Here is a 57671-nt window from a genome sequence, read left to right on the forward strand (position 1 = left end):
TCCAACCTTAGGTACCTTTGTGATGATTGCAGTTATTTTAACTGCTGGGACGATGTTTGTGACTTGGATGGGTGAACAAATTACAGAAAAAGGAATCGGAAATGGTGTTTCAATGATTATCTTTGCCGGGATTATTTCTCGTTTGCCAGGAGCAGTCAAAGAAATCTATGAAGATTACTTCGTCAATATCGAGTCTTCTCGTATTTGGCAATCTGTTATTTTCATTGCAATCTTAGTTATTGCTATTTTGGTGATCGTTACAGTCGTAACGTTCTTCCAACAAGCAGAACGTAAGATTCCAATCCAATATACAAAACGTGTTTCTGGTGCACCAACAAGTAGTTATTTACCGTTAAAAGTAAATGCTGCTGGGGTTATTCCAGTTATCTTTGCCAGCTCGTTAATTGCAACACCAAATGCCATTTTACAAGCTTTCTCATCAAAATTCGCTGGTGAAAATTGGTATGACATTATGACAAAAATCTTCAGTTATAACACAGTTCCAGGGGCAATCATCTATACTGTCCTAATCGTTGCGTTTACGTTCTTCTATGCATTTGTTCAAGTAAACCCTGAGAAATTAGCGGAAAACTTACAAAAACAAGGAAGCTACATTCCAAGCGTGCGACCAGGTAAAGGTACAGAAGAATATGTATCTGGCGTGTTAATGAGATTAAGTGTTGTCGGCTCAATTTTCCTAGGACTTGTTGCTTTACTTCCAATCATTGCGCAAATGGTTTGGAACTTACCTCAATCAATCGGTTTAGGTGGAACAAGTTTACTAATCGTTATCGGGGTTGCATTAGAAACAACGAAACAATTAGAAGGATTAATGATGAAACGTCAATATGTCGGCTTTATCAATAAGTAAGAATCGAGTGTTGAGGTTTTACCTCAGCACCATTCTCACATATGGCTAGCTTCATAAGCCGGTCTTTAAAATTAGGAGGAGAATATATGAACCTCATTTTAATGGGATTACCTGGAGCAGGTAAAGGCACCCAAGCAGAAAAAATCATTGATACGTATGGCATTCCACATATTTCTACTGGAGATATGTTCCGTGCAGCAATGAAAAATGAAACTGCCTTGGGCCTAGAAGCGAAATCTTATATCGATAAAGGTGAACTGGTTCCTGACGAAGTAACAAACGGAATTGTTAAAGAACGCCTTGCTGAACCAGACACAGACAAAGGATTCCTATTAGATGGTTTCCCACGTACACTGGATCAAGCAAAAGCATTAGATACAATGCTTAAAGAATTAAACAAAAAAATTGATGCTGTCATTGACATCCATGTAGAAGAAGATGTATTAATCGAGCGTTTAGCTGGACGATTCATCTGTCGCACATGTGGCGCAACGTATCATAAATTATTCAACCCGCCAAAAGTTGAAGGCACTTGTGATCGCTGTGGCGGACATGAATTCTACCAAAGAGAAGATGATAAGCCCGAAACGGTTAAAAATCGTTTGGCAGTCAACATTGAAAGTAGCGCACCAATCTTAGCTTTCTATAAAGAACAAGGCTTGATGCATACAATCGATGGCAATCGCGAAATCGATACTGTTTTTTCTGATGTGAAAAAAATCATTGACGAAAACTAATTTCCAATTGCCCGCAGTTTAACCCTGTTGTTGTATTCAGTTTCTCTTGCCAAAACATAACTAAATATGGTAGAATATATCAGTCCGACTTCTACAGTTTTGTGACATCAAAATGAATAACGAAGTTAGTTGAGAATTTCTAGGTGGGAGCTGGAGTTTCCGCCGTTTTATCGTGTGAAAACGCGAAACAAGTACAAGGAGGTACTGTGCGTGGCAAAAGAAGATATGATTGAAGTCGAAGGTACAGTCGTCGAAACTTTGCCGAATGCAATGTTTAAAGTCGAACTAGAAAATGGACACCAAGTTCTTGCTACTGTTTCAGGTAAAATCCGTATGCACTACATCCGTATCTTACCTGGTGACAAAGTAACAGTTGAATTATCACCGTATGATTTAACGCGTGGCCGTATTACTTATCGCTTTAAATAATTGTACTCCGTAAAACCACAGGAGGTATTATCATGAAAGTAAGACCATCAGTAAAACCAATGTGTGAACATTGTAAAGTAATTCGCCGTAAAGGACGTGTTATGGTTATTTGCCCAGCAAATCCAAAACATAAACAACGTCAAGGATAATTAGGAGGTGTAACGAATAATGGCTCGTATTGCAGGAGTAGACATCCCTCGTGACAAACGTGTAGTAGTTTCTCTTACTTACATTTATGGTATTGGTAACACTACAGCTAAAAAAGTTTTAGCAAACGTTGGCGTATCTGAAGATGTTCGTGTACGTGATTTAACAAACGAACAAACAGATGCGATTCGTGCGGAAATTGATAAGTTAAAAGTTGAAGGGGATCTTCGTCGTGAAGTGAACTTAAACATCAAACGCTTGATGGAAATCGGTTCATACCGTGGAATCCGTCACCGTCGTGGATTACCAACTCGTGGACAAAACACGAAAAATAATGCACGTACTCGTAAAGGCCCTACTAAAACAGTAGCAGGCAAGAAAAAATAATTCCTAAGTGAAGGAGGTTAGAACTTCATGGCAGCAAAAAAAGTTAGTCGTAAACGCCGTGTCAAAAAGAATATAGAATCAGGTGTAGCACATATCCATTCTACATTCAACAATACAATCGTAATGATTACTGATACACATGGTAATGCATTAGCATGGTCATCAGCAGGATCATTAGGCTTTAAAGGAAGCAAAAAATCAACTCCTTTTGCCGCTCAAATGGCTGCAGAAGCCGCAACTAAAGTGGCAATGGAACATGGACTTAAAACTGTAGACGTAACAGTTAAAGGACCTGGTTCTGGACGTGAAGCAGCAATTCGTTCATTACAAGCAACAGGTTTAGAAGTGACTGCAATTCGTGACGTGACTCCAGTTCCTCATAATGGATGCCGCCCTCCAAAACGCCGTCGTGTTTAATGAGCGCCACTCATTCTGAGTTTGAATTAGGAACGTCATTGAACAAGACACTTTTCGTTTTGAAAGGGGTATAGATAAGAATGATTGAATTTGAAAAACCAAGAATCGAAAAAATTGATGAAAATAGAGATTATGGTAAGTTCGTCGTTGAACCATTAGAACGCGGTTACGGAACTACTTTAGGTAACTCTCTACGTCGTATTTTATTGTCTTCTTTACCAGGAGCTGCAATTACGAATATTCAAATCGATGGTGTTTTACACGAATTCTCAACCATTCCAGGTGTACGAGAAGACGTAACACAAATTATTTTGAATATTAAAGGCTTAGCATTGAAATTATATGCTGAAGAAGAGAAAACCCTTGAGATCGATATTACAGGACCCGCTACCGTGACTGCCGGCGATATTATCGTGGACAGTGATGTTGAGATCCTAAATAAAGATTTAGTTATCTGTAGTGTTGCTGAAGGAGCTACTTTCCATGCTCGCTTAACAGTGAAACCTGGTCGTGGCTATGTTCAAGCAGACGAAAACAAAAAAGAAGATATGCCAATCGGTGTACTTCCAGTTGATTCCATCTACACACCCGTTCGTCGTGTTAACTACCAAGTAGAAAATACACGTGTTGGTCGTCGTGATGATTTCGACAAATTAACAATGGAAATATGGACAGATGGTTCAATCATTCCTCAAGAAGCACTAAGTTTAGCTGCGAAAATCATGACTGAGCATTTAGATATCTTTGTAAACCTTACTGACGAAGCGAAAAACGCTGAAATCATGGTGGAAAAAGAAGAAACTCAAAAAGAGAAAATGCTAGAAATGACGATTGAAGAACTTGATTTATCAGTTCGTTCATATAACTGTTTAAAACGTGCAGGTATTAATACTGTACAAGAACTTACAAACAAATCTGAACCAGAAATGATCAAAGTACGTAATTTAGGTCGTAAATCTCTTGAAGAAGTAAAACTTAAATTGCATGATCTAGGATTAGGATTACGTAAGGACGATTAAGACTTTTACGAAGTTTCCAGTCCTGCTTAACAGCAGTGGCTCGTGAGAACAGAAACGAAGGAGGGAACCCAACGTGAGTTACCGTAAATTAGGACGCACATCAAGCCAACGTAAAGCTATGCTACGTGATATTACAACTGATTTAATCATCAACGAACGCATCGTAACTACTGAAGCTCGTGCGAAAGAAGTACGTTCAACTGTAGAAAAAATGATTACTTTAGGTAAACGTGGAGATCTTCATGCACGTCGTCAAGCAGCTACTTTCGTTCGTAATGAAGTTGCTAGTGTTCGTGAAGAAGATGAGTCTATCGTTGTTGAATCAGCTTTACAAAAGCTATTTAACGATTTAGGACCTCGTTTCGCGGAACGCCAAGGTGGTTACACTCGTATCTTGAAGACAGAACCAAGACGCGGCGATGCAGCACCAATGGTAGTTATCGAATTTGTTAAATAATTAATAAACCGATCACTTTATAGATGTTTCTTTTAGAGTGTTATGATGTTGGAGGCGACTCCGAGTCTAGCTCTGCTTTCCCTGCTAAAGATGGCTTTAGCAGGGGAGCACTCATCATATAAAGGTGATTTTTTTTTGCTTTGGGAAAACGCTGTTTTCTCAAAGCTTTTTTGTTTCATAAAAGCATTGCGGAAGCTTTTGCGGTTTGTTATACTGGTTATTAATTGGAATTTTCAGATAATTAAGCATCTGAGTTAGTAGAAGGGGGAATTATATGTCGCAAATGTTTGCTTTTTCGTTGCTGATGGTTATTTTATACATTGGTGATGTAGTTTCTATCAAAACAAAAGCTTGGATTCCATCTGTTTTTGTTTGTGGTGTTTTATTTATTCTTGGTTATTGGACTATTTTTCCACAAAATATTGTGGAAGTGGCAGGGATTCCTACAGTGGTTGCCACTTTATTAATGTATCTGTTGATTACTAATATGGGCACTCTGCTCTCTGTTAAAGAATTGGTTAATCAATGGAAAACGATTGTGATTGCTTTGTCAGGTATTCTGGGCATTATTGCCTTGTTGTTAGCTGTGGGGACTTTTGTTTTTGACTTAAAAACAGTTTTAGTTGCAATCCCGCCGTTAGTAGGAGGTTTAGTTTCTTCATTAGTAATGTCAGAAGCGGCTCAATCAGCTGGTTTAGCCTCACTTTCAGTTTTGGCAATTTTAATTTATGTCATTCAAGGGTTTGCTGGTTATCCCTTAACTTCAATTGTTCTAAAAAAAGAAGGAAAGCGGAAGCTTCAAGAATATCGAGCAGGGACATGGCAGCCGGTTCATGAACAAGAGGGGCAAGAAACAGGAGCAGAACCAGATGTGCCTAAACTATTTGAAAAAGTACCCAAACGATATCATACAGATTATTCACGAATTTTACGTTTAGCCTTAGTTGCCACACTTGCTTATTATGTTTCTGTGTGGACGGCACCGTTTGTGACGATTAGTCCTTTTGTGCTGTGTTTATGTTTTGGCGTGATTGCAACGTCTTTAGGCTTTTTAGAAAAGCAACCATTGCAGAAAGCAAATAGCTTTGGTTTTGCGATTTTAGGGTTAATGCTTTTTGTCTTTGATGGCTTAAAACAAGCCACACCTGAAATGTTGATGGATTTATTTTTACCAATGATTGGGATTATTGTGATTGGTGTTATCGGGATGTACATCTTTTCAGCAATTGTTGGTCGTGTATTAGGTGTGAGTAAAGAGATGGCATTCGCAGTTTCATTGACAGCTTTATATGGCTTTCCAGCCGATTATATTATTACGAATGAAGTGATTCAATCATTGACAGAAGATGAACAAGAACAGGCGGCTTTAACGAGCCATTTAATGCCACCGATGTTAGTGGCAGGTTTCGTAACAGTCACCATTGTTTCGGTTATTTTAGCGGGTATTTTTTCAAGTATTTTATTAAGTTTGTAGAAACGGGGCGTAAGTATGAAAAAAATCAAAGCACTAGTCAAGCAGCATTCACAAGAAATGATTGCTTTTCGACGGGATTTACACCAACATCCAGAATTACAATTTGAAGAATTTCGAACGACAGAAAAAGTCGCGGCAGTTCTTGATCAATTAGGAATTACTTATCGCAAAACAGAACCGACGGGTTTAATTGCTGAAATTGTGGGCGGCAAACCAGGCCGAGTGGTTGCGCTGCGGGCTGATATGGATGCCTTACCTGTACAGGAATTAAATGAAGATTTAGCTTATAAATCTTTAGAAGCTGGCAAGATGCATGCATGTGGGCATGATTCCCATACCGCGATGTTAGTAACAGCGGCTAAAGTATTAAAAGAAATCCAGGAAGAACTTCAGGGAACAGTAAGATTAATTTTTCAACCATCTGAAGAAAATGCGCAAGGTGCTAAAGCAATGGTTGCGCAAGGCGCAATGACCGGTGTTGATGATGTATTTGGCTTACATATCTGGTCACAAATGCCTGTAGGAACCGCTTCGTGTCGAGTGGGCTCAAGTTTCGCATCCGCAGATATTTTTTCTGTTGATTTTAAAGGCCGTGGTGGCCATGGTGCCATGCCAAACGCTTGTATTGATGCGGCAGTCATAGCTTCTTCTTTCGTGATGAATCTGCAAACGATTGTTTCTCGGGAGACAGATCCTTTAGATCCAGTAGTTGTCACGATTGGACGGATGGATGTGGGGACCCGTTTTAATGTGATTGCTGAGAATGCACGTTTAGAAGGAACGGTTCGTTGCTTTAGTGTAGCAACGCGTAATCGAGTAGAACAGGCGCTACAACGCTATGCGGAACAAACAGCCGCTATTTACGGTGGGACGGCTTCGTTAGATTATCAATATGGGACGTTGCCAGTGATTAATGATGAGCAGGATGCCTTGTTTGCCCAAACACTAATTAAGGAAAATTTTGGTGAAGCGGCCTTAAGACAAGAAGAGCCGACAACTGGTGGCGAAGACTTCAGTTATTATACTGAACATGCTTCTGGTTGTTTTGCCTTAGTGGGAAGTGGTAATCCAGAGAAAGATACGGAGTGGGCACATCACCATGGTCGTTTTAATATTGATGAAGATGCGATGGCAATGGGTGCTGAGTTATATGCCCAATATGCGTTTGAATATTTGAAGACACATTTTTAAAAGAAAATCAGTAACTTCTTGTTTTATGAGAACAAGAAGTTATTTTTATGAAAAATAGACCTGTCAAGACAGATAAGAGCTCCCATAATGACCGTTCTTTTGGTATAATAAAAAATAGTGTGAAGAATCAGAACAGATGATTGAAAAAACGCTACTTTTTTGGTAGTGTTAGAAAGAATAAATAGATTGAGGGAGTATGCGATGCAACCAATCATTGAACTAAATAATATCCAATTTAATTATCAACCAGAAGATGCTTCTCCCGCTTTAAAAGATGTGTCTTTTTCCATTCAACAAGGCGAATGGGTCGCTATTATTGGCCATAATGGTTCTGGTAAATCAACGTTAGCCAAAACGATCAATGGGCTGTTACTGCCAGCTGCTGGGACTATCAAAGTTGGCGGCAAAGAATTAAATGAAGCAAACGTCTGGGATATCCGGCGTATGGTAGGAATGGTTTTTCAGAATCCAGATAACCAATTTGTCGGTTCAACAGTCGAAGACGATGTGGCTTTTGGTTTAGAAAATCAAGGTATTCCGCGTGATGAAATGGTCGAACGTGTTCACGATGCATTAGAACGGGTTCGTATGTTAGATTTTGCCAAGCGAGAACCTGCTCGGCTATCTGGCGGCCAAAAACAACGAGTAGCTATCGCTGGTGTGGTTGCTTTGCGACCAGATATTATTATTTTAGACGAAGCGACAAGTATGTTAGATCCAGAAGGTCGTGCAGAAGTAATTGCTACCATTCAAAAGATTAAAGAAGAAAGTAATTTAACAGTTATTTCTATTACCCACGATATTGATGAAGCGGCTAATGCGAATCGTATTTTAGTGATGCGCCAAGGACAATTGACAAACGAAGGAACACCAGAAAAGATTTTTTCTGCAGGAGAAGCGCTTGTTGAAATGGGCTTGGATTTACCGTTTCCTGAAAAATTAAAAGTAGCTTTGAAAGAGCGTGGCGTTGTTGTGCCAACGAATTATTTAACAGAAGAAGGGATGGTGGATTGGTTATGGACATCCGTTTTAAACAAGTAGATTTTACTTACCAACCCAATACTCCTTTTGAGCAACGGGCATTATTCGATATTAATTTAACGATTCAAGACGGCTCTTATACAGCGATTGTCGGACATACTGGCAGTGGCAAATCAACGCTATTACAACATTTAAATGCTTTGGTGAAACCAACTAAAGGCCAAGTAACAATTGGAGAGCGTGTAATTACGCCAGAAACTGATAATAAGAATTTAAAACCAATTCGTAAAAAAGTTGGGATCGTTTTTCAATTTCCAGAAGCACAATTGTTTGAAGAAACAGTGGAGCGAGACATCGCTTTCGGACCGAAAAACTTTGGTGTTTCAGACGAAGAAGCGAAAAAATTAGCTAAGAAAATGCTTGATTTAGTCGGCTTAGATGAAAAATACTTACAACATTCTCCGTTTGAGTTATCAGGTGGTCAAATGCGCCGTGTCGCAATTGCTGGTGTGCTAGCGATGGAACCAGAAGTCTTAGTATTAGACGAACCGACTGCTGGTTTGGATCCTAAGGGTCGTAAAGAAATGATGGAGATGTTTAGTCGTCTGCATAAGGAACATAATATGACCATCGTTTTAGTGACACATTTGATGGATGACGTGGCTAATTACGCAGATCACGTGATTGTTTTAGAAAAAGGACAAATCGTCCGAGCGGGAGCACCACAAGAAGTGTTTCAAGAGACACAATGGCTGAAAGAAAAACAATTAGGCGTGCCAACTGCAGCCGAATTTGCTGAAAAATTAGTGGCAAAAGGCTTTTCTTTTGAGCAATTACCATTAACGGCCGATCAATTAGCCGATCAGCTTCTGAAAAAAATGCAGGAAGCAGGTGAGGCAAAATGATGAATAAATTGATTTTTGGGCGTTATATTCCAGGTGATTCTTTTATCCATCGTTTAGATCCGCGTGCAAAATTATTAGCTAGTTTTTATTTTATTGGAATTATCTTTTTAGCAAATAATTGGCAGAGTTATGTTTTAATAGCAGCCTTTACTGCTTTTGCTATTTCATTATCAAAAATCAGCGCCCGCTTCTTTATCCGCGGTGTTCGGCCATTATTATGGCTAATTCTGTTTACTGTGGCTCTTCAAACCTTGTTTACACAAGGGGGGGAAGTGTACTTTCAGTGGGGAATTATTTCCATAACCCAGTTTGGTGTGACGAATGGGCTATTTATTTTCTGTCGTTTTGTTTTAATTATTTTCATGTCAACGTTATTAACTTTAACGACGGCACCATTAGAGTTATCAGATGCGATTGAATATTTGCTACGCCCACTTCATGTAGTGAAATTTCCAGTTCATGAAGTTTCATTGATGTTATCAATTGCCTTACGTTTTGTCCCAACATTAATGGATGAAACGGAAAAGATTATGAATGCTCAACGTGCCCGTGGTGTTGATTTTGGTGAAGGAAACTTACTTCAAAAAATGAAAGCTATTGTTCCACTTTTGATTCCGCTTTTCGTAAGTAGTTTTAATCGTGCGGAAGACTTAGCGACTGCCATGGAAGCAAGAGGTTATCAAGGTGGTGAAGGACGGACAAAATACCGCATTCTTCATTGGCACCTACGAGATACAATAGTAATGTTTGGCTTTGTCTTGTTAACCATTGGCTTATTTGTATTAAGAACTTAGAAAAGGTGAAGAAAAATTATGCCCCGCTATAAAGCAATCATTGCCTATGATGGCACTCATTTTCATGGCTTTCAAAAGCAGCCTAATGAGCGTACCGTTCAAGAAGAAATAGAAAAAACGTTAGCACGCATGAATAACGGACACTCCGTGACGGTTTTTGGTTCAGGACGAACAGATGCAGGGGTTCATGCAATGGGCCAAGTGATTCACTTTGATTATCCGCAGGAACGTCCGTTGGAAAAAATGCGCTTTGCGTTAGACACACAAACACCAGAAGACATTGCTGTGCGCAGCGTGGAACGTGTTTCGGAAGACTTTCATGCACGTTATCACGTGATCGAAAAAACCTATCAATTTAAAGTGGATATTGGCAAACCGCGAAGTCCATTTCGACGTTTTTATGCTAGTTATTTTCCGTATCCCATTGATCTCGAAAAAATCCAACAAGCTTTGCCTGATTTATTAGGTACCCATGATTTTACCTCTTTCTGTGCCTCAGGAAGTTCAGTAGAAGATAAAGTCCGAACCATTCATGAAGCCAGTGTTCATGTCAATGAAACGGGGAATGAATTAACATTCACTTTTCGGGGCGATGGTTTCTTGTACAAAATGATTCGGATTTTAGTTGGTACGCTATTGAAAATCGGCAATGGGCGGCTGGAACCAACCGCGATTCCAGCAATTATCGCAGCCAAAGATCGAAATTTAGCAGGTCCGACTGCTCATCCAGAAGGATTGTATTTAGCAGAAGTGAAATATGAAAACTAAAAAGACGCAGACCTTACAAGAAAAGGTCTGCGTCTTTTTAGTTGCAAAATTCAGATGTATTTAACAGCTGTTCCGTAAGCCACGACAGATTGCATGTCTGTGCCAATTGTGCCAGAATCAAAACGCATCATCACAACGGCATCTGCACCTAATTTAGAGGCTTCTGCTTTTAAACGTTCGATTGCTTGGTCGCGTGCTTCTCGTTGCATATCAGTGTAACCTTTGATTTCACCGCCAACTACGCTTTTTAGTCCAGCACCTAAATCTTTAAACATATTTTTAGAACGTGTGGTTAACCCGAAAACTTCTCCAATAATTTCATATTCTTGACCGCTAATTCTCTCGGTTGTTGTAACTAACATGGGCAATTTCCTCCAGTACTTGTTGGTAACTTCAATTTACCATAGTCAAGAGTTTGGTACAACGAATATACATAAAAACGACACTAGAAAAGATGCGCTTCCGCATTTTTTCTAGTGTCGTTTTGGTAAGAATTAATCAAGAATAGGATCTTTTTTAGAAATCATGACCCAAACCCAACTAATTAGAAAAGCAACCGTTGCTGGAACGACCCAGCCCATGCCAATAGTGAACAATGGTAAGTATTGGCCGGCTTTTTCTAAAAGCGTTGTTACAAACGCCGTATCTTTGATAAAGGCAGGCGCGCTATTTAATGCATCTAAAACAGCAGCAATCAATGTGATATAGGTCGTTGCTTGATAGACTTCCCGTCGATGTTTGAAAATAGGACTGATGATTACCAAAAGCATTAAAGTAATCGCCAATGGATAAAGGAACATCAAGACTGGAACAGCAAATTGAATGATGTTGGTTAAGCCGACATTTGCAAAAATAGCTGGTAAAATAACAACAATTGCCAAGAATTTTTGATAGGAAACTTTCGGAAACATTTCTTCAAAAGTCTCAGAAAAGGCTGTGCTTAAGCCGATACCGGTTTTTAAACAAGCAAGAACTACGATAAAAGCCAGTAAAATACTCCCTGGTAGGCCTAAATAGTAATTAGCAATTTGGGCTAAGGCAATCCCGCCGTTTTCACTGATTGGAAAAGCCCCGATACTCATTGTTCCCATATAAGCAAGTAAGGTATAGATAATCCCCATCAATACAACACTGAAAGCACCTGATTTAATCATTCCTTTAGCGATATCTCCTGGTTTTTCGACGCCCATATTTCGTAAAGTGGAAACGACAACAATCCCAAAAGCTAATGAAGCTAAAGCATCCAACGTATTATAACCTTCTGTAAATCCTTTAAAGAAAGGACTTGAAATATAATTTTCACCAACAGCGGCACTGGCCACATGACCTAATGGTTTTACAAAGGCTAAAACAATCAAAATTCCTAGCAATGCTAAAAATAACGGATTTAAAAATTTACCCACATAATCTAAGATTTTACTTGGCTTTCTAGAGAAGAGCCAAACGGCTAAGAAAAATAATGCGGAAAAGCCAGCAAGAACCAGCCATTGCAAGTCTTTAGGAACAAATGGTGCAAGACCAATCTCAAAAGAAGTAGTTGCTAACCTTGGTAAAGCAAAGAAAGGACCAATCGTTAAATATAATAGTAAGGTAAAAATAAGAGCATAACGACGATTAATCCGAGAAGCTAAGTCAAAAACACCTGAACTTTTAGAAACACCCATAGCAATGACACCAAGAAAAGGTAAGCCAATTCCAGTGGCTAAGAAGCCCAAGTTTGCTAAAAAGACGGAAGCCCCCGCTTCTTGTCCCATATGTACAGGGAAAATTAAATTTCCAGCACCGAAAAACAAACCGAATAACATTGAACCAACGTATAGATAATCACGCCAAACTAACTTTTTTTGCATAGATTCACACTCCTTAATATTGTCTTATTATTTAAAATAACAGAAGAAGAAACAGAGAGCAACCAGTTTTTATAGAAAACATTGGTTTTCTTATTTTTCTATGAAATAAGCATACTGATAATCATCACAATAGTGTCCATTTATATAAAATTCTTCTTTAAAATGTGCTTCCTGCACAAAACCATGTTTTTCATAGAATCGAATGGCTTCTTGATTGGTAGCCATTACTCGCAAACTCAGCTTATGAATCCCGCTTATCTCAGCCATATCTTTGATATACGACAACAAAGAACCACCAATCCCTTGACCTTGGAAATCTGGCGAAACGCCAATACTTAGTAGCCATTGCTTTTGATGAGCTGCTAACGAAGTGGGCGGATGGACTTCAATAAATCCAGCAAGTTGTTGTCCGCTGATGGCAACGAAAATCGTTTCATCCTTCATTTTTTCCTGATATGCCGCAAGCGAGAGTGGTTGTATCTCGGCAGGGGTATTCTTTTTTGTCCAAATGATTTGATCCAAGGCATGTAATGCGGGCCAATCGGCTTCGGCAACTAAGCGAATAGTGAGTGAGGTAGACAAGATAATAGGGCTCCTTTTTCTGAAATTTTAAAATATAAAAAGACTATAGCATTTATTGTCTGAAAATTCAAATACTTTTAAAACGAAAAGAAAAATGGCTGCACCTTTTCGAGAAAATCAAAATATGCTACCATAGCTACCAGAGGATAGATGGTAAAAAAGAATCTATCTAAATGGAGGGTATGTTTGTGAAAAAAATGGCAGTATATTGTGGCGCCAGTCTGGGGAATGAGCCAATCTATCAGCAAGCTGCAGTAGCGTTAGCCGCTTGGATGAAAGAAAATCACTATGATCTAGTTTATGGCGGTGGCAATGTTGGTCTAATGGGTACGGTGGCTGACACGCTTTTAGCAGAAGGTGGAGAGGTAATTGGTGTCATGCCCACTTTTTTAATGGAACGAGAGATTGCACATAATGGCATTACAAAGATGCATACAGTCAGTGATATGCATGCGCGTAAGAAAAAGATGATTGAATTGGCAGATGTGTATTTAGCTTTACCCGGTGGTCCCGGCACGCTAGAAGAAATTAGCGAGGTGATCTCTTGGGGCCGAGTCGGTGAACATATGAACCCTTGTATTTTATACAACGTGAATGGTTACTATGATTTATTAGCTGCTTTTTTTGATAAAATGGTAGAAACTAATTTCTTAACAGCGGCGGATCGAGCTAAAATTTTCATTTCAGATTCCTTAGAAGAAATTGGTGCATTTATTGATTCCTATGAACCGCCAATGATTCGTCAATACAAAAAATAACAAAAGAGGCAGTCACTCTAATCAGAATGACTGCCTCTTTTTTACTAGTTTTTCGTTAAAATCCGATGTAAGAACTCTTTTGTCCGAGCTTCTTTTGGATGGACAAAAATATCTTCAGCGGTCCCTTCTTCGGCAATGACACCTTTATCCATGAAAATAACACGATCGGATACGTCCCGCGCAAATTCCATTTCATGTGTTACAATCACCATTGTTAGCCCTGTATGGGCAAGATTTTTCATCGTTTTTAGCACTTCGCCAACCATTTCAGGATCCAATGCAGAAGTTGGTTCATCGAAAAGTAAAACATCTGGATCCATTGATAATGCTCGAGCAATGGCTACCCGTTGCTTTTGTCCACCAGATAATTGAGCAGGTTTGGCATCAATAAAACGAGCCATGCCAACTTTTTCTAAATTTTCTAAGGCAATTTTTTTGGCTTCTTCTTTGTTTCTTTTTAGGACAGTCATCTGACCAGAAGTACAGTTTTCTAAGACATTCATGTTATTAAATAAATTGAATGATTGGAAAACCATGCCTAAATGGGTCCGATATTTGGGCAAACTATAACCACGTTCTAAAACATTTTTACCATTATAGATGATTTTACCATCTGTTGGTTTTTCTAACAAATTAATACAACGTAATAACGTTGATTTACCAGAACCAGAAGAACCGATAATGGTGACAACTTCTCCTTTATTGACGTTCATATTGATATCTTTTAATACTTCGTTTTCGCCAAAGCTTTTTCGTAAATGTTCAATTTCAATAATTGCACTCATCTGTTTGCCTCCTAGCTTTCTTTTCCTTCTTCAGTTAATTCTTCTACTTTAACGTAAGCAGAAGGGCCATCCATTTTACGTTCCACAACACGTAAGATTCGTGTGATCACAAAAGTCATTACCAAGTACATGATGCCGACAATTGTAAAGGTTTGGAAGAACTGGAAGTTTGCGCCAGAAGCAGCATTCCCTTGGAAGAATAAATCTGCAACACCGATAACACTTAACACGGCCGTATCTTTGATATTAATGACAAATTCATTCCCTGTTGCAGGTAAAATATTACGTAATACTTGGGGAATAACGACTTTACGCATTGTTTGTCCATGGGTCATCCCGATCGCTTGTGCTGCCTCGAATTGTCCTTTATCTACTGCGAAAATACCTCCGCGAACAATTTCAGACATATAGGCACCAGTATTCACAGAAACGATAAATAATGCGGCCACTGTTCGGTCTAAAGAGATGCCAAAAGCTAGAGCTAAACCATAGAAAATAACCATTGCTTGAACCATCATTGGTGTACCACGGAAAACTTCAATATAAATAGAAAGAATTAAATTTCCTAATTTTTGGAAGAAACGAGCGACTGGGTTTTCAGAATCTGGAATTGTACGGAAGACACCAATTAGTAAACCAAGGGTTGTTCCGACAACTGTCCCAATTAACGCGATAAATAGCGTTAAACCAGCACCACGTAAAAACATGTCGCCATATTGATTCCAAATATTTTTGAAATCGTTAATAAGTCCTGTTTTTTGTTCATCACTATCTGTTGCTGCAGGTTGATCCTTGATTGCTTGGTCCATAATTTTTGTCCGTTCATCTTGAGAAATACCTGCTAAAATTTTGTTTACTTTTTCAATGTCAGGATCGCCTTTACGCATGCCGACTGCTACTTGTGAGTCTTCAGCGCTAGCATCAAAGCCATTTTCTTTTGGAAATTCTAACATTTTTAATTCTTTATTGACACTAGTTGCTGTTATGCCTTCAGGGCGTTCACTAACATACCCATCAATCATGCCAGAAGCAAGTGCTGTTCGCATAGCCGAAAAGTTATCCATTGCTTGCTGTTTATTGACATTTGGAATTTGATCAATTAATCCGTAGTGGAATGTATTTAGTTGAGCCGTAATTTTAGCATCAGCTAAATCTTTCAAGCTTTTTGCATTAGCGTATTTGCCATCTTTTTTTACAATTACGACAAATTGTGATTCATAATAAGGGTTTGTAAAAGCAATTTCTTTTTTTCGTTCAGCGGTTGGGCTCATTCCGGCGATAATGGCATCAATTTTTCCAGATTGTAAGGCGGGCGCCAAGCCATCCCATTTGGTTTGGACGATTACTAATTTACGACCTAAACCATCGGCAATTTTTTTAGAAATTTGAACATCATAGCCGCCTGCATAAGAGTTGCCTTGAATAGGCACTGCGCCATGTGCGTCATTTTTCTGTGACCAGTTAAAAGGGGCGTAGCCAGCTTCCATGCCGACACGAAATTCACCATTTTCCTCCGCCGAAGCGTTGGTTGTCATGCCAAGTAACGAAAATAGCGTGACAAGTAGTAGACTGAATGAAAAAACTTTTTTGTTCATCTTTTTCTCTCCTTTAAATTTCTTGTCTGATTGATCGTTTTGTCTTTTTTCAATCAACAAGCTTTGATAATCAGCTGAGCAAAAGCGATTCTGTCTTTTTAAAGGAGAATACTTCTGTCACAACCTATTTTTGAATACAAAAAAACAACCAAACAGATGTAAGGTTGCTAGGTAATGTCGAAAAAAATTCCTCAACGAAACATAGCACAACTTAGCATCACTACTAAGACAGTCCGCAAGCTCTTAACTTACGTCCCAACACACAACAGAAGAGGCTCCGTTATGCATTTCGGCGATTGATCCTAAACTTGCTTCCCAGTGTCCTCTCACTCCACAAGCGTAATAAAAACCGCGACCTCTACCTCTTTTTTGAGGCACTATTCAGTTATTAAATTCAGTTATTAATTTTAGGATAAATCCAGAAGAAAGTCAATATGTTCCAGCAAAGGAATTTATCAAGAGGACACAAACACCATGAAATTAGCGTAACATTTTCCCTACGAAATAGAAACTAATACGAAAAAAGCAACCATTCCTAAAGGAACAGTTGCTTTTTACTTAAGCTTTGACAGCTTTTGGTTCACGACCTAAAATAGCTTGAAGAACAGTCAATACACCTAAAGAAGCTAAAATTGTATAAATTAGACTTGAGTAAGTTAAGATACCGAAATCCCAAGTTTTGTAAACTAATAAAACAATTGCTAAGGCGATAATAGCGATAACGTTGAAGAACGCAAAAGCCCAAAGATTTCCGTTTTCTTTACGAGAAAGATAAAAAACAGAGAACCAAATGCTTAAAACGCCCCAAGCGATGCAGGCAATAATTGCAGCCCAATAAATAATAAATGCGACCATTGTTGTTTCACCTCACTTTTACTCATGCATATTTTACCACGAGTTGAGAAATTTGTCACAAACTCTTTCAAGATAAATCAATATATAGGTAAGAAGTTTTCAAAAAGTGGAAAAACTTTTGGTGCTAATGTTAAAATACGTTATAATATAGAAGATTAGGAGCTGAATCGATATGCAAGATATCACGCAAGCTGAGGCAATTCATTGGTTGGCAACCCAACAAAAAATCACATTTTTAACAGGTGCGGGTATCTCGACAGCCTCAGGTGTGCCAGATTATCGTTCCTTAAAAGGTGTCTATCAAGGAATCCAGCAACCGGAATACTTATTGAGCCGGACTTGCTTAAAAACAGAGCCAGAAAAGTTTTATCAATTCGTTAAAACGCTCTATCATCCAGACGCACAACCTAATATCATTCACCAGAAAATGGCCCAATTAGAGCAAATGAAACGGGGAAAAATTGTTTCACAAAATATTGATGGGCTTCATCGAAAAGCAGGTAGCCAAGAAGTGGTGGACTTTCATGGTAATTTATATGAATGTTATTGCCAAACTTGTGGTGCAACGGTTCCTTGGCAAGACTATTTGCTTAGTGATCGGCACGCTGATTGTCATGGACAAATCCGTCCAGCTATTACTTTGTATGAAGAAGGACTATCCGAAGAGGCAATTGAAAAAGCCATTCAGGCCGTTGCTTCTGCCGACTTAATCGTGATTGTCGGCACGAGTTTTCAAGTGCATCCATTTTGTGATTTGATTCATTATAAACAACCAACGGCAACTATTTTAGCCATTAATCAAACGCCGCTATTTTTACAACAACCTTATTATTTTTTAGAAGCGAAAGCCGAAACGATATTTGCAGAATTAACGATAAAGGAGTAACGGAATGGAAGAATTTAAATCAGAAAAAGAAAAAATGATCGCAGGTGCACTATATTTTGCCTCAGATCCTGAATTAGTGGCTGATCGCAAAAAAGCCCGTGAACAAATGGCGTTAATTAACCAACAACCAGACACTTATATTCGTCGTCAATTAATAGAAGAAACGTTTGGAAAAGTGGGTGTCGGGACGTACATCGAACCGATGATTCAATTTGATTATGGCTACAACATTTCTGTGGGAAAAAATTTCTATGCCAATTTTAATAACGTTTTTTTAGATGTTTGTCCAATCGAAATTGGCGATAACTGTATGTTTGGACCCAATGTGCAACTTTATACAGCCGAGCATCCATTACAAGCGGCCAAGCGTAATAGCGGAATGGAATCAGGGAAACGAATTATCATTGGCAACAATGTTTGGATTGGCGGTGGAGCGATTGTCCTTCCTGGCGTAACATTAGGCGATAATGTAGTGGTGGCAGCAGGTGCTGTTGTGACCAAATCGTTTCCAGAAAACTGTGTGATCGCAGGTAATCCAGCACGGATAATTAAAGAATTGACTGAAGATGACGCCCCAACAACTTCTTTAGAACAACAACGAGCAAAGATTAACCAAATCGATAAGGAACTGGTCCGTTTATTAGAACAGCGGATGGACGTCGTCGCAGAGATTGCTGCAGTGAAAAAGAAAGCAGGTCATGCGGTTTTTGATTCTGAAAGAGAACAACAAGTATTAGAAACTATTCTGAATCATGTTGAAAATGCCGAGTATGAAGAAACATTATCTGAGACTTTCCAGGGAATTATGGACGCCTCTAAACGTTTCCAAGAAAAACATTTAGGAGAGTGAGGCGAAGGTCGTGGATGGAGAAATCAGAAGAAGAGAGATTGTTAAAAGATTAAGAGAGACCGAAAAGCCAATTAGTGCCACTCGTTTTGCAAAAGCTTTTGATGTCAGCAGACAAATTATTGTAGGAGATGTCGCTCTATTACGGGCGACAGGGGTCGAAATTGTCGCAACAGCTCGAGGGTATATGTTGGAACAACCTTTAGAAGGAATTGAACGGAAAATTGCTTGTCAACATACACCTGAACAAACGAGAGAAGAATTGTCAGTCATTGTTGCCAAAGGTGGAGAAGTGGTAGATGTGAGTATTGCACATCCGCTTTATGGGGAATTAATCGGCAGTTTGCGCATTCAATCAGAGAAAGATATTGATAAATTTATGGACAAGTATCAAAAAGAGCATGCTACATTACTATCAGTTTTAACAGGAGGCGTCCATCTGCATACTATTCGCTGTGCAGACGAAGAAACTTTCCAAGAAATCAAAGAGGCGCTTCGAAAAAAAAGTATTTTGTTTGAAGGATAACGAGAAAAAGAGAGGACATTGATGTTTATTCAAGCCCTTTCTTTTTTTTCTTAGAAAATTACCAAAAAAAGATAGAAGAATTTGTGAATTTTCTTCTATTTTTTTAACTTTTTGCTAGAAATTTTTTATGAAACAGTATACTATTAAAAAAGGAGCCATTTAAACAATAACTATGTCAATTATTATGTTGGTACATAAAAATAAATGGAGAAAAATAAAAAAGGAGAATGAGTATGAAAAAACAATTTGCCCTGTTCTCTACCTTATTACTTTTAGGTTCATCAATGCCAGTAGGTGCATTTGCAGAAGGTAATAACTTGGTAGCTGAAAATAGTTCTGTTGCAGAAACAACCGCAGAAGCAACAACTGCTGAAGACACTGAAACGACAGCGACTAGTGAAACAACAGAAGCGACAGAAGAAACAACAACTGAAACAGAAAGTTCAACCGAATCAAGTGAATCTGCAACCACGGAGTCCACGGAAACGTCAGGAACCGAAACGACAGATTCCACAACGGATTCAACATCCACAAGTACGACAGAATCGACTACTGACTCCACCTCAACGAGTACAACAGAGTCAACCACAGATTCTACGTCAACAAGTACAACTGAATCAAGTACCACGCCGACGACCACACCAAGTTCTTCTAAAGAACAGCCAAAACCTGGCACGAGTACTTCTGAATCAAAACAGCCGGCGAAACCAGTGACACCAACAGCGCCAGCTGAAAAGCCAGTAGAACAACCAGCAGCGTCAACACCGCAGCCCGAAATAGTCCCACCAGTTACAAATGAAACGGTTGGGTTAGTGGAAGACGATGAGACGTTTACGGTCAGCAAAACGAAGAAGACAGAAGAGTTTATTCAAGAAATCGGGGAATCTGCTCGGAAAGTGGCCAAGGACAAAAACTTATATGCTAGTGTGATGATTGCTCAAGCAATTTTAGAAAGTGGCAGCGGCAATAGTAAATTAAGCCAGAAACCAAACTACAATCTGTTTGGTATTAAAGGCGATTACAAAGGTCAATCTGTTTCTTTTATTACCTATGAAGACAATGGTTTCGGTAACCTATACACAGTAGAAGCAAAATTCCGTCAATATCCAACGTATAAAGAATCAATGGAAGATTATGCGAAATTATTGAAAAATGGTTTAGATTCCAATAAAGATTTCTATCATGGTGTCTGGAAAACGGAAGCCAAATCATACAAAGAAGCGACACGTTTCCTAACAGGAAAATACGCAACGGACAAAGATTACCATAAGAAATTAAATGCGTTAATTAAAACATACGATTTAACTTATTATGATAAAGAAAAAGCAACCGTTGAACCAATGGAATCAAATTTCCCAGCCTATAATGGCAAAAACTATGACACCTTTAATAGTTATGCTTGGGGCAACTGTACACAATATGTCTACAACCGTATTACGCAATTAGGTAAACGTGTGGACTTAACAATGGGGAATGGTCAAGATTGGGGCGAAACAGGTCGTGCACGCGGGTACAAAGTAAGTCGTACACCAAAAGCAGGCGCAGCGGTTTCCTTCCCAGCTGGCGTTTTAGGCGCAGACAATACTTATGGTCATGTCGCATTTGTGGAAAAAGTCTTTAAAGACGGTAGCATCTTAATTTCTGAAATGAACGTGAAGGGATTAAACGTTGTTTCGACACGTACAATCTCAGCCGATGAAACACATTTAATGAACTATATCGTTCCAAAAGATAAATAAAAAAATCAGCTCTTTGTCAATAAGAACAAATGAGTTGGAAAAATCAAAGCTAGCACTGAAGAAGCAATTTTAATTCTTCAGTGCTAGCTTTTTTTGTGGCAAAAGTTCTCTCCAATAAAGTTTAATACATTCAGATATTGCCAGGAGGCTTCAGGTCGGGATGAGTTAGCAACAGTCGCTGAGAGCTATATTTTTTTTAGGTAGAATCATTTACTTTTAGGTGGAAGATGTCTTATAATTGTAAGCGGATACAAAAATAAAAAAAGAGGTGGGTAAATGAGTAAAAAAGAAATAAATCAAGTAGTTGCCAGTAGCTATCAATTGTATATTAATGGAGAGTGGACAACAGGTAGTGGTAACAAAATGATTGCTAGTTACAATCCTAGTAATGGCGAAAAATTAGCAGAATTTGTTGATGCCACAAATGCAGATGTGGATCGAGCTGTAGAAGCAGCTCAAGAAGCGTTTCAGACATGGAAAGATGTTGACGTTGTAACAAGAAGCAATCTTTTGTTGAAAATTGCTGATTTGATTGAAGAAAATCAAGAACATTTGGCTATGGTGGAGACTTTAGATAATGGAAAACCGCTTCGGGAAACGCAATCGATTGATGTTCCTGCCAGTGCAGACCATTTTCGGTATTTTGCTAGTGTGATTCGTGGAGAAGAAGGATCTGTCAAAGAATTTGATAAGGATACGTTATCCATTGTTGTGAAAGAACCCATCGGTGTTGTGGGTCAAATTATTCCGTGGAATTTCCCCTTATTAATGGGTGCTTGGAAATTAGCACCAGCGTTGGCAGCAGGTAACACGGTTGTGATTCATCCGTCCTCGAGCACATCATTAAGTCTGTTGGAATTGTTTAAAATTTTTGATCAAGTCTTGCCGAAAGGAGTAGTGAATTTAATCACCGGTCGTGGTTCTGATTCAGGAAATTATATGTTGGCACATCCAGGGTTTGATAAGCTAGCTTTTACAGGCTCAACAGAGGTGGGGTACACTGTCGCTAAAGCGGCGGCCGACCGCCTAATTCCAGCCACTTTAGAACTTGGCGGAAAATCAGCCAACATTATTTTTGAAGATGCCAATTGGGAACGTGCATTAGAAGGCGTGCAGTTAGGGATTTTATTCAATCAAGGGCAAGTTTGTTGTGCTGGGTCTCGTGTGTTCGTTCAGTCAGGTATTTATGATCAATTTGTAGAAGCTTTAAAGGAAAAGTTTGAACAAGTGAACGTTGGTTTCCCGTGGGAAAAAGATGTTGAAATGGGCGCTCAGATCAATGAGCATCAATTGGAAGAAATTTTAAAATATGTCGAAATTGGTGTGAAGGAAGGAGCTACGCTGATTACTGGTGGGCAACGTTTAACAGAAAATGGGCTAGACAAGGGGGCGTTTTTAGCACCTACGTTATTAGCGAATGGTACGAATACAATGTGTGTGGCCCAAGAAGAAATCTTTGGTCCTGTTGCAACAGTGATTAAATTTGAAACGGAAGAAGAAGTCATTCGTTTAGCTAATGATTCTGAATATGGTCTAGGTGGTGCGGTCTTTTCTCAAGATATCAATGTGGCATTACGGGTTGCTCGTGGTGTACGGACAGGTCGGATGTGGGTCAACACATACAATCAATTGCCTGCGGGCGCGCCATTTGGCGGTTATAAAAAATCAGGAATTGGTCGAGAAACGCATAAATCAATGCTAGATGCTTATACGCAAATGAAAAATATTTACATTGTGACAAAAGAAGAAGCAGACGGACTGTATTAAGTAGTGTAGTGAATTTTAGATAACAAACTTATTTTTGGCTATTGTTATTTTCGAGCTAAACAAAACAATAATTTTTTGAAAAAGTTGAGTGATGAGTAAAGTAAAACAGATTAAAAGTAAAGCCTGGTGCAAAAATCACTTTGGATTTTTGTACCAGGCTTTAAAGCGGAGTAACAATAGTGGCCACTCTTGGTTGTTTTAAATTTTCGACTATTATAGAAGGAGTTATTTTGCTTCTTCTGCTTCAAATTTAGCAAAAGCTGTTTCAATAACTTCTTTTAATGCAGAAGCAGAAGCTTCCATTTTTTCTTGTTCAGCATCTGTTAATGGAATTTCAATGACTTGTTTAACGCCTTGGCGGTTGATGATCGCTGGTGCACCGATATAAATATCGTTTTGACCATATTCACCTTCTAAATAAACAGATAATGGTAACACAGAGTTTTCATCGTTTAGGATAGCTTTAGTGATACGCGCTAGTGCAACCGCGATTCCATAGAAAGTAGCTCCTTTTTTCTCGATGATTGTGTAAGCAGCGTCGCGTACGTTGAAGAATAAATTAACCATTGCTTCTTCATCGACGTCAGGATTATTTTTCACCCATTCGTAAATTTGTAAGCCAGCGACATTCGCATGTGACCAAACTGGGAATTCTGTATCTCCGTGTTCCCCTAAGATGTAGGCATGGACATTTCGTGCATCAACATCAACTAATTCGGCAATTGCTTGACGGAAACGAGCAGAATCTAGTGAAGTTCCTGAACCGATTACTCGTTCTTTCGGGAAGCCAGAGAATTTCCAAGTTGAATAAGTCAAAATGTCGACTGGGTTTGCGGCAACTAAGAAGATACCGTTGAAACCAGAATCAACAATTGTTGTAACGATTTCTTTATTAATTTTCAAGTTTTTATGAACTAAGTCTAAACGAGTTTCGCCTGGTTTTTGAGGCGCACCAGCTGTTAAGACAACTAAGTCTGCATCATGGCAATCGTCATAAGTAGCAGCATAGATTTTTTTAGGAGAAGTAAATGCTAATGCGTGAGATAAGTCCAACGCGTCTCCTTCAGTTTTTGGTACATTAATATCAATAATCCCAACTTCTTGAGCAATATTCTGAGTTACTAAAGCAAAGGCATAGCTAGAACCTACGGCACCGTCCCCGACTAAAATTACTTTTTGGTGATCTTTATTCCCTGCGGCTGCAGTCATGTGTACCATTCCTTCCTCTACATTCTTTTTCGTGAGCAACGAGTTTTTATTTCCTGTTGCTAAAGTGATAGTAACATGGTTTGTAAAAAATGTCACGAACTTTGATTGTAAAAATGATACAGTTTTCAGACCTGTTTCAAAATGGTAGCTCTTACATGTGCGTAATTTCACTATCTTAAGCATATTTAAATTTCTAAAAAAATTTTTTACATCTTTCTTAATCTTCAAAGACTGCGAGTTTTTTTATTTCTATGGTATAATGAATAAAACTGGGTAGCGCATACGCTTCCCAGCCATTTTGTGTTGGCAAGCTTATAATCCAAGGAGAATGAAAGATGAAAGTAATCGTAGGACTGGGAAATCCCGGTAGTAAATACAAAGAAACAAAACACAACATTGGCTTTATTACGCTAGATGAAATTGCGTATCGGCAAAATGTTTCGTTTAATAATAGTAATTTTGAAGCAGATATTGCAGAGTTTTTTATAGGGACTGAGAAAGTATTGTTAGTGAAACCATTAACATTTATGAATGAATCAGGTCGCTCTGTTGGTCCGTTGTTGACCTACTTTGGGGTAGATGAGGAAGACTTGATTGTTATTTATGATGACTTAGACTTAGAGGTCGGTAAAATTCGTTTACGGCAAAAAGGTAGTGCTGGCGGCCACAATGGGATAAAAAGTCTGATTGCCCATTTAGGAACAAATGTCTTTCCTAGAATTAAAATTGGCATTGGTCGGCCCTCAAAAAATGATACAGTTATCCACCATGTACTAAGTACTTTTCCCAAAGAAACACACGAAGAGATGTTACTTGCTGTAAAAAAAGCAGCCGATGCCGCTTTATATGCATGCGAAGGACATACGTTTGTTGAAACAATGAATCAATTTAATGGAAAATAGCAGAAAGGAGGGCCCTTGTTTGAATATTATCGAACGAATTAGCCAAACAGAAATTGCTAAATCATGGCGCAGTCAACTAATGACAACAGGAACGCGCCAACTAATTACTGGGTTATCAGGCTCTGCTAAAACATTACTGATGGCAGGCGCTTTACAAAAGACGCATCAAAAAATTGTTATTGCGGTCCCAAACCTATACTATGCCAATCAATTAGTAGATGATTTTTTAAATATTTTACCTTCAGAACAAGTTCATCTATTTCCAGTAGATGAAGTGTTATCCGCCGAAATGGCCTTTTCTTCACCAGAAGCGCGCGCAGATCGAGTGAGTGCGTTAAATTTCCTGATGACAGCGAATGCAGGAATCGTGGTCGTACCAGTAGCTGGACTACGAAAGTATTTGCCAACGAAAGAAACGTGGCAAAATGCGCAACTTCATTGGGAAATCGGGACGGAAGTAGAACCTGAAATCCTCGCGCAACGCTTAGTGTTAATGGGCTATGAACGCCAATCGATGGTCGGAAAGCCTGGCGAATTTAGTATTCGCGGAAGCATTGTTGATGTCTATCCGCTAAATGCCGAATACCCTGTTCGGGTGGAACTGTTTGATGTTGAAATTGACTCAATCCGTTATTTTGAAGCGGATACTCAACGCTCATTAGAAAATCTTGAAGAAGTAACGATTTCACCAATGACTGATTTAGTATTCTCAAAGGCAGATATGAATCATGGCATGACGAGGTTACAAGATGCTCTAGAAAAACGTTTAGCGACAGCTAAAGATCAAACGGAGACCGATTTTTTAGAAGAATATTTTGGTCAGTTGCTGTCTTCTTGGGAACAAGGGATTCCTACAGAAAATGCTCACTATTATACAGATTTTCTGTACCAACAAAAAACTACGCTGTTAGATTATTTACCAGAAAATAGTTTGCTTTTTGTGGATGATTATTCTCGTATGATGGAAACAGAGCGAGAAATCGCTAGAGAGGAAGCGGAATGGCAAACCCTGAAAATTGAAGAAATGCGCGTGTTTTCTGAACAAACTTTTGGCGTAGACTTTCATGATCAATTGCGAAAAACTGCACGAAATACGACCTTCTTTTCACTTTTTCAAAAAGGAATGGGGAATCTTCGTTTCCAAGAAGTCCATAATTTCCAATATCGTTCAATGCAACAATTCTTCGGTCAAATGCCGTTGCTAAAAGCGGAAGTGGACCGTTGGCAAAAGCAAAACCAAACGGTTGTTGTTTTTGTTCCTACGAAAGAACGGATTCAAAAAGTCGAAGAGCTATTTCAGGACTTTGACATACCTAGCGTAGTAAGCAATTGGGATCAGTTGTTAGATGGGCATGTCCAAATTGTCCAAGGGGCATTACAAACAGGGTTTGAATTACCTAAAAACAAGCTCGTGGCGATTACGGAAAAAGAAATTTTTCATACAACGACCAAAAAACGGGCACGTCGTCAAACAATCTCTAATGCGGAACGTTTGAAAAGTTATAGCGACTTAAAAACGGGCGATTATGTCGTTCATGCGAATCACGGGATTGGTAAATATATTGGTATGGAAACCTTAGAAGTTGATGGGGTCCATCAAGATTACATGACTATCTTGTACCAAAATGATGACAAGTTATTTATTCCAGTAACACAATTGAACTTGATTCAAAAGTTCGTTGCTTCCGAGTCTAAAACGCCGAAAATTAACAAGCTGGGCGGCAGTGAATGGACGAAAACCAAACGAAAAGTTGCTTCGAAAATTGAAGATATCGCGGATGATTTAATCTTACTTTATGCGACAAGAGAATCGGAAAAAGGCTATGCTTTTCCGCCAGATGATGCGTATCAAAAAGAATTTGAAGAGGCTTTTCCGTATTCTGAAACAGATGATCAATTACGTAGTGCTGCCGAAATTAAACACGACATGGAAAAATCTCGACCAATGGATCGTTTGTTAGTTGGCGATGTAGGGTTTGGTAAAACAGAAGTGGCTTTACGAGCGGCCTTCAAAGCTGTTAGCAACAATAAACAGGTCGCCTTTTTAGTGCCAACAACTATTTTAGCGCAACAACATTACGAAACGATTCAAGAGCGGTTTGAGGGCTTTCCTGTAGAAATTGGTTTATTAAGTCGTTTCCGCACGAAAAAACAGCAAAATGAAACAATAGAAAAAATTAAACATGGACAAGTAGATATTGTGATTGGTACCCATCGTTTATTGTCGCAAGATATTAATTTTAGTGATTTAGGCTTGTTGATTATTGATGAGGAACAACGGTTTGGAGTGAAACATAAAGAACGACTAAAACAATTGCGTTCACAAGTGGATGTCTTGACGTTAACAGCAACGCCAATCCCAAGGACCCTTCATATGTCAATGTTAGGTGTCCGTGATTTATCTGTCATCGAAACCCCACCAGAGAATCGTTATCCGATTCAAACGTATGTCATGGAAAATAATCCTGGGGCGATTCGGGAAGCGATTGAGCGAGAAATGGCCCGAGATGGTCAAGTCTTTTATTTATACAATCGAGTAGATACGATTGAACGAAAAGTTGAAGAGTTACAAGCACTAGTTCCAGACGCACGAATTGCGTATGCACATGGGCAAATGACAGAAGTACAACTGGAGAATACTTTGTTTGATTTTATTGAAGGACAATATGATATATTAGTCACTACAACGATTATTGAAACAGGAGTAGATATTCCTAATGCTAATACCTTGTTTGTAGAAAATGCGGACTACATGGGCTTATCTACGTTGTATCAATTACGTGGTCGTGTGGGGCGTAGCAATCGAGTGGCCTATGCTTATTTTATGTACGAACAGCAAAAAATCCTAAACGAAGTTAGTGAGAAACGTTTAGAAGCAATTAAAGACTTTACGGAATTAGGTTCTGGGTTCAAAATTGCGATGCGTGACCTTTCCATTCGAGGGGCCGGAAACCTTCTTGGTGCCCAACAACATGGCTTCATTGATTCGGTTGGGTTTGATATGTACTCACAGATGTTATCTGAGGCAGTTGCTCGTAAACAAGGAAAAAATATCCAAGACCAAAAAACGTCTGTTGAAATTGATTTGGGCATTGATGCTTATATTCCAGGAACGTACATTACAGACGAACGACAAAAAATTGAAATTTATAAACGGATTCGTCAATTAGAAAATATGGATATGTACGAAGAATTAGAAGCGGACTTGTTAGACCGCTTTGGAGAGTATCCTGACGAAGTGGCGCATTTATTAACCACTGGCCGTATCAAAATGGATGGCGACCGTGCCTTGTTAGAAAGTATTCGTAAACGCGATCAAAAAGTCAAGTTTGTGTTAAGTAAAATTGGCACAAAAACATACTCTGTGGAGCAGTTGTTTGAAGCGTTATCGGCAACCAGCTTAAAAGCGGATCTAGCAGTTGAGAAAGAACAAATGACTATTTCCTTGAAGTTGCCGAAAGATTGTAAAGAAGCTGTTTGGATTCAAGAAATTGCTGCTTTTACAACCGCATTGCGACAAGAAAAATACAAACATTCGCAAGGAACGGATTCCCTTTAAAAGGAGGCCTAGAAGATGGCACAAAAAGAAATGCAACGAATGATGCAAGGTGCCGTTGTGTTAACCATTGCTTCCTTCATTGCAAAAGTGTTGAGTGCGTTTTATCGCGTTCCTTTTCAGAACTTTGTAGGGGATGAAGGATTTTACGTGTATCAGCAAGTTTATCCAATCTATGGGATTGCGATGACATTAGCATTGTCAGGCTTACCGCAATTTATTTCCAAAATTGTTGCTGAACAACCAGATATTCGGAGTCAAAAACAAGTGTTGCGCCAACTATATCCCTATGTGTTATGGTTAGCGATTGCTTGTTGGGCCTTCTTTTTCTTTGGTAGTCAAGAAATTGCTATTAGTATGGGGGATGCTGCACTCCAACCATTAATGGAAGTTGTTTCCTTTACCTTTTTACTCGTTCCAATTCTTTCCTTCTATCGTGGAAATTTTCAAGGTCATTTGTTGATGGTGCCTAGTGGTATTTCACAGGTGATGGAACAGTTTGTGCGTGTCGGGGTTATTCTAGTAGCTGCGTTGTCCTATCATTACTTTGGTGGCTCCATTTACCAAACGGGGACGGTGGCTATGAGTGGTGCGTTGGCTGGCGGTGTCTTAGCGGTACTTGTCTTATGGTACTACAATCGAAAAATTCTTAGTGGAAGTACGGAATACTTGCATCAATGGAAGATTATGCCTCAAACCACAGGACTATTTAAACGTTTAATGATTGAGGGTGGTTTGGTCTCTTTATATAGTGCTTTTCTGATTCTATTTCAATTAATTGATTCCTTTAAAGTAAAAAATGCCCTCATGCTTTTCGGGCTCTCTGATTTAGCTGCGAAAGTGGACAAAGGGGTCTATGATAGAGGACAACCACTAGTTCAATTAGGATTGGTAATTGCTTTAGCTTTAAGCTCGACCTTTTTACCAGGTTTGACAAAATATTTTATGAAAAAAGACCGTCAACAATTTTTACAAGTTGCAAAAATCTTTTTGCGTCTTACCACAACCTTGGCATCGGCAGCTTCGATTGGTCTAATGATGTTATTGCCGTACATGAACTTTACACTTTTTAAAGATTATAAAGGCAACGATGTTTTAGGGGTGTATGTTTTATCCATCGCTTTTATGGCCATTATTCAGGCCTACCAAAGTATTGAACAAAGTCGCAATCGTTTTAAAGGTCCTTTAGTGGCAGCTGGTGTGGGCTTATTAGTGAAATTACTGACAACGGGCTTTTTCACCATTCGTTGGGGAACATTAGGTGCTAGTTGGTCTACTATTCTTGGGTTACTAGCGACGCTATTCGTTTTAGTCCGACAATCGGATGCAGCGATTAATTGTTTTGTTCGAGAACGAAACTTTTTGAAAAAACTGTTGCTTAGTTTAGCAATCATGATGCTGTCATTACTGGTCTATCAAGGAATTATCTCCATCTTGTTCCAAGGTGTGCATCACCGAAGTCAAGCGTTTTTCGTTACAGTTTTAGGTGTTGCAGTGGGTGGTACAGTTTTTATTAGCACCATCATTAAGTTAGAATTATTTACGATACGTGAATGGTTAAGTTTACCGTATGGCGCAAAAATTTTACGGATGAGACAAAAAAAATAAAAGAGGTGAATGTGATGCGGTTAGATAAATTTTTAAAAGTTTCTCGCATTATTAAAAGAAGAACAGTTGCCAAAGAAGTCGCTGATAAAGGTCGGATTCAAATCAACGGAGTCTTAGCCAAATCTTCTAGTACTGTGAAGATTGGTGACCTTGTCAAAATTCAATTTGGGAACAGAATTTTAGAAGTAGAAGTCCTGCAACTGAATGACTCTACGAAAAAAGAAGATGCCACAAAAATGTATGAAATAAAATCAGAAACACGTGTCTCTGAAGAATAAGCAGGTGAGGATGGAGCGCTTGGCAAGTTCATTGAAAAGATGAATATTCCAAGCGCTTCATCCTTTCAGCGTTTTAATGAAACAGACGCGCCGCTTTTGAAAAAAATTAATAAATCAACCACTGTTATTTCAAAAGCAAAGAATATTTTAGAAAAAAGCTTGATTTTCTTTAACTTCTCTGAAATTAACATTAGACAAGGTTCTTAGATGTTGGTATAATAAAACGGACAATCCAAAGCGAGTGGAGCGAGACGATGGGAAAGAATGAAAAAAACTCGAAGAAAGTTGCGGCATTGGAAAATGACTACACGAAAGAACAGTATGTCGAATTCCAAAAACAACAGAAACAATTGATTTTTAGACGCAGACGCTTGGCAGCGATTTTTCTCGTGGCCTTCATTATTTTTGCCTTTTCTGGCATCCAATTGATGAAAGATTATCATCGCTTAGGTGCTTTCAAACAAGAACGAGCAGATGCAATTGCTGAATCCGTAGCAGTTGATAAGAAGGTCAAGGATCTAAAAAAAGACGTTGCTTTGTTAAAAGATGATGATTATGTGGCAAAATTAGCACGTAGCCGTTTCCTTCTCTCAAAAGAAGGCGAACAGATTTATCCCACACCAGAACAAATGAAAAAAACACAGACTTCTGGAGCGGAAGAAAGCAAGAGCAGTTCAGAAAAAAATAGTCAATCACAGTCTTCAACTGAAACAACTAAGTCTTCAGCTGAATAAACTGCAATTATAATTAGGGAAAAAATAGGAGGAACAATTTTTTTATGTCAATCGAAGTAGGAGCTAAATTGCCAGGAAAAGTGTCAGGGATTACTAACTTTGGTGCATTTATTGATTTAGGAGAAGGAAAAACTGGGTTAGTACACATCAGTGAAGTGTCTAATGGATTCGTTAAAGATATTCATGATGTATTAACAGTAGGTGACGAAGTAACAGTGAAAGTAACCTCAGTTGGTGACGACGGCAAAATTGGCTTATCGATCCGTAAAGCACAAGAGCCAGCAGAAGGGCAACAACCAAAACGTGAATTTCAACGTCGTGAAAACAATTATGAGAATCGTGACCGTAATCCACGCGCAGGGGGCAAAAAGCCTTTCAATAAACCACAAGCAAATAACAATAACAATAAACAAGATTTTGACTCATTGATGAGCTCTTTCTTGAAAGATAGTGATGACCGTTTATCTTCATTAAAACGTAATACTGAAGGCAAACGTGGCGGACGTGGCGGACGTCGCGGCTAAGCACAAACAAATAGGGGGACTGGGGATAACGAATGGGTTATTTCTCGGTTCCTCTTTTATTCTAAGGAAGAAAGAAGGGCGAACAATGTTTTGGCAGTTTTATAAACGAGGAAAAGAACAAGGATTTTGGCAACCGCATCAAACAATCGTGGTCGCCGTTTCTGGTGGTGTAGACTCCATGGCCCTTTTGACGTTAATGGAACAGGTGGCAGAAAAAGAACAATTACAATTGGTTATTGCACACGTCAATCATCAATTGCGAGAAGCGTCGGCACAGGAAGCGCAATATCTCGCTACCTATTGTCAGCAGCGAGAGCTGACGTATTATGAAACGCGTTGGGAAGACCCTGAAAAGCAACGGAATTTAGAAGCAAAAGCGCGCACATTTCGTTATGAATTTTTTAAAGAAGTCATGGAAATTGAAGGTGCGGCGGTCTTAATGACGGCACATCATCTAGACGATCAAGCGGAAACGATTTTAATGAAACTGATTCGAGGAACTAATTTTTCCCATTCCGCAGGCATTAAAGAGAGACGTCCTTTTGCGACAGGGGAATTGATTCGTCCGTTACTTATTTATCCAAAAGAAGAATTGTATCAATTTGCACAGCGCCAAGCATTCGTTTATTTTGAGGACGAAACGAACCAAACCAATGAATATTTGAGAAATCGGCTCCGTAATCAGGTTTTGCCGCTATTAAAGCAGGAAAATCCGCAATTCTTAGATCAGATTGCTTCTTTTAGTAATGAACAACGTTTTGCCCAAGAATTTATTCAAGAACAAATTGAGCCTCAATTATCTGAAGCCGTAGAACCGACCAAACAAGGATGGCGCATTCCTTTGAAGAGATTATTAAAAGAAACGCCTGCGTACCAGCACTTCTTTTTAACCGCGTTTTTCCAAAAAACATTAGTGCCGTTAGGGGTTTCGTTAAACCAACGCCAGATGACACAAATTTTAAAAGTTTTGAATGATGAACGCCAACCGCAAGGCTCGGTTATGTTAGAACAGCAATGGCAACTAGCTAAAAGTTATGATTGGCTGTGCTTAGAACAAAAACAGGTTGCACTGCGAGAAGAAGTTACACATTTATTAGTACCTGGCGCGGGGATTTATTTATCGGAAACCGAGTGGCTAGGATTAATTGCGACAGACAAACCGTTTCCTCTTCCTGAAGAGATTAATCAGTGGACGGGTCAGTTGTTAGCGATCCCGTTGACCACAGCCACACCTTTGACCGTTCGTCATCGCCAAAGTGGTGATCGGATTACATTAAAACCAGGGTTTACGAAAAAATTAAGCAGAGTTTTTATTGATCAAAAAGTGCCAAATGAAGCGAGAGAGAGTGCTTGGGTCATTACGGATGAGCAAGAGGAAATCATTTGGGTACCAAAATTTGCAAATTCCTATTTGAGTATTCCTTTAGAAACTGATAAAATACACTACAGACTCCTTTTTAAGACAAAGGAGTAATGCTGAAAGGAGCGCACTATGATAGAAAAAGATATTGAGAAAGTCCTAATCTCCAAAGAAGAAATTCTTGCGAAGTCTGCAGAGCTTGGCAAGCAACTGACAGAAGAATATCAAGGGAAAAATCCTTTAGTGGTCGGTATTTTAAAAGGTGCAGTACCATTTATGGCTGATTTGACTCGTGAAATCAATACTTATTTAGAATTGGACTTTATGGATGTATCTAGCTACGGCAACGCGACAGTTTCTTCAGGCGAAGTAAAAATTGTCAAAGACTTAGACACAAATGTCGAAGGTAGACATATTTTAATCGTAGAAGATATCATCGATAGTGGTCGTACATTAGCGTATTTAGTAGATTTGTTTAGATACCGTAAAGCTGCATCTGTGAAAATTGTTACCTTATTAGATAAACCAGAAGGCCGTGTAGTAGACATTAAAGCTGACTACGTAGGGTTTGATGTGCCCAATGAGTTTGTGGTCGGTTACGGATTAGACTATGCAGAAACGTACCGCAACTTGCCTTATATTGGCGTTTTAAAACCTGAAGTTTACGAATCAAATTAATATCTATCAAGGAATTAATTGTGTTACAATGTAAAGGTCAGGATTGATAAAAGAATAACATGAATTGTAATGATGAGCATAAGGAGGACAGGCATGAACAAAAAGAATAATGGCATGAAAAATGGTTTATACTACGTCTTAGTAGTACTTGCCATGGTCATGGTTGTCTATTTCATTTTTGGAAATAACAACCAACAATCGCCAGACATCGATTACTCAACCTTCCAACAACAATTGGAAGACGGAAAAGTCAAAGACATGACCATTCAACCAACCAATGGGGTTTACCGGATTGAAGGTCAGTATAAAGAAAAACAAGAAGTGAAAGACACAGGTGGTCTGTCATTGTGGGGCTCAACGCAAGCGTCGTCAAAAGGCTTCACAACAACCGTTTTACCTAGTGATACAACCTTAGCTGGCATTCAAGATGCGGCACAAAATAACAAGGTGAAGCTAGTTGTCAAAGAACAATCAACAAGTGGAGCTTGGTTGTCACTGTTGTTTAGTTTCTTACCATTAGTGATTATTTTCTTCTTCTTCTATATGATGATGAGCCAACAAGGCGGTGGCGGTGGCGGCGGTGGCCGTGTGATGAACTTCGGTAAATCAAAAGCCAAAGAAGCCGATAAAAAAGCTAACCGTGTCCGCTTCTCAGATGTAGCTGGTGCGGAAGAAGAAAAACAAGAATTAGTTGAAGTAGTGGAATTCTTAAAAGATCCACGTCGTTTCGCTGAATTAGGCGCACGGATTCCTGCGGGCGTACTATTAGAAGGACCTCCAGGGACTGGTAAAACGTTACTTGCTAAAGCCGTAGCAGGTGAAGCAGGTGTGCCATTTTACTCAATCTCAGGTTCAGATTTCGTTGAAATGTTTGTCGGGGTCGGTGCTAGCCGTGTCCGGGATTTATTTGAAACAGCGAAGAAAAACGCGCCTGCAATTATCTTTATCGATGAAATCGATGCAGTTGGTCGTCAACGTGGTGCTGGTATGGGTGGCGGACACGACGAACGTGAACAAACCCTTAACCAATTATTAGTTGAGATGGATGGTTTTGATGGCAATGAAGGAGTTATCGTAATTGCTGCAACGAACCGTTCAGACGTGTTAGACCCAGCGTTGTTACGTCCAGGTCGTTTTGACCGCCAAATTTTGGTAGGACGTCCAGATGTCAAAGGTCGTGAAGCGATTTTACGTGTTCATGCGAAAAACAAACCGTTAGCTGATGACGTTGATTTGAAAGTTGTTGCACAACAAACACCAGGTTTTGCTGGTGCTGATTTAGAAAATGTCTTAAACGAAGCAGCCTTAGTTGCTGCTCGTCGTAACAAGAAAAAAATTGATGCTTCTGATGTGGATGAAGCTGAAGACCGCGTAATTGCTGGTCCAGCTAAAAAAGATCGCGTGATTAATAAAAAAGAACGCGAAATGGTGGCTTACCATGAAGCGGGACACACAATCGTTGGTTTAGTCTTAAGCCGTGCCCGTGTTGTCCATAAAGTAACAATTATCCCTCGTGGTCGCGCAGGCGGTTATATGATTGCTTTACCAAAAGAAGATCAATTCTTAATGACTAAAGAAGATATGTTTGAACAAATCGTTGGCTTACTTGGTGGACGTACAGCAGAAGAAATTATCTTTGGCGTTCAATCAACAGGGGCTTCAAATGACTTTGAACAAGCAACAGGGATTGCCCGTAGCATGGTAACTGAATATGGAATGAGCGACAAATTAGGACCTGTTCAATATGAAGGAAACCATCAAGTCTTTGTCGGTCGTGATTATGGTCAAACAAAAGCTTACTCAGAACAAGTGGCGTTTGAAATCGATCAGGAAGTTCGTCGTATCTTAATGGATGCTCATACGAAAGCGCATGAAATTATCGAAGCGCACCGTGAACAACATAAACTAATCGCTGAAAAACTATTAGAATATGAAACATTAGATGCAAAAGCAATCAAATCATTATTTGAAACAGGTAAAATGCCTGAAGGTGCTGACAGCGACTATCCTAGTGAAAAAGAAGCGCAAACATTCGAAGAAGCAAAACGTGCTTTAGAAGAAAAAGAAGCGCAAAAACAAGTTGAAGAAAAGCAAGACTTTGAAGAAGCGAAAAAAGAATTACATGATGAAGCAGAAGAAGTCAAAGTAGAAAGCGAACAAACAGAAAAAGAAGTCCAATCTGAAGAGAAAAAAGATTCAGATTCCAATTCTGAATATGATCGCAATAACTACGAAGATCGTTATAAATAACCAATTAGTAGAAGGTGCAGTATTTGTCGAGTTGACGAATACTGCACCTTCTATAATATTAAGATATTCTATAGAAGGAAGATTATTTGGTTGAAAAAACACCTGATTCCTAGTATTATCTGACTAATGGACAAAAAAGCACCAAGAGAAGAGGAAAAAGAATGGAAGATTATTTAGTAAAAGCCCTTTGTTATAAAGGTTCAATACGAGCATATGCCATCAGTGCCACTGAAACTGTTAGCGAAGCGCAAAGAAGACATGATACATGGAGTTCTTCTACCGCAGCGTTAGGACGCACATTGATTGGAGCCCTTTTACTAGGAGCGACTTTAAAAGGTGACGATAAATTAACTGTAAAAGTACAAGGAAATGGCCCAGCTGGCGCTATTATTGTCGATAGTAATGGCCGTGGAGAAACAAAAGGCTACATTAAAAATCCACATGTCAGCTTAAAGTTGAATGCAACAGGTAAAATTGATGTACGTGGCGCTGTCGGTAACGAAGGAATTTTCACAGTCATTAAAGATTTAGGATTAAAAGAAACCTTTTCTGGACAAACACCTATTGTTTCTGGTGAAATCGGTGAAGACTTTACATATTTTATGGCGGTCTCTGAACAAGTTCCTTCAGCTATCGGTTTAGGTGTATTGGTGGACACGGATGAATCGGTGAAAGCAGCCGGTGGTTTTATGATTCAAGTAATGCCAGGTGCCGATGAAAGTACCATTGATTTTATTGAACAGCGTCTAGCGGAAGTGCCACCAATTTCACAATTACTAGAAAATGGAGAAACACCTGAACAAGTCTTGTATCGCTTATTGGGAGAAGACGAAGTAGAAATTTTAGAAAAAATGCCTGTACAATTTAAATGTGACTGTTCCAAAGAAAAATTTGCGACCGCTTTGATTGCCGTTGGGATCGATGAATTAAATGCGATGATTGATGAAGATCATGGAGCAGAAGCAGTTTGTCAATTCTGTAACAATAAATATCACTATAGTGAAGAAGAATTAATTGAACTTCGCGATGAAGCGATTCGCAATACGAAACAAAAGTAGGAGGAAAGACTATGTGGAAAATTGGAGACGTTGAAATCCCCAACCGTGTTGTCGTAGCTCCGATGGCGGGTATTAGTAACGCCGCTTTTCGTGTGACTGTAAAAGAATTTGGCGCAGGATTAGTCGTTTGTGAAATGATTAGTGATAAAGGAATTAAATTAAGAAACAAAAAAACCTTAGAAATGCTATATATTGATGAGCGAGAATATCCTTTAAGTGTACAAATTTTTGGTGGAGATAAAGAAACATTAGTGGAAGCTGCTAAGTTTGTGGAAGAAAATACGCAAGCGGCGATTATTGATATTAACATGGGTTGCCCTGTCAATAAAATAATTAAAGCTGAAGCTGGTGCGAAATGGTTGCTGGATCCGAATAAAGTGCATGAGATGGTTCACGCAGTCTCTTCGGCAGTTTCTTTGCCTGTCACTGTAAAAATGCGAACAGGCTGGGATGAAGATCATCTATATGCTGTAGACAACGCTTTGGCTGCCGAACAAGCAGGGGCTTCGGCCATTGCTATGCATGGTCGGACACGTGTCCAAATGTATGAAGGGACAGCCAACTGGGACGTTTTAAAGGAAGTGAAAAAGCATTTAACCATTCCTTTTATGGGAAATGGCGATGTCAAAACGCCTGAAGATGCTAAACGCATGTTAGAATATGTTGGGGCGGATGGTGTGATGATTGGTCGAGCTGCTTTGGGCAATCCTTGGATGATTCAACGGACGAAAGAATACTTGGAAACGGGCGAATTGATGCCTGAGCCTTCACCAGCTGAAAAAATCAATATTGCAAAAGTTCATTTACAACGATTAGTGGATTTAAAAGGCGAAAAAATTGCGGTCCGTGAGTTTCGCCAACATGCTTCTTACTATCTAAAAGGAATCTCGCGAGCAGCTAAAGTGAAAGTTGCGATTAACCAAGTCGAAACACAACAAGCAGTTGTCGATTTACTTGATGCCTTTGTAGAGAAGATTTCCAAAGTTGCTGTAACTACTATAGAAGAATAAAAAATTCAAGCCGAAAGTAAAATTCGGCTTGCTTTTTTTCGAATTACTGTGGCATTATTAGGATAGGTTAAAATCAAGAATGGAGGAACAACAGTGGCAGAAGAACAACAAGCGCATTTAGAGGATTTAAATGATCAAATGCTCGTGCGCCGCGAAAAAATGGAAGCTTTACGTGAAGAAGGGATTGATCCTTTCGGTAAACGTTTCGATCGCACTCATAATTCAGCAGAACTTCATGAACAATATGATAATCATACAAAAGAAGAACTTAGTGAAATGAATACAGAAGTCAGCGTTGCTGGACGTATGATGACAAAACGTGGTAAAGGAAAAGCTGGTTTCGCCCATTTGCAAGACCGTGAAGGCCAAATTCAAATTTATGTTCGGAAGGACCAAGTTGGAGACGAAGCCTATGAACTATTTAAACATGCTGACTTAGGCGACTTCTTTGGTGTGACAGGTCAAGTAATGAAAACCAATACGGGGGAAGTTACTGTTAAAGCTCAAACAATTACGTTATTAACTAAAGCTTTGCGTCCATTGCCAGATAAATACCATGGATTAACGAATGTGGAACAACGCTATCGTCAACGCTATTTGGATTTAATCAGTAACAAAGAAAGCTTTGATCGTTTCATGAAACGCAGTCAAATTATTAGCGAAATCCGTCGTTATCTAGATGGCAATGGCTATGTCGAAGTAGAAACGCCTGTCTTGCATAACGAAGCAGGAGGAGCTGCTGCTCGTCCATTTATCACACACCATAATGCGTTAGATATGGACTTATACTTACGCATTGCCCTAGAGTTACATTTAAAACGTTTAATTGTCGGTGGCATGGAAAAAGTCTATGAAATTGGTCGTGTCTTCCGTAATGAAGGCATCGATACCACTCATAACCCAGAATTTACAATGCTAGAAGCTTATACTGCTTATACTGATTATCAAGATGTGATGGATTTAACAGAGGGAATTATTCGTAATGCTGCGGAAAAAGTCTTAGGAACTACTGATATCACGTACGATGGTCAAGCTGTTGACTTAGGCAGTCCTTTCAAACGTCTACACATGGTAGATGCGGTCAAAGAACAAACGGGCGTAGATTTTTGGCAAGAGATGACGATAGAAGAAGCCCGTGCGTTAGCTAAAGAACATAATGTTGAAATTACAGATGCCATGACAGTCGGTCATATCATTAATGAATTTTTCGAAACATTTGTAGAAGATACGTTGCAACAACCAACATTTATTTATGGTCACCCAGTAGCTGTTTCACCATTAGCGAAGAAAAATCCAGAAGATGGTCGTTTCACTGACCGCTTTGAACTATTTATTATCGGAAAAGAGTTTGCTAATGCATTTACAGAATTAAATGATCCAATTGACCAACGTGAACGTTTTGAAGAACAAGAAAAAGAACGGGAACAAGGAAATGATGAAGCACACGGAGTAGATGAAGATTTCATCGAAGCCTTAGAATATGGCTTGCCACCAACCGGAGGATTAGGTATTGGGATTGATCGACTAGTTATGTTATTAACCGATGCACAATCAATTCGTGATGTCTTGCTATTCCCAACAATGAGATAAAAAAAGATGCCTTAAGGGCATCTTTTTTTTGTATTCGCAAAAAATTAAATAAAAAAAGAATAGAAAAACAATTGAAACCAATTCTATTTTTCTAAAAAAATCGAAGATGGGTAATAAAAAGAATGGGTAATCTGATAAAAAAACGAACTTTATCTAATCGGATAAGAAAGAATAATCGGTATTGAAAAAAAGTTTAAAAAAAGTGAAAATAATGATTGACCAATGCTTGAAATCTTGGTATATTATTACATGTCGCAAGGCGAGTCACACAGCTGAGCGATTCAGAAATCAATAATTAAATAACAATTCTTGATTTCAAATCTCTCGAAAAAAGTTTGAAAAAACAACAAAAAAGTTGTTGACAAATAACAAACGAGATGATAAGATATAGAAGTTGTCACAACAGACAACAACAACCGAGCAAAACAACTTAAAAAAACTTTTTTAAAAAAAAGTTCTTGACATTCAAACAGAAGTTTGTTATGATGTAAAAGTTGCTGCGAGGTAACGTAGACCTTTGAAAACTGAACAAAGAATAGACGAACCAAATGTGTAGGGCGTCTTGATTCAATTCAAGACAACAAACATTTTTAACAAGCAAGCAATATGCTAGCAAACAAATTGAGCTTAACAATCGTAAGATTGTTCTAACTTTTATTATGAGAGTTTGATCCTGGCTCAGGACGAACGCTGGCGGCGTGCCTAATACATGCAAGTCGAACGCTTCTTTCCTCCCGAGTGCTTGCACTCAATTGGAAAGAGGAGTGGCGGACGGGTGAGTAACACGTGGGTAACCTACCCATCAGAGGGGGATAACACTTGGAAACAGGTGCTAATACCGCATAACAGTTTATGCCGCATGGCATAAGAGTGAAAGGCGCTTTCGGGTGTCGCTGATGGATGGACCCGCGGTGCATTAGCTAGTTGGTGAGGTAACGGCTCACCAAGGCCACGATGCATAGCCGACCTGAGAGGGTGATCGGCCACACTGGGACTGAGACACGGCCCAGACTCCTACGGGAGGCAGCAGTAGGGAATCTTCGGCAATGGACGAAAGTCTGACCGAGCAACGCCGCGTGAGTGAAGAAGGTTTTCGGATCGTAAAACTCTGTTGTTAGAGAAGAACAAGGACGTTAGTAACTGAACGTCCCCTGACGGTATCTAACCAGAAAGCCACGGCTAACTACGTGCCAGCAGCCGCGGTAATACGTAGGTGGCAAGCGTTGTCCGGATTTATTGGGCGTAAAGCGAGCGCAGGCGGTTTCTTAAGTCTGATGTGAAAGCCCCCGGCTCAACCGGGGAGGGTCATTGGAAACTGGGAGACTTGAGTGCAGAAGAGGAGAGTGGAATTCCATGTGTAGCGGTGAAATGCGTAGATATATGGAGGAACACCAGTGGCGAAGGCGGCTCTCTGGTCTGTAACTGACGCTGAGGCTCGAAAGCGTGGGGAGCAAACAGGATTAGATACCCTGGTAGTCCACGCCGTAAACGATGAGTGCTAAGTGTTGGAGGGTTTCCGCCCTTCAGTGCTGCAGCAAACGCATTAAGCACTCCGCCTGGGGAGTACGACCGCAAGGTTGAAACTCAAAGGAATTGACGGGGGCCCGCACAAGCGGTGGAGCATGTGGTTTAATTCGAAGCAACGCGAAGAACCTTACCAGGTCTTGACATCCTTTGATCACTCTAGAGATAGAGCTTTCCCTTCGGGGACAAAGTGACAGGTGGTGCATGGTTGTCGTCAGCTCGTGTCGTGAGATGTTGGGTTAAGTCCCGCAACGAGCGCAACCCTTATTGTTAGTTGCCATCATTTAGTTGGGCACTCTAGCGAGACTGCCGGTGACAAACCGGAGGAAGGTGGGGATGACGTCAAATCATCATGCCCCTTATGACCTGGGCTACACACGTGCTACAATGGGAAGTACAACGAGTCGCTAGACCGCGAGGTCATGCAAATCTCTTAAAGCTTCTCTCAGTTCGGATTGCAGGCTGCAACTCGCCTGCATGAAGCCGGAATCGCTAGTAATCGCGGATCAGCACGCCGCGGTGAATACGTTCCCGGGCCTTGTACACACCGCCCGTCACACCACGAGAGTTTGTAACACCCGAAGTCGGTGAGGTAACCTTTTTGGAGCCAGCCGCCTAAGGTGGGATAGATGATTGGGGTGAAGTCGTAACAAGGTAGCCGTATCGGAAGGTGCGGCTGGATCACCTCCTTTCTAAGGAATATTACGGAAATACACATTTCGTCTTTACTTTGTTCAGTTTTGAGAGGTCTACTCTCAAAACATTCGTTCATTGAAAACTGGATATTGAAGTAAAAAGAATCAAAACAAACCGAGAACACCGCGTTGAATGAGTTTTTTAATAAGTTCAATTGCTTATTTATTGATTAACCTTCTATCGCTAGAAGAAGTGATCAAGACCCAACCGTAAGGTTGATAAGGTTAAGTGAATAAGGGCGCACGGTGGATGCCTTGGCACTAGGAGCCGATGAAGGACGGGACTAACACCGATATGCTTTGGGGAGCTGTAAGTAAGCTATGATCCAGAGATTTCCGAATGGGGGAACCCAATATCTTTTATAGGATATTACTTTTCAGTGAATACATAGCTGATTAGAGGTAGACGCAGAGAACTGAAACATCTTAGTACCTGCAGGAAGAGAAAGAAAATTCGATTCCCTGAGTAGCGGCGAGCGAAACGGGAAGAGCCCAAACCAACAAGCTTGCTTGTTGGGGTTGTAGGACTTCAATATGGTAGTCTGTTAGTATAGTTGAAGGATTTGGAAAATTCCGCTAAAGAGGGTGAAAGCCCCGTAGACGAAATGCTGACAACACCTAGGAGGATCCTGAGTACGGCGGAACACGAGAAATTCCGTCGGAATCCGCGGGGACCATCCCGCAAGGCTAAATACTCCCTAGTGACCGATAGTGAACCAGTACCGTGAGGGAAAGGTGAAAAGCACCCCGGAAGGGGAGTGAAATAGATCCTGAAACCGTGTGCCTACAACAAGTCAAAGCTCGTTAATGAGTGATGGCGTGCCTTTTGTAGAATGAACCGGCGAGTTACGATTGCATGCGAGGTTAAGTCGAAGAGACGGAGCCGCAGCGAAAGCGAGTCTGAATAGGGCGAATGAGTATGTAGTCGTAGACCCGAAACCATGTGATCTACCCATGTCCAGGTTGAAGGTGCGGTAAAACGCACTGGAGGACCGAACCCACGTACGTTGAAAAGTGCGGGGATGAGGTGTGGGTAGCGGAGAAATTCCAAACGAACTTGGAGATAGCTGGTTCTCTCCGAAATAGCTTTAGGGCTAGCCTCGGAATTGAGAATGATGGAGGTAGAGCACTGTTTGGACTAGGGGCCCATCTCGGGTTACCGAATTCAGATAAACTCCGAATGCCATTCATTTATATCCGGGAGTCAGACTGCGAGTGATAAGATCCGTAGTCGAAAGGGAAACAGCCCAGACCACCAGCTAAGGTCCCAAAATATATGTTAAGTGGAAAAGGATGTGGGGTTGCACAGACAACTAGGATGTTGGCTTAGAAGCAGCCACCATTTAAAGAGTGCGTAATAGCTCACTAGTCGAGTGACCCTGCGCCGAAAATGTACCGGGGCTAAACATATTACCGAAGCTGTGGACTACACCATTAGGTGTAGTGGTAGGAGAGCGTTCTAAGGGCGTTGAAGGTCGATCGTGAGGACGGCTGGAGCGCTTAGAAGTGAGAATGCCGGTATGAGTAGCGAAAGACAGGTGAGAATCCTGTCCACCGTATGACTAAGGTTTCCTGGGGAAGGCTCGTCCGCCCAGGGTTAGTCGGGACCTAAGCCGAGGCCGATAGGCGTAGGCGATGGACAACAGGTTGATATTCCTGTACCAGTTGTTTTTGTTTGAGCAATGGAGGGACGCAGTAGGCTAAGGAATGCATGCGATTGGAAGTGCATGTCCAAGCAATGAGTCTTGAGTAGAGTTAAATGCTTTACTCTTTAAGGACAAGTTGTGACGGGGAGCGAAATAATAGTAGCGAAGTTCCTGATGTCACACTGCCAAGAAAAGCTTCTAGTGAGAAAACAACTGCCCGTACCGTAAACCGACACAGGTAGTCGAGGAGAGTATCCTAAGGTGAGCGAGCGAACTCTCGTTAAGGAACTCGGCAAAATGACCCCGTAACTTCGGGAGAAGGGGTGCTGACTTCGGTCAGCCGCAGTGAATAGGCCCAAGCGACTGTTTATCAAAAACACAGGTCTCTGCAAAATCGTAAGATGAAGTATAGGGGCTGACGCCTGCCCGGTGCTGGAAGGTTAAGAGGATGGGTTAGCTTCGGCGAAGCTCAGAATTGAAGCCCCAGTAAACGGCGGCCGTAACTATAACGGTCCTAAGGTAGCGAAATTCCTTGTCGGGTAAGTTCCGACCCGCACGAAAGGCGTAACGATTTGGGCACTGTCTCAACGAGAGACTCGGTGAAATTTTAGTACCTGTGAAGATGCAGGTTACCCGCGACAGGACGGAAAGACCCCATGGAGCTTTACTGTAGTTTGATATTGAGTGTTTGTACCACATGTACAGGATAGGTAGGAGCCGATGAGACCGGAACGCTAGTTTCGGAGGAGGCGCTGGTGGGATACTACCCTTGTGTTATGAACCCTCTAACCCGCACCACTAATCGTGGTGGGAGACAGTGTCAGATGGGCAGTTTGACTGGGGCGGTCGCCTCCTAAAAGGTAACGGAGGCGCCCAAAGGTTCCCTCAGAATGGTTGGAAATCATTCGAAGAGTGTAAAGGCAGAAGGGAGCTTGACTGCGAGACCTACAAGTCGAGCAGGGACGAAAGTCGGGCTTAGTGATCCGGTGGTTCCGCATGGAAGGGCCATCGCTCAACGGATAAAAGCTACCCTGGGGATAACAGGCTTATCTCCCCCAAGAGTCCACATCGACGGGGAGGTTTGGCACCTCGATGTCGGCTCGTCGCATCCTGGGGCTGTAGTCGGTCCCAAGGGTTGGGCTGTTCGCCCATTAAAGCGGCACGCGAGCTGGGTTCAGAACGTCGTGAGACAGTTCGGTCCCTATCCGTCGCGGGCGTTGGAAATTTGAGAGGAGCTGTCCTTAGTACGAGAGGACCGGGATGGACTTACCGCTGGTGTACCAGTTGTTCTGCCAAGGGCATTGCTGGGTAGCTATGTAGGGAAGGGATAAACGCTGAAAGCATCTAAGTGTGAAGCCCACCTCAAGATGAGATTTCCCATTTCTTTAAGAAAGTAAGACCCCTGAGAGATGATCAGGTAGATAGGTTGGAAGTGGAAGGCTAGTGATAGTTGGAGCGGACCAATACTAATCGGTCGAGGACTTAACCAAAGAATGGATAAGTAAAAGCAACTTGGTTATTTTGATTCAAACTTCAATCCAGTTTTGAGTGAATGAAGATTCAACTCAATAAGAAACAACACCCAGTGTGGTGGCGATAGCGAGAAGGATACACCTGTTCCCATGCCGAACACAGAAGTTAAGCTTCTTAGCGCCGATTGTAGTGAAGGGTTTCCCTTTGTGAGAGTAGGACGTCGCCACGCGAATTGTTGTTTTTGGAGGTTTAGCTCAGCTGGGAGAGCACCTGCCTTACAAGCAGGGGGTCAGCGGTTCGATCCCGTTAACCTCCATTTTTTGAGCCGTTAGCTCAGTTGGTAGAGCATCTGACTTTTAATCAGAGGGTCACAGGTTCGAGCCCTGTACGGCTCATATTCATATTTCATTTGCGGGTGTGGCGGAATTGGCAGACGCACTAGATTTAGGATCTAGCGCCGCAAGGCGTGGGGGTTCAAGTCCCTTCACCCGCATATTTAGCCGGCTTAGCTCAGTTGGTAGAGCATCTGATTTGTAATCAGAGGGTCGAGGGTTCAAGTCCTTTAGCCGGCACCATTTTGCGGAAATAGCTCAGTGGTAGAGCACCACCTTGCCAAGGTGGGGGTCGCGGGTTCGAACCCCGTTTTCCGCTTAGCCAATTCATTACGCCGGGGTGGCGGAACTGGCAGACGCACAGGACTTAAAATCCTGCGGTGAGTGATCACCGTACCGGTTCGATTCCGGTCCTCGGCATTGTTTTATATTTAGCACCCATAGCTCAACTGGATAGAGTGTTTGACTACGAATCAAAAGGTTAGGGGTTCGACTCCCTTTGGGTGCATTAGTTATATACGGGAAGTAGCTCAGCTTGGTAGAGCACTTGGTTTGGGACCAAGGGGTCGCAGGTTCGAATCCTGTCTTCCCGATAATAATTTTTATGGGGCCTTAGCTCAGCTGGGAGAGCGCCTGCTTTGCACGCAGGAGGTCAGCGGTTCGATCCCGCTAGGCTCCATTCTTATTTTAATATAAGAGTTTCGCGGTGTAGCTCAGCTGGCTAGAGCGTCCGGTTCATACCCGGGAGGTCGGGGGTTCGATCCCCTCCGCCGCGATTATACATTTGGAAGAGCCTGGACCTTTAGCTCAGTTGGTTAGAGCAGACGGCTCATAACCGTCCGGTCGTAGGTTCGAGTCCTACAAGGTCCATTGTGACGTTGTTTATAGTTTTATTTTTATCATGGAGGATTACCCAAGTCCGGCTGAAGGGAACGGTCTTGAAAACCGTCAGGCGGGTAAAACCGTGCAAGGGTTCGAATCCCTTATCCTCCTTTCTTAGGAATTAAATTTCCTTGGTCTAATTATCGCGGGGTGGAGCAGTCAGGTAGCTCGTCGGGCTCATAACCCGAAGGTCGTAGGTTCAAATCCTGCCCCCGCAATTGCTTTTGATTTCAAAAGCACATAAAAAGAAAAGTATGGTTTGGTAGTTCAGCTGGTTAGAATGCCTGCCTGTCACGCAGGAGGTCGCGGGTTCGAGTCCCGTCCAGACCGCCATGCGGGTGTAGTTTAGTGGTAAAACCACAGCCTTCCAAGCTGTTGTCGCGAGTTCGATTCTCGTCACCCGCTTTTCTTTTTGGGCCTATAGCTCAGCTGGTTAGAGCGCACGCCTGATAAGCGTGAGGTCGATGGTTCGAGTCCATTTAGGCCCATAATTTTATAAAATGGCCCGTTGGTCAAGCGGTTAAGACACCGCCCTTTCACGGCGGTAACACGGGTTCGAGTCCCGTACGGGTCATAGTTTTGTTACGGAGGATTACCCAAGTCCGGCTGAAGGGAACGGTCTTGAAAACCGTCAGGCGGGTAAAACCGTGCAAGGGTTCGAATCCCTTATCCTCCTTTCTTAGGAATTAAGTTTCCTTGGTCTAATTATCGCGGGGTGGAGCAGTCAGGTAGCTCGTCGGGCTCATAACCCGAAGGTCGTAGGTTCAAATCCTGCCCCCGCAATTGCTTTTGATTTCAAAAGCACATAAAAAGAAAAGTATGGTTTGGTAGTTCAGCTGGTTAGAATGCCTGCCTGTCACGCAGGAGGTCGCGGGTTCGAGTCCCGTCCAGACCGTTTTTGGCTCGGTAGCTCAGTTGGTAGAGCAATGGATTGAAGCTCCATGTGTCGGCAGTTCGATTCTGTCCCGCGCCATCCAAGAAAAATTTGCGGGTGTAGTTTAGTGGTAAAACCACAGCCTTCCAAGCTGTTGTCGCGAGTTCGATTCTCGTCACCCGCTTTTTTCTTATTTGGGGCCTATAGCTCAGCTGGTTAGAGCGCACGCCTGATAAGCGTGAGGTCGATGGTTCGAGTCCATTTAGGCCCATTTATTTCTTGGGGAAGTACTCAAGTGGCTGAAGAGGCGCCCCTGCTAAGGGTGTAGGTCGGGAAACCGGCGCGAGGGTTCAAATCCCTCCTTCTCCGTTTTTTCTTTTTAATGGCCCGTTGGTCAAGCGGTTAAGACACCGCCCTTTCACGGCGGTAACACGGGTTCGAGTCCCGTACGGGTCATAGTGAAGCATACAAACAGTGTTTGTATGCTTTTTTTATTTTTATTACAAAAAAATGTCGTTGAAAGCGTTGACATTTGTTGTAAATATGTTATTCTTTGGATGTAGGGATAAGTAAATAGATGGATAGTGATTGTTTAAAGACAAGCTAAACCTAATTTTTTCATGAAGCGACATATGTGTCGTTCTTTTTGAAGAAATTGGGTTTTTCTTTTTTCAACGAAACACAAAGGAGGTGGGGCATTGATTATTCACAAAATTTTAAACAATAATGTGGTTATTACATTAGATGATGATAAACGAGAGCAAATTGTTATGGGCAAAGGAATTGCTTTTAAGAAACGCATTGGGGATTGGGTTCCTGATGAAAGTATCGATCAAGTTTTTTATTTAGCCAATCAAGAAACATCACTTAAGTTTCAAGAATTGTTAGGAAATATTCCTTTAGAGATGATGAAACTCTCGGATGACATTATTGTTTATGCAAAATCAACGTTGAAAAAGAGTTTGAATGATACCATTTATATTTCTCTGACGGATCATTTGTACACAGCTTTAGAAAGAAAAAAACAAGGAATTGCAATTAAGAATTTATTATTATGGGATATTAAACGTTTTTTTCCTGAAGAGTACGAAGTAGGAGTAAATGCTTTAAAAATGGTACAAAAGCGCGTAGGAATGGAATTGTCAACGGATGAGGCAGGTTTTATCGCATTGCACTTGGTAAATGCGGAGATGGAGGAAGAAGTCGGTAATATTTACGAATTGACAAAGTTGATGCAAGAGATTACAAATATCGTCAAATACTATTTTAAGGTAAGTTTTGATGAAGACTCTGTCTACTTTTATCGATTTAGCACACATTTAAAATTTTTCTGTTATCGCTTATTACACCAACGTGAAGTTGTCGAAAATGATGATGAAGAACTGTATGCGGTAATTAAAAAGAAATATCTCAACGCCTATCGTTGCGTGGAAAAGATCAGCTTGTATTTAAATGAGAACTATGACTATCAAGTTTCAAATGAAGAACGCTTGTACCTAACGATTCACATTGCACGAATTGTACAAACAACGGAACAATAAACGCACCACTTTGGATAGTGACATTCAGTTGGCTAAACCTTCAAATGAAAATAAATTTTTGGAGGAAAAAAAGATGGGAAAATATCATGAACTAGCAGAAAAAATTGTAAAAAATGTCGGTGGGCAAGAGAATATTAATAGTTTGACACATTGTATCACACGTCTTCGCTTCAAATTAAAAGATGAGAGTCAAGCGAATGATGATGTCTTAAAAAATATGGACGGTGTGGTAACTGTTATGAAAAGCGGTGGACAATACCAAGTCGTTATTGGGAACCATGTTCCAGCCGTTTACGAAGAAGTAGTTAGTATTGCAGGCTTGTCAGGAGAACGTGAAGAAGAAGCTTCCAGTGGAAATTTATTTGATCGCTTAATAGATATTTTAAGTGGTTGTTTCCAACCCTTTTTAGGGGCGTTAGCAGCGGCTGGGATGGTTAAAGGGTTAAATGCCTTATTGGTTTTCTTAAAGCTCTATACGGCTACGTCAGGGACTTATACCATGTTAAATGGGATTGGCGATGCAATTTTCTACTTTATGCCAGTTATTTTAGGTTATACAGCAGCTAAAAAATTCCGGTTGCATCCAATGGTAGGGATCGTGATTGGTGCAGCTTTATGTTACCCAACGATTCAAGGAAGTGCATTACAAACGGCCTTTGAAACAACAGCGGGTGCCGGAGCCGCAGCACCGTATAATTTATTCGGCTTACCTGCCTATAATACATTTATGGGGATCCCTTGGGTCGGTGCGAACTATACAAGTAGTGTCGTACCAATCATCTTCATTATTGCTTTTGCGGCACAAGTTCAAAAAGTGTTTAAACGTATTATTCCAGAAGTTGTTCAAACGTTCTTAGTACCGTTTTTCGTCTTGTTGATTGCCTTACCAATTGGTTTCTTAGTAATTGGGCCAATCGTTAGCATGCTAACAGATTTATTAAGCGCTGGCTTTACAGCATTAATGAGTTTCTCACCAGCTTTGTATGGTTTGATTCTTGGTTTCTTCTGGCAAGTCTTAGTTATTTTTGGTTTACATTGGAGCGTTGTGCCATTAGCTATTATGCAAGTGACACAAGAAGGTTCAAGCCAAGTATTAACGGGATCATTTGCAGCTAGTTTTGCGCAAACAGCGGTTGTTTTAGCGATGTTCTTCAAATTGAAAGATAAAAAGTTAAAAGCTTTGTGTCCGCCAGCAATTATCTCTGGTATTTTTGGTGTAACAGAGCCAGCAATTTATGGAATCACTTTACCAAAAAAATGGCCATTTATTTATTCAATGATTGGTGGCGCTGTCGGTGGTTTATATTTGATGATCAACAATGTGACAGCTTATACAATGGGTGGTTTAGGAATTTTCGGTGTGCTAAACTTTATCAATGGTGATGATGCAAGTGGGATGATTCAGTCCTTTATTGCAATTGCCATTGCAGCGGTCGTTGGTTTTGGTCTAACATTCTTCTTCTGGAAAGACGATACAGTTGAGGAAGAAGAAGTGATTATTGATAAAACAACGATTAAAAAAGAAAATATTACAAGTCCAGTCAAAGGACGAGTGTTATCTTTAAAAAATGCAGAGGATCCTGCTTTTGCAAATGGAGCATTAGGAAATGGGGTCGTGATTGAACCAACGGAAGGCAAAGTGGTTGCACCCTTTGATGGAACGATTGTCACACTATTCCCAACAAAACATGCATTAGGTTTGATTTCAGATAACGGCACAGAATTATTGATTCATATTGGGATTGATACAGTTCAATTAGAAGGCGAAGGCTTTGAAGCTTTTGTAAAACAAGGTGACCGCGTGAAAAAAGGTCAAACATTAGTAACCTTTGATTTAGAAGGAATTAAAAAAGCTGGGTTTAGTACACAAATTCCAATCGTTGTGACGAATACAGCGGATTATTTAGATATTTTGGAAGTCGGCAGTAATGAAGTTTCAACAAGCGATGATTTGCTGACCGCTTTAATATAAAAAGATGTGGAGGAAGAGAATTTATGGCATTTAGAAAAGACTTTTTATGGGGTGGCGCAACAGCAGCCAATCAATGTGAAGGTGGCTATAACGAAGGCGGACGCGGTTTGGCAAACGTCGATTTAGCGCCAACGGGTCCAGATCGTTTTCCAGTAATCACTGGTGAAAAGAAAATGTTTAACTTTGATGAGGAACATTTCTATCCTGCACAAGAGGCGATTGATATGTATCATCGCTATAAAGAAGATATCGCCTTATTTGGTGAAATGGGTTTTAAAACATACCGTTTATCCATTGCTTGGAGTCGAATTTTTCCAATGGGAGATGAAACAGAGCCGAATGAAGAAGGCTTGAAGTTCTATGAAGACTTATTCAAAGAATGTCATAAATATGGGATTGAGCCACTAGTAACGATTACACACTTTGACTGCCCAATGCACTTAGTGGAAGAATATGGCGCTTGGCGTAGTCGTAAGTTAGTAGGTTTCTATGAAAATCTTTGCCGTGTAATTTTCAACCGATATAAAGGATTAGTCAAATATTGGTTAACATTTAACGAAATTAATATGATTTTACATGCACCATTTATGGGAGCAGGTCTATACTTTGAAGAAGGCGAAAACAAAGAACAAGTGAAATACCAAGCGGCCCATCATGAACTACTAGCAAGTGCAATTGCGACAAAAATTGCTCATGAGGTAGATCCTGAAAACCAAATAGGTTGTATGTTAGCGGCTGGTTCCAACTACGCTTATACTTGTAAACCAGAAGATGTTTTCGCTGCTCGACAAGCAGATCGTGAAAATTATTTCTTTATTGATGTCCAATCACGTGGGGAATACCCTGCGTATGCTTTAAAAGAAATGGCCCGTAAAGGTATTCAAATTGAAATGGAAGAAGGCGACGAAGAACTTTTAAAAGAACATACGGTGGACTTCATTTCGTTCTCTTATTATTCTTCTCGTGTCACATCAACAGATCCAGAAATTAATGAGCAAACAGCTGGTAACATCTTTGCCTCTGTGAAAAATCCTTATTTAAAAGCTAGTGAATGGGGTTGGCAAATTGATCCACTTGGTTTGAGAATTACGATGAATGACTTATATGATCGTTATCAAAAACCACTATTCATTGTTGAAAATGGCTTAGGAGCGGTAGATACACCAGACGAAAATGGTTATGTAGTCGATGATTATCGTATCGATTATTTGGCGGCGCATATTCAAGCGATGAAAGATGCCGTTGAACAAGATGGTGTCGACTTGTTAGGCTATACGACTTGGGGCTGTATTGATTTAGTATCAGCTGGAACAGGTGAAATGAAAAAACGCTATGGCTTTATCTATGTGGATCGCGATAACGAAGGAAATGGTACGTTAAAACGAAGCAAGAAGAAATCGTTTGATTGGTACAAAAAAGTAATCGCAACAAATGGTGAAGATTTAAGTAATTAATAAAATTAGCAACTATTAAAGGGCGTTTGACGTTGGCAGAAAAAACAAGGACTCTTCTGCCAGCGTCAATTCCCTTGATGGTTTCTTTGTTATGCCTAAAAACAGAGGGAAAGAGGGATTTTATGGGATTTCCAGAAAATTTTTTATGGGGCGGTGCAACAGCTGCTAACCAATATGAAGGTGGCTACCTTTCAGGAGGCAAAGGTCTGAGTACATTAGATGCAATTACTGGTGGTAGTCAAACAGAACCGCGACGGATTACGTATTTAACTAAAGAGGGCCAAAAAGCTTCGTGTACGCGCGATCAAGCATTACCCGAAGGAGCGATTGGTTATATCGATGAAGAGTTATACTACCCTAGTCATGTAGCGACGGACTTTTACCATCATTACGAAGAAGATATCGCCTTATTTGCAGAAATGGGTTTCAAATGTTTTCGGCTGTCTATCGCCTGGAGCCGGATTTGCCCAAATGGAACAAAAGAGATTAATGAAGAAGGCTTAGCCTTTTATGATAAAGTTTTTGATACTTTGCTGCGCCATGGAATTGAGCCCGTTGTGACGATTAACCATTTTGATATTCCGATGTATTTGGCCGATGAATATGATGGTTGGAAAAATCGTGAAGTGATTGATTTCTTTGTTTTCTTTTGCGAAACCATTTTTACACGTTACCAGGATAAAGTGAAGTATTGGATGACTTTTAATGAAATTAATTTTTTAAGAAGTTGGACGCAAATTGGGATTCACAATAATGATAAACAAAGTAAATATCAAGCAGTGCATCATCTATTTGTAGCAAGTGCGAAAGCAGTTGAATTAGGACATTCCATCAATCCAGATTTCCAAATTGGTATGATGGTGGCTTATATTCCAAGTTATCCTTTGTCCTGCAAACCTGAGGACGTGATGGCAGCTGTTCAATTTAACCGAGAGCAAGAATTTTATATGGATGTCCAGGCTAAGGGCTATTATCCAGCGCATAAGCTCAAAGAATTTGAGCGTGAAGGAATGACAATTCAAATGGAGTCAGAGGATTTAGCGATTATTCAAAAAGGAACAGTTGATTATATCGGGTTTAGTTATTATATGTCGACCGTTTCGACTGCTTATCCCGAAGAAGTAAAATATGTCGGAGGCAACCAAATGCCTGCGGTTAAAAATCCTTATTTGCAAGAATCTGAATGGGGCTGGGCTGTCGATCCTTTAGGGTTAAGAATTTCATTGTGTCAGTTGTCAGATCGTTACAATATGCCATTGTTTGTGGTTGAAAACGGGTTTGGTGCGGTGGATACATTGCAAGAGGATGGCTCGATTGTCGACGATTACCGCATTGATTATTTTAAACAACATATTGAAGCCATGAGAACCGCAGTAGAAGAAGACGGGGTTAACTTAATTGGTTATACGCCATGGGGTTGTATTGACTTAGTTTCAGCAGGGACTGGCGAAATGAAAAAACGTTACGGCTTTATCTATGTAGACATGGATGACCAAGGTCAGGGAACCTTGAAACGAACTAAGAAAAAATCATTTAATTGGTACAAACAAGTTATCGCTAGTAATGGTGAAAACTTAACAACTGAGTAGAAAATGAGGGGAAATAAAAAATGAAAAAACGATTGACGATTGTGGGGATGCTTTTTCTGGCCATTTTAGTAATGGTTGGTTGTGGTAAAAATCAGCAAGCAACGACAAAAGAAAAAGAGACAAAACCTGAAGAACTAACTCTTTACATTGTGCGCCATGGAAAAACCATGTTAAATACGACGGACCGCGTACAAGGATGGTCAGATGCGGTCTTAACACCAGAAGGTGAAAAAGTTGTGACAGCAACTGGGATTGGCCTGAAAGATGTTGCCTTTCAAAATGCATATAGTAGTGATAGTGGCCGCGCCTTGCAAACTGCTCAACTTATTTTAGATCAAAATAAAGCAGGCAAAGACCTTGAAGTCGTGCGTGACCCAGATTTACGTGAATTTAATTTTGGTAGCTATGAAGGGGATTTAAACAAGACAATGTGGCAGGATATTGCTGATGATCAAGGTGTTTCCTTAGAAGAATTTATGAAAAACATGACTCCTGAATCCTTTGCCAACAGCGTAGCTAAACTGGATCAACAGCGCGAGGAAAGCAAGAATAACTGGCCTGCAGAAGACTATGCTACAATTACCAAACGTTTGAAAAAAGGCTTAGATAAAATTGTTGCCACAGAATCAGCCAATCCCGGGAATGGCAATGTTTTAGTGGTCTCTCATGGCTTGAGTATTTCAGCGTTGTTAGCAACTTTATTTGATGATTTTAAAGTCCCAGAAGGCGGTTTGAAGAATGCTAGTGTCACAACAATTCATTACAAAAATGGCGAGTATACTTTGGATAAAGTCAATGATGTCAGCTACTTAGAAGCAGGCGAAAAAGAATCAAAATGATCTAAGGCATCGAGAAACAGTCTATTTAGGAGTTGGTGGAGCAACAGAAGGGTTGCTTCACCAACTCCTGTTGTTTTTTTATTAAAAGTGAAGGCTTACCTCATCACATTTTTAAATAGAAGTGGTTCGAGCTCAAAAATGATTTATCGCATAACTATGCTGACTAGATTTTGGACCGTTTTTTTACTAACTGAATAAAAGCATGTTCTGATGGGGTATTTTTACATTTATATTAAGTGAAAATTAGAAATTATTTTTTTAATTAGTGAATCAACTATTAAATAAATAGAATGAAAACATTGTGACATGTATCTGTTAAAAACCAGTCCTTTTTATGACTATTGTTGTTTTAGTTAATGAAATAGGTTGTTATTTATTATCTAAATTGTATAAGGCTGTTACTATGTTTGCTTATATTAGTAATGTGTCCCTATAAAATAGAATAATAGCTATGTCTATTTAAAATAGTGTATGCTACTATTTTTTACAACAGACAAATTTATGAAAGGGAGGGAATTGATGAAGAAAGTACCATAGTATGTTTGTTGATCAGCAAAAATTAACAGTTGTTAGGTATTAAAAAATCGGATATCAAAGTAAAAGGAGGAGCTTTAAATTATGAAAAATAAATTTTTAATTTCTGTAGCTGTCTTAGGCATTTTAGGAATGACTATAATTCCTATGAGAGCTTTAGCAACCGACTCAACAAGTATTTTGGATTTTGGAGTTGTTTCAGTAGATAAAATTAATGAAACAATTACGGATATTGAAAATGAATATGGAACTTTAGATAAGGAAATGTTGCAGGCTAGTGAAAAATTAGAAGGCTATTTCGATACTGTTAATGGTGTTCTTGTAATTAACACAGATGTTGAGACTTTAGCTTCGGATTTAAATATTTCAGTTTCGGATGCGCAATTGATGATTGATGCTACAAATGAAATTGATTTAAATACACCACAATTATCCAGATTTGTAGGTGTATATATTAATTTAGGACCAAAAGTAAGAAAAATGAATGCATGGGCAGCTGGCGCATTTGTAGGTGGATATGTGGGCTGGTATGCCAAGCAATTTGCAGCAGCAGGACCAGTCGGTGCAGGTGTAGCAGCAGTTATAACAGCTGGAGCAGCTGCAACAGCAAAATGGGCAGTAGAAAACGGAATTAGAAGAATAAGTTTAGGGAAATATATCGGTGGCTGGAATTGGAACTATACAATTAATATTCCTTAGAGAGAAGTGTTAGAATGGCGAGGAAGCAATGGTTTATTGTTAAGTCAATGTTACTATCATTCCTTATTTTGGGAGTCCTTTCCTTTATTTTCAAAGAATATATTTTTGAAAATGTTGGTTTATTAAGGGCTTCGTTAGCTCTGATAGTATTTTTCATTGGCGAGTATATCTATTTAGACTATACTTTATCAAATAACAGGGCTTTATTGATCTGTTCGGTGTTGATATTTCTGCTTTCAGCTTCATTGTTATTTTAATAAGGGAAGTGTAGGAAAAATAAATGATGATTTGAGACGGTTATTATCAGCTACTTAGAAGCAGGCGAAAAAGAATCAAAATAATCTAAGTCATCGAGAAACGGTCTAGTTAGGAGTTGGTGGAGCAAGAAAAGGGTTGCTTTACCAACTCCTATTGTTGTGTTCTTTTTTTATTAAAGGTAGAATCAGAAAGAAGAATTTTTTCATTGGGAGGAAATGAGATGAAAAATAGAACAAAATCACGTTGGAAAAAAATTGTCCTAGGACTTGGGCTTTTTTTAGTAATCTTAGTCATCGGTTTGACTATTTTTATTAAAAATAGTACGTATCAAGCAACCGATTCGGCCTTAAAAATAAGTCAAAGTGCCACGCAAGAAAAAAACTATGATTATTACACAAACGGGCAAAAAAATGATACAGCACTGATTTTTTATCCAGGTGCATTGGTTGCGCCCGCTAGTTATAGTGAATGGGCGCAAGAAGTTGCTACGAAAGGTTATGATGTCTATATTGTTCATTTTCCTTTGAATTTAGCGGTTCTTGCACCAAATGCTGCAGAACAAATTATAAAGGATCATCCACAACAAAACTTCGTTTTGGCTGGACATTCTCTGGGTGGTGTGATGGCTAGTCGTTTTGTAGCGGAAAATGAGCAACGAATCAAAGGCATGATTTATTTAGCCAGCTATCCTGACGAAAAAGGTGCACTAAACAAGCAAGATCTGCCGGTTCTGTCAATAACAGCTACAAACGATGGTGTTTTAAATTGGACTAGCTATCAAAAAGCCAAACAGTTCTTGCCGAAAGATACGCAGTATGTATCTATCAAAGGTGGTAACCATGCAGGGTTTGGTAATTACGGTGTCCAAAAAGGAGACAACAAAGCGACAATTTCTAACGAGCAACAGCAAATAGAAATCAGTCAATTGATTGTAGCGTGGCTACAATTACGCCCCAATAAATAATCCGATGAGCCGAAATGTTATTTTTTCGGCTCATTTTTACTGCGATAAACAGAGGGGGTTACGCCTGATTCTTTTTTAAAAGTGGTGGCAAAATATGCTGCGGTTTGGAAGCCAACTTTTTTCGCGATTTGTTGAATCGTAAGGGGTGAATGGAGAAGCAATTCTTGGGCTTGCCTAATTCGGATACTTGTTAAATAAGCTAATGGGGTTTGTTTTGTCTGTTCCTTAAAGGTTCGCTGCAAATGAAAGGGACTACCGTGGCAGGCTTGCGCTAAATAGTCTAAACTTAAAGGTTCCGCTGAATGCAGATCAATAAATTGCTTAATTTGAGCAACCCATTCCTCGTTAGGAACGACTTGCCCGGTTGGTTGACATCTTTTACATGGACGAAAACCAAGTGTTAAAGCTTCCTGAGCCGTTTTGAAGATCAGAACGTGGTTCTTGTTGGGCACACGGGAAGGGCACGAAGGACGACAAAAAATTTTAGTTGTGGTCACACCATAAAAAAAATCACCATCAAATTGCGTATTATTATTTTGAATGGCTTCCCAACGTTTCTGAGTAAGTCGATACGTTGTTTTCATTGTAAGCACACCTCCCGTTTTCTTCATTGTAAAAGAATCCCTAATAAAAACAAGTAAAAAGTGATAGGAGCGCAAGATTTTGAAAGCCAAAAGAATTATAATGAAGATAAGAAAAACACGAGAAAGAAGTGTAGAAATATGGCAAAAAAGATTTATTATGCGCAACAAGAATGGCAGAACGATCACTATTATCTTGGTGTGACAGACGCTGGACTAGCTTTTGTAGGTTCAGCCAATCAATCGATAGAAGAACTGAAAAACTGGTATCCTCAAGCACAATTAGAAGC

Annotated in this window: 49 protein-coding genes, 25 tRNA genes, 3 rRNA genes and 1 riboswitch (2 of these 78 only partly in view); of the genes, 69 read left to right on the plus strand and 8 right to left on the minus strand. The window is 40.1% G+C overall.

The genetic code is table 11. From position 1 onward, the window contains the following. The 15 genes from secY to truA form a co-directional block, all read left to right on the plus strand. On the plus strand, window positions 1-871 hold the 3' portion of the coding sequence (secY, locus tag IGK27_RS00805) for a preprotein translocase subunit SecY (protein WP_002359350.1). The gene continues 428 nt to the left of window position 1, outside the view; only the last 871 of its 1299 coding nucleotides appear in the window; the start codon falls outside the window, past its left edge; it ends in the stop codon at window positions 869-871. Between the two features lie 86 nt (window positions 872-957). Then, window positions 958-1608, plus strand: a complete 651-nt coding sequence (locus IGK27_RS00810; protein ID WP_002356223.1) for an adenylate kinase — start codon at window positions 958-960, stop codon at window positions 1606-1608. A 210-nt stretch (window positions 1609-1818) separates the two neighbouring features. Continuing rightward, window positions 1819-2037 (plus strand): translation initiation factor IF-1, encoded by a 219-nt coding sequence (gene infA / locus IGK27_RS00815; protein ID WP_002356224.1) that lies wholly within the window; start codon window positions 1819-1821, stop codon window positions 2035-2037. 32 nt (window positions 2038-2069) lie between these two features. Beyond that, window positions 2070-2186, plus strand: coding sequence for a 50S ribosomal protein L36 (gene rpmJ / locus IGK27_RS00820; protein ID WP_002288710.1), 117 nt, complete (start codon window positions 2070-2072; stop codon window positions 2184-2186). A 19-nt stretch (window positions 2187-2205) separates the two neighbouring features. After that, window positions 2206-2571: a 30S ribosomal protein S13 gene (rpsM, locus tag IGK27_RS00825; protein WP_002356225.1), complete on the plus strand. Its 366-nt coding sequence runs from the start codon at window positions 2206-2208 to the stop codon at window positions 2569-2571. Window positions 2572-2598: 27 nt separating this feature from the next. Beyond that, window positions 2599-2988 carry a 30S ribosomal protein S11 gene (gene rpsK / locus IGK27_RS00830; RefSeq protein ID WP_002356226.1) on the plus strand — a complete coding sequence of 130 codons (390 nt, stop codon included), beginning with the start codon at window positions 2599-2601 and terminating at the stop codon, window positions 2986-2988. A gap of 80 nt (window positions 2989-3068) precedes the next feature. Further along, complete coding sequence (locus tag IGK27_RS00835; RefSeq protein WP_002356227.1) at window positions 3069-4007, plus strand: DNA-directed RNA polymerase subunit alpha; 939 nt, start codon at window positions 3069-3071, stop codon at window positions 4005-4007. 73 nt (window positions 4008-4080) lie between these two features. After that, the gene (gene rplQ, locus IGK27_RS00840) at window positions 4081-4464 is read left to right on the plus strand and encodes a 50S ribosomal protein L17 (RefSeq protein ID WP_002356228.1); all 384 of its coding nucleotides are present in this window, start codon (window positions 4081-4083) and stop codon (window positions 4462-4464) included. Between the two features lie 45 nt (window positions 4465-4509). Continuing rightward, window positions 4510-4722 carry a hypothetical protein gene (locus IGK27_RS00845; protein ID WP_002392601.1) on the plus strand — a complete coding sequence of 71 codons (213 nt, stop codon included), beginning with the start codon at window positions 4510-4512 and terminating at the stop codon, window positions 4720-4722. A gap of 16 nt (window positions 4723-4738) precedes the next feature. Further along, complete coding sequence (locus IGK27_RS00850; RefSeq protein WP_002356229.1) at window positions 4739-5938, plus strand: DUF819 family protein; 1200 nt, start codon at window positions 4739-4741, stop codon at window positions 5936-5938. Between the two features lie 15 nt (window positions 5939-5953). Beyond that, window positions 5954-7129 carry a M20 family metallopeptidase gene (locus IGK27_RS00855; protein ID WP_002356230.1) on the plus strand — a complete coding sequence of 392 codons (1176 nt, stop codon included), beginning with the start codon at window positions 5954-5956 and terminating at the stop codon, window positions 7127-7129. A 201-nt stretch (window positions 7130-7330) separates the two neighbouring features. Beyond that, the gene (locus IGK27_RS00860) at window positions 7331-8170 is read left to right on the plus strand and encodes an energy-coupling factor ABC transporter ATP-binding protein (protein ID WP_002359354.1); all 840 of its coding nucleotides are present in this window, start codon (window positions 7331-7333) and stop codon (window positions 8168-8170) included. After that, a complete protein-coding gene (locus IGK27_RS00865) occupies window positions 8146-9015 on the plus strand; it encodes an energy-coupling factor ABC transporter ATP-binding protein (RefSeq protein WP_002381364.1) in 870 nt (289 codons plus the stop codon). The genes IGK27_RS00860 and IGK27_RS00865 overlap by 25 nt, the downstream gene beginning before the upstream one ends. Beyond that, window positions 9012-9809 (plus strand): energy-coupling factor transporter transmembrane component T family protein, encoded by a 798-nt coding sequence (locus IGK27_RS00870; protein WP_002379226.1) that lies wholly within the window; start codon window positions 9012-9014, stop codon window positions 9807-9809. The genes IGK27_RS00865 and IGK27_RS00870 overlap by 4 nt, the downstream gene beginning before the upstream one ends. An 18-nt stretch (window positions 9810-9827) precedes the next feature. Beyond that, window positions 9828-10577, plus strand: a complete 750-nt coding sequence (gene truA / locus IGK27_RS00875) for a tRNA pseudouridine(38-40) synthase TruA (RefSeq protein WP_033626369.1) — start codon at window positions 9828-9830, stop codon at window positions 10575-10577. Window positions 10578-10627: 50 nt separating this feature from the next. Here the strand turns inward: truA and IGK27_RS00880 are convergent, their stop codons facing one another. From IGK27_RS00880 to IGK27_RS00890, 3 genes are all read right to left on the minus strand, one after another. Continuing rightward, window positions 10628-10939 carry a heavy metal-binding domain-containing protein gene (locus IGK27_RS00880; RefSeq protein WP_002381365.1) on the minus strand — a complete coding sequence of 104 codons (312 nt, stop codon included), beginning with the start codon at window positions 10937-10939 and terminating at the stop codon, window positions 10628-10630. 132 nt (window positions 10940-11071) lie between these two features. Beyond that, on the minus strand, window positions 11072-12427 hold the full coding sequence (gene brnQ, locus IGK27_RS00885; RefSeq protein WP_002361550.1) for a branched-chain amino acid transport system II carrier protein: 1356 nt from the start codon (window positions 12425-12427) through the stop codon (window positions 11072-11074). A gap of 90 nt (window positions 12428-12517) precedes the next feature. Next, window positions 12518-13009: a GNAT family N-acetyltransferase gene (locus IGK27_RS00890; protein WP_016615827.1), complete on the minus strand. Its 492-nt coding sequence runs from the start codon at window positions 13007-13009 to the stop codon at window positions 12518-12520. A 173-nt stretch (window positions 13010-13182) separates the two neighbouring features. On the opposite strand from IGK27_RS00890, the gene IGK27_RS00895 reads away from it, so the two are divergent. After that, window positions 13183-13767 (plus strand): TIGR00730 family Rossman fold protein, encoded by a 585-nt coding sequence (locus tag IGK27_RS00895; protein WP_002394583.1) that lies wholly within the window; start codon window positions 13183-13185, stop codon window positions 13765-13767. A gap of 44 nt (window positions 13768-13811) precedes the next feature. Here the strand turns inward: IGK27_RS00895 and IGK27_RS00900 are convergent, their stop codons facing one another. The 3 genes from IGK27_RS00900 to IGK27_RS00910 form a co-directional block, all read right to left on the minus strand. Next, complete coding sequence (locus IGK27_RS00900; RefSeq protein WP_002356242.1) at window positions 13812-14552, minus strand: amino acid ABC transporter ATP-binding protein; 741 nt, start codon at window positions 14550-14552, stop codon at window positions 13812-13814. A gap of 11 nt (window positions 14553-14563) precedes the next feature. Beyond that, on the minus strand, window positions 14564-16147 hold the full coding sequence (locus IGK27_RS00905; protein WP_002381368.1) for an ABC transporter substrate-binding protein/permease: 1584 nt from the start codon (window positions 16145-16147) through the stop codon (window positions 14564-14566). 194 nt (window positions 16148-16341) lie between these two features. Next, a riboswitch (Lysine riboswitch) is annotated at window positions 16342-16516 on the minus strand. A 189-nt stretch (window positions 16517-16705) separates the two neighbouring features. Then, window positions 16706-17002, minus strand: a complete 297-nt coding sequence (locus IGK27_RS00910) for a hypothetical protein (protein WP_002356244.1) — start codon at window positions 17000-17002, stop codon at window positions 16706-16708. A gap of 172 nt (window positions 17003-17174) precedes the next feature. On the opposite strand from IGK27_RS00910, the gene IGK27_RS00915 reads away from it, so the two are divergent. The 5 genes from IGK27_RS00915 (at window position 17175) to IGK27_RS00935 (ending at window position 22767) form a co-directional block, all read left to right on the plus strand. After that, entirely contained in the window at window positions 17175-17888 is a 714-nt protein-coding gene (locus IGK27_RS00915; RefSeq protein ID WP_002381369.1) for an NAD-dependent protein deacylase, read from the plus strand. 4 nt (window positions 17889-17892) lie between these two features. Next, window positions 17893-18738, plus strand: a complete 846-nt coding sequence (locus IGK27_RS00920) for a chorismate mutase (RefSeq protein ID WP_002363448.1) — start codon at window positions 17893-17895, stop codon at window positions 18736-18738. Between the two features lie 10 nt (window positions 18739-18748). Continuing rightward, window positions 18749-19261, plus strand: a complete 513-nt coding sequence (locus tag IGK27_RS00925; RefSeq protein WP_002356248.1) for a transcription repressor NadR — start codon at window positions 18749-18751, stop codon at window positions 19259-19261. A 227-nt stretch (window positions 19262-19488) separates the two neighbouring features. Continuing rightward, the gene (locus tag IGK27_RS00930) at window positions 19489-21000 is read left to right on the plus strand and encodes a glucosaminidase domain-containing protein (RefSeq protein ID WP_033626368.1); all 1512 of its coding nucleotides are present in this window, start codon (window positions 19489-19491) and stop codon (window positions 20998-21000) included. Between the two features lie 276 nt (window positions 21001-21276). Continuing rightward, window positions 21277-22767, plus strand: a complete 1491-nt coding sequence (locus IGK27_RS00935) for an aldehyde dehydrogenase family protein (RefSeq protein WP_002361555.1) — start codon at window positions 21277-21279, stop codon at window positions 22765-22767. Between the two features lie 225 nt (window positions 22768-22992). Here IGK27_RS00935 and IGK27_RS00940 read toward each other — a convergent pair whose 3' ends face one another. Next, a complete protein-coding gene (locus tag IGK27_RS00940; protein ID WP_002356251.1) occupies window positions 22993-23976 on the minus strand; it encodes an L-lactate dehydrogenase in 984 nt (327 codons plus the stop codon). A gap of 335 nt (window positions 23977-24311) precedes the next feature. Here IGK27_RS00940 and pth point away from each other — a divergent pair, with 335 nt between their 5' ends. The 47 genes from pth to IGK27_RS01175 all read left to right on the plus strand — a co-directional run bounded on the left by pth (window position 24312) and on the right by IGK27_RS01175 (window position 56800). Next, a complete protein-coding gene (gene pth / locus IGK27_RS00945) occupies window positions 24312-24878 on the plus strand; it encodes an aminoacyl-tRNA hydrolase (protein WP_002361556.1) in 567 nt (188 codons plus the stop codon). Between the two features lie 19 nt (window positions 24879-24897). Next, entirely contained in the window at window positions 24898-28437 is a 3540-nt protein-coding gene (gene mfd, locus IGK27_RS00950) for a transcription-repair coupling factor (RefSeq protein ID WP_010826838.1), read from the plus strand. A 15-nt stretch (window positions 28438-28452) separates the two neighbouring features. Beyond that, the gene (locus tag IGK27_RS00955; protein ID WP_002364515.1) at window positions 28453-30042 is read left to right on the plus strand and encodes a putative polysaccharide biosynthesis protein; all 1590 of its coding nucleotides are present in this window, start codon (window positions 28453-28455) and stop codon (window positions 30040-30042) included. Window positions 30043-30056: 14 nt separating this feature from the next. Continuing rightward, a complete protein-coding gene (locus IGK27_RS00960; protein ID WP_002356255.1) occupies window positions 30057-30320 on the plus strand; it encodes an RNA-binding S4 domain-containing protein in 264 nt (87 codons plus the stop codon). 254 nt (window positions 30321-30574) lie between these two features. Continuing rightward, entirely contained in the window at window positions 30575-31054 is a 480-nt protein-coding gene (locus IGK27_RS00965; RefSeq protein WP_002356257.1) for an FtsB family cell division protein, read from the plus strand. A 44-nt stretch (window positions 31055-31098) separates the two neighbouring features. Beyond that, window positions 31099-31578: a S1 domain-containing RNA-binding protein gene (locus IGK27_RS00970; RefSeq protein WP_002356258.1), complete on the plus strand. Its 480-nt coding sequence runs from the start codon at window positions 31099-31101 to the stop codon at window positions 31576-31578. Window positions 31579-31663: 85 nt separating this feature from the next. Beyond that, on the plus strand, window positions 31664-33052 hold the full coding sequence (gene tilS, locus IGK27_RS00975) for a tRNA lysidine(34) synthetase TilS (RefSeq protein WP_002356259.1): 1389 nt from the start codon (window positions 31664-31666) through the stop codon (window positions 33050-33052). A gap of 18 nt (window positions 33053-33070) precedes the next feature. Beyond that, complete coding sequence (hpt, locus tag IGK27_RS00980; RefSeq protein WP_002356260.1) at window positions 33071-33616, plus strand: hypoxanthine phosphoribosyltransferase; 546 nt, start codon at window positions 33071-33073, stop codon at window positions 33614-33616. Window positions 33617-33709: 93 nt separating this feature from the next. Then, complete coding sequence (gene ftsH, locus IGK27_RS00985; protein ID WP_002363441.1) at window positions 33710-35866, plus strand: ATP-dependent zinc metalloprotease FtsH; 2157 nt, start codon at window positions 33710-33712, stop codon at window positions 35864-35866. Between the two features lie 161 nt (window positions 35867-36027). After that, window positions 36028-36924 (plus strand): Hsp33 family molecular chaperone HslO, encoded by an 897-nt coding sequence (gene hslO / locus IGK27_RS00990; RefSeq protein WP_002359370.1) that lies wholly within the window; start codon window positions 36028-36030, stop codon window positions 36922-36924. Window positions 36925-36935: 11 nt separating this feature from the next. Continuing rightward, window positions 36936-37934, plus strand: a complete 999-nt coding sequence (gene dusB, locus IGK27_RS00995) for a tRNA dihydrouridine synthase DusB (RefSeq protein WP_002356263.1) — start codon at window positions 36936-36938, stop codon at window positions 37932-37934. A gap of 93 nt (window positions 37935-38027) precedes the next feature. Then, on the plus strand, window positions 38028-39524 hold the full coding sequence (lysS, locus tag IGK27_RS01000) for a lysine--tRNA ligase (RefSeq protein WP_002359372.1): 1497 nt from the start codon (window positions 38028-38030) through the stop codon (window positions 39522-39524). 655 nt (window positions 39525-40179) lie between these two features. Next, a 16S ribosomal RNA gene (locus tag IGK27_RS01005) occupies window positions 40180-41740 on the plus strand. Window positions 41741-41966: 226 nt separating this feature from the next. Continuing rightward, window positions 41967-44879: ribosomal RNA gene (locus tag IGK27_RS01010) — 23S ribosomal RNA — on the plus strand. A 96-nt stretch (window positions 44880-44975) separates the two neighbouring features. After that, window positions 44976-45091, plus strand: a 5S ribosomal RNA gene (rrf, locus tag IGK27_RS01015). The 16S, 23S and 5S rRNA genes sit together here with 25 tRNA genes alongside, the layout of an rRNA operon. A 14-nt stretch (window positions 45092-45105) precedes the next feature. Next, window positions 45106-45178, plus strand: a tRNA-Val gene (locus tag IGK27_RS01020). A 6-nt stretch (window positions 45179-45184) separates the two neighbouring features. After that, a tRNA-Lys gene (locus tag IGK27_RS01025) sits at window positions 45185-45257 on the plus strand. Between the two features lie 16 nt (window positions 45258-45273). After that, window positions 45274-45355: transfer RNA gene (locus tag IGK27_RS01030), tRNA-Leu, on the plus strand. Between the two features lie 6 nt (window positions 45356-45361). Beyond that, window positions 45362-45437: transfer RNA gene (locus IGK27_RS01035), tRNA-Thr, on the plus strand. A 4-nt stretch (window positions 45438-45441) separates the two neighbouring features. Continuing rightward, a tRNA-Gly gene (locus tag IGK27_RS01040) sits at window positions 45442-45513 on the plus strand. Window positions 45514-45528: 15 nt separating this feature from the next. After that, window positions 45529-45614 (plus strand) — tRNA-Leu (locus IGK27_RS01045). A gap of 14 nt (window positions 45615-45628) precedes the next feature. Further along, window positions 45629-45702: transfer RNA gene (locus tag IGK27_RS01050), tRNA-Arg, on the plus strand. Between the two features lie 11 nt (window positions 45703-45713). After that, a tRNA-Pro gene (locus IGK27_RS01055) sits at window positions 45714-45787 on the plus strand. Window positions 45788-45800: 13 nt separating this feature from the next. Then, window positions 45801-45873 (plus strand) — tRNA-Ala (locus IGK27_RS01060). Window positions 45874-45896: 23 nt separating this feature from the next. Beyond that, window positions 45897-45970 (plus strand) — tRNA-Met (locus IGK27_RS01065). A 20-nt stretch (window positions 45971-45990) separates the two neighbouring features. After that, a tRNA-Ile gene (locus tag IGK27_RS01070) sits at window positions 45991-46064 on the plus strand. Window positions 46065-46097: 33 nt separating this feature from the next. After that, window positions 46098-46187: transfer RNA gene (locus IGK27_RS01075), tRNA-Ser, on the plus strand. 33 nt (window positions 46188-46220) lie between these two features. Then, window positions 46221-46294 (plus strand) — tRNA-Met (locus IGK27_RS01080). Between the two features lie 38 nt (window positions 46295-46332). Further along, window positions 46333-46409, plus strand: a tRNA-Asp gene (locus tag IGK27_RS01085). Window position 46410: 1 nt separating this feature from the next. Further along, window positions 46411-46481: transfer RNA gene (locus IGK27_RS01090), tRNA-Gly, on the plus strand. A gap of 9 nt (window positions 46482-46490) precedes the next feature. Continuing rightward, window positions 46491-46564, plus strand: a tRNA-Ile gene (locus IGK27_RS01095). A gap of 14 nt (window positions 46565-46578) precedes the next feature. Further along, window positions 46579-46650 (plus strand) — tRNA-Glu (locus tag IGK27_RS01100). 12 nt (window positions 46651-46662) lie between these two features. Then, window positions 46663-46752, plus strand: a tRNA-Ser gene (locus IGK27_RS01105). Between the two features lie 33 nt (window positions 46753-46785). Continuing rightward, window positions 46786-46859: transfer RNA gene (locus IGK27_RS01110), tRNA-Met, on the plus strand. 38 nt (window positions 46860-46897) lie between these two features. Beyond that, window positions 46898-46971: transfer RNA gene (locus IGK27_RS01115), tRNA-Asp, on the plus strand. A 5-nt stretch (window positions 46972-46976) separates the two neighbouring features. Then, window positions 46977-47049 (plus strand) — tRNA-Phe (locus IGK27_RS01120). Between the two features lie 14 nt (window positions 47050-47063). Beyond that, window positions 47064-47134 (plus strand) — tRNA-Gly (locus IGK27_RS01125). A gap of 13 nt (window positions 47135-47147) precedes the next feature. Continuing rightward, window positions 47148-47221: transfer RNA gene (locus IGK27_RS01130), tRNA-Ile, on the plus strand. A 10-nt stretch (window positions 47222-47231) separates the two neighbouring features. Then, window positions 47232-47319: transfer RNA gene (locus IGK27_RS01135), tRNA-Ser, on the plus strand. 15 nt (window positions 47320-47334) lie between these two features. Beyond that, a tRNA-Glu gene (locus IGK27_RS01140) sits at window positions 47335-47406 on the plus strand. Between the two features lie 242 nt (window positions 47407-47648). Then, window positions 47649-48491: a BglG family transcription antiterminator LicT gene (gene licT, locus IGK27_RS01145; protein ID WP_002355181.1), complete on the plus strand. Its 843-nt coding sequence runs from the start codon at window positions 47649-47651 to the stop codon at window positions 48489-48491. A gap of 73 nt (window positions 48492-48564) precedes the next feature. Further along, the gene (locus tag IGK27_RS01150; protein WP_002387875.1) at window positions 48565-50463 is read left to right on the plus strand and encodes a beta-glucoside-specific PTS transporter subunit IIABC; all 1899 of its coding nucleotides are present in this window, start codon (window positions 48565-48567) and stop codon (window positions 50461-50463) included. 23 nt (window positions 50464-50486) lie between these two features. Next, complete coding sequence (locus tag IGK27_RS01155; RefSeq protein WP_002379945.1) at window positions 50487-51917, plus strand: 6-phospho-beta-glucosidase; 1431 nt, start codon at window positions 50487-50489, stop codon at window positions 51915-51917. 122 nt (window positions 51918-52039) lie between these two features. Further along, window positions 52040-53506, plus strand: coding sequence for a glycoside hydrolase family 1 protein (locus IGK27_RS01160; RefSeq protein ID WP_002377891.1), 1467 nt, complete (start codon window positions 52040-52042; stop codon window positions 53504-53506). Window positions 53507-53526: 20 nt separating this feature from the next. Continuing rightward, window positions 53527-54345, plus strand: coding sequence for a histidine phosphatase family protein (locus IGK27_RS01165; RefSeq protein WP_002358330.1), 819 nt, complete (start codon window positions 53527-53529; stop codon window positions 54343-54345). Between the two features lie 618 nt (window positions 54346-54963). Then, a complete protein-coding gene (locus IGK27_RS01170) occupies window positions 54964-55578 on the plus strand; it encodes a hypothetical protein (RefSeq protein ID WP_002377892.1) in 615 nt (204 codons plus the stop codon). Between the two features lie 478 nt (window positions 55579-56056). Further along, window positions 56057-56800, plus strand: a complete 744-nt coding sequence (locus IGK27_RS01175) for an alpha/beta hydrolase (protein WP_002401743.1) — start codon at window positions 56057-56059, stop codon at window positions 56798-56800. Between the two features lie 17 nt (window positions 56801-56817). Here the strand turns inward: IGK27_RS01175 and IGK27_RS01180 are convergent, their stop codons facing one another. Beyond that, on the minus strand, window positions 56818-57411 hold the full coding sequence (locus tag IGK27_RS01180) for a bifunctional transcriptional activator/DNA repair enzyme AdaA (RefSeq protein WP_002377894.1): 594 nt from the start codon (window positions 57409-57411) through the stop codon (window positions 56818-56820). A 111-nt stretch (window positions 57412-57522) separates the two neighbouring features. Here IGK27_RS01180 and IGK27_RS01185 point away from each other — a divergent pair, with 111 nt between their 5' ends. Further along, window positions 57523-57671, plus strand: the beginning of a protein-coding gene (locus IGK27_RS01185; RefSeq protein ID WP_002362939.1) for a methylated-DNA--[protein]-cysteine S-methyltransferase. Its footprint extends 343 nt past the window's final position; the window shows 149 of its 492 coding nt (coding positions 1-149); it begins with the start codon at window positions 57523-57525; its stop codon lies off the right edge, out of view.

Source organism: Enterococcus sp. DIV0236, assembly GCF_050558525.1.
Classification (GTDB): Bacteria; Bacillota; Bacilli; order Lactobacillales; family Enterococcaceae; genus Enterococcus; species Enterococcus faecalis.

Excerpts from the sequence above, each read along its gene's own strand:
- IGK27_RS00810 (WP_002356223.1), top strand. The coding sequence starts at position 958 with ATGAACCTCATTTTAATGGGATTACCTGGAGCAGGTAAAGGCACCCAA.
- rpmJ (WP_002288710.1), top strand. The coding sequence starts at position 2,070 with ATGAAAGTAAGACCATCAGTAAAACCAATGTGTGAACATTGTAAAGTA.
- rpsM (WP_002356225.1), top strand. The coding sequence starts at position 2,206 with ATGGCTCGTATTGCAGGAGTAGACATCCCTCGTGACAAACGTGTAGTA.
- rpsK (WP_002356226.1), top strand. The coding sequence starts at position 2,599 with ATGGCAGCAAAAAAAGTTAGTCGTAAACGCCGTGTCAAAAAGAATATA.
- IGK27_RS00835 (WP_002356227.1), top strand. The coding sequence starts at position 3,069 with ATGATTGAATTTGAAAAACCAAGAATCGAAAAAATTGATGAAAATAGA.
- IGK27_RS00845 (WP_002392601.1), top strand. The coding sequence starts at position 4,510 with ATGTTGGAGGCGACTCCGAGTCTAGCTCTGCTTTCCCTGCTAAAGATG.
- IGK27_RS00850 (WP_002356229.1), top strand. The coding sequence starts at position 4,739 with ATGTCGCAAATGTTTGCTTTTTCGTTGCTGATGGTTATTTTATACATT.
- IGK27_RS00855 (WP_002356230.1), top strand. The coding sequence starts at position 5,954 with ATGAAAAAAATCAAAGCACTAGTCAAGCAGCATTCACAAGAAATGATT.
- IGK27_RS00860 (WP_002359354.1), top strand. The coding sequence starts at position 7,331 with ATGCAACCAATCATTGAACTAAATAATATCCAATTTAATTATCAACCA.
- IGK27_RS00865 (WP_002381364.1), top strand. The coding sequence starts at position 8,146 with ATGGACATCCGTTTTAAACAAGTAGATTTTACTTACCAACCCAATACT.
- IGK27_RS00870 (WP_002379226.1), top strand. The coding sequence starts at position 9,012 with ATGATGAATAAATTGATTTTTGGGCGTTATATTCCAGGTGATTCTTTT.
- truA (WP_033626369.1), top strand. The coding sequence starts at position 9,828 with ATGCCCCGCTATAAAGCAATCATTGCCTATGATGGCACTCATTTTCAT.
- IGK27_RS00880 (WP_002381365.1), bottom strand. The coding sequence starts at position 10,939 with ATGTTAGTTACAACAACCGAGAGAATTAGCGGTCAAGAATATGAAATT.
- brnQ (WP_002361550.1), bottom strand. The coding sequence starts at position 12,427 with ATGCAAAAAAAGTTAGTTTGGCGTGATTATCTATACGTTGGTTCAATG.
- IGK27_RS00895 (WP_002394583.1), top strand. The coding sequence starts at position 13,183 with ATGGAGGGTATGTTTGTGAAAAAAATGGCAGTATATTGTGGCGCCAGT.
- IGK27_RS00900 (WP_002356242.1), bottom strand. The coding sequence starts at position 14,552 with ATGAGTGCAATTATTGAAATTGAACATTTACGAAAAAGCTTTGGCGAA.
- IGK27_RS00905 (WP_002381368.1), bottom strand. The coding sequence starts at position 16,147 with ATGAACAAAAAAGTTTTTTCATTCAGTCTACTACTTGTCACGCTATTT.
- IGK27_RS00910 (WP_002356244.1), bottom strand. The coding sequence starts at position 17,002 with ATGGTCGCATTTATTATTTATTGGGCTGCAATTATTGCCTGCATCGCT.
- IGK27_RS00915 (WP_002381369.1), top strand. The coding sequence starts at position 17,175 with ATGCAAGATATCACGCAAGCTGAGGCAATTCATTGGTTGGCAACCCAA.
- IGK27_RS00920 (WP_002363448.1), top strand. The coding sequence starts at position 17,893 with ATGGAAGAATTTAAATCAGAAAAAGAAAAAATGATCGCAGGTGCACTA.
- IGK27_RS00930 (WP_033626368.1), top strand. The coding sequence starts at position 19,489 with ATGAGTATGAAAAAACAATTTGCCCTGTTCTCTACCTTATTACTTTTA.
- IGK27_RS00935 (WP_002361555.1), top strand. The coding sequence starts at position 21,277 with ATGAGTAAAAAAGAAATAAATCAAGTAGTTGCCAGTAGCTATCAATTG.
- IGK27_RS00940 (WP_002356251.1), bottom strand. The coding sequence starts at position 23,976 with ATGACTGCAGCCGCAGGGAATAAAGATCACCAAAAAGTAATTTTAGTC.
- pth (WP_002361556.1), top strand. The coding sequence starts at position 24,312 with ATGAAAGTAATCGTAGGACTGGGAAATCCCGGTAGTAAATACAAAGAA.
- IGK27_RS00955 (WP_002364515.1), top strand. The coding sequence starts at position 28,453 with ATGGCACAAAAAGAAATGCAACGAATGATGCAAGGTGCCGTTGTGTTA.
- IGK27_RS00960 (WP_002356255.1), top strand. The coding sequence starts at position 30,057 with ATGCGGTTAGATAAATTTTTAAAAGTTTCTCGCATTATTAAAAGAAGA.
- IGK27_RS00965 (WP_002356257.1), top strand. The coding sequence starts at position 30,575 with ATGGGAAAGAATGAAAAAAACTCGAAGAAAGTTGCGGCATTGGAAAAT.
- IGK27_RS00970 (WP_002356258.1), top strand. The coding sequence starts at position 31,099 with ATGTCAATCGAAGTAGGAGCTAAATTGCCAGGAAAAGTGTCAGGGATT.
- tilS (WP_002356259.1), top strand. The coding sequence starts at position 31,664 with ATGTTTTGGCAGTTTTATAAACGAGGAAAAGAACAAGGATTTTGGCAA.
- hpt (WP_002356260.1), top strand. The coding sequence starts at position 33,071 with ATGATAGAAAAAGATATTGAGAAAGTCCTAATCTCCAAAGAAGAAATT.
- ftsH (WP_002363441.1), top strand. The coding sequence starts at position 33,710 with ATGAACAAAAAGAATAATGGCATGAAAAATGGTTTATACTACGTCTTA.
- hslO (WP_002359370.1), top strand. The coding sequence starts at position 36,028 with ATGGAAGATTATTTAGTAAAAGCCCTTTGTTATAAAGGTTCAATACGA.
- dusB (WP_002356263.1), top strand. The coding sequence starts at position 36,936 with ATGTGGAAAATTGGAGACGTTGAAATCCCCAACCGTGTTGTCGTAGCT.
- IGK27_RS01150 (WP_002387875.1), top strand. The coding sequence starts at position 48,565 with ATGGGAAAATATCATGAACTAGCAGAAAAAATTGTAAAAAATGTCGGT.
- IGK27_RS01155 (WP_002379945.1), top strand. The coding sequence starts at position 50,487 with ATGGCATTTAGAAAAGACTTTTTATGGGGTGGCGCAACAGCAGCCAAT.
- IGK27_RS01160 (WP_002377891.1), top strand. The coding sequence starts at position 52,040 with ATGGGATTTCCAGAAAATTTTTTATGGGGCGGTGCAACAGCTGCTAAC.
- IGK27_RS01165 (WP_002358330.1), top strand. The coding sequence starts at position 53,527 with ATGAAAAAACGATTGACGATTGTGGGGATGCTTTTTCTGGCCATTTTA.
- IGK27_RS01170 (WP_002377892.1), top strand. The coding sequence starts at position 54,964 with ATGAAAAATAAATTTTTAATTTCTGTAGCTGTCTTAGGCATTTTAGGA.
- IGK27_RS01175 (WP_002401743.1), top strand. The coding sequence starts at position 56,057 with ATGAAAAATAGAACAAAATCACGTTGGAAAAAAATTGTCCTAGGACTT.
- IGK27_RS01180 (WP_002377894.1), bottom strand. The coding sequence starts at position 57,411 with ATGAAGAAAACGGGAGGTGTGCTTACAATGAAAACAACGTATCGACTT.